This is a genomic window from Rhodanobacter spathiphylli B39 (assembly GCF_000264295.1).
Lineage (GTDB): Bacteria > Pseudomonadota > Gammaproteobacteria > Xanthomonadales > Rhodanobacteraceae > Rhodanobacter > Rhodanobacter spathiphylli.
Genome location: NZ_AJXT01000003.1, coordinates 57672 through 114873, shown reverse-complemented (window position 1 = coordinate 114873; position 57202 = coordinate 57672). Strand labels below are relative to the sequence as shown.

Here is a 57202-nt window from a genome sequence, read left to right as displayed (position 1 = left end):
GAGGAGCGAAGCTGTGCGACGGATGGCGCGTTTCCGGCCAACCCCACTGGCTTGCTCGGTGCGGGATTACGTAGTCCCCTGCTTGGCCTGCCGGGCCTGGAGGATTGCCCATGATTGCGTGGTTGCAGGATGTACTGGAACGACTGGCAGCCTGGTGGTGTGGCGATCTTCGGGTACTTTGTGTGGAAGGGGACACCCTGCCGCTGAAAATCCCGCAAAAGCGCTTAGTCCACATGGTCGAGGATGATGTCAGTTGGTCGGTAGGGTTCACATGCCCTTGTGGATGTGGCGACGTGATAGAGCTGTTGCTATTGCGGATCGCGGAGCCACATTGGTCCTTGTCGGTCGATCGGTTTGGCCGTCCGACACTGCACCCCTCGATCTGGAAGAAGACCGGTTGTAAATCGCATTTTTGGCTCAGAAGTGGCCGTGTGGTATGGGCGGAGCCGCAGCCTAAACGCATCTGACTGTGTTGCCCAAGTAAGGGCGCGAGTTAGCCGTTACAGGTTCATCCATTGCCATGTTCCAATGCCTATGCTCGTGGCTCCAATCCATCGAGCGAACCCGATCAGGTCGACACTGCCGCTCGCAGCCAGGGTGAATTCCATAGGTTCGTCGGAAGCCCAAAACTCGTTAACAGTGGGTAGATTCGCCGCGGGATGAGCGTCATAGAGCGCTGTCGACTTCCAATCATAAATTGCCAAGGTGTTACCGCCACTATCTTCAAATACATAATTTCCTGACACCTTGCCATCACCGGTGGCTCCGGACGGTGGGCCGAACCGTTCGGTCAAGTGCAGCGGCACGACACGGATGGAACTCTGTATCGTCAGACCCGGCGCATGCTGACGGGAAGAAAGCTTGAACATGTTGGCATCCCCCTCCATTGCGGCACGCTGTTTTGGCTGCCTGGCCATCGCGGTTTCCTCCGTCAATCAGGGAGGCTGCAATGTGCTCCCGCGCCGTATCATGCCCTGCGACGGTTGGGAGCCAGCAAGGTGGTTGATCCATGACGAACAGCTATTCCATGGCGGCACTGCAGACTGAAATCACCCGACTGGTCTCACTGCTAGGGATGCTCTGATCTATTCCCCGTCTGAGGCATCATAGCGACGAGCCCCAGAAAGCATATCTCCGATGAAGCATCGTTCGTTCGCGTCGTTGAGTTTCGATGCCAAGAAGAAGCCAACCCGCCGGGAGAAGTTCCTTGGCGAGATGGACAAGGTCGTGCCGTGGGCGGATTTGTTGGCGCTGATCGAACCGAGCTATCCGACCTCCGGGCGTCGCGGTCGCCCCCCGATGGCGGCATCGACCATGCTGCGCATCCACTTCATGCAGCAGTGGTACGCGCTGAGTGATCCGGCAATGGAGGATGCGCTGTACGAGATCGAGTCGATGCGCCGTTTCGCCGGGCTGGAGTTGAACGAGGACGCGATCCCGGACGAGACGACGATCCTGAAGTTCCGCCGCTTCCTGGAGCAGCACGGCCTGGCGGTAAAGATCCTCGAAGCGGTCAACGCCCACTTGGGTCAGCAGGGTCTGTTGTTGCGCCAAGGCACGATCGTCGATGCCACGATCATCCAGGCGCCGTCGTCAACCAAGAATGCAGACAAGGCACGCGACCCCGAGATGCGCCAAACCAAGAAGGGCCAGCAATGGTACTTCGGCATGAAGGCCCACATCGGGGTCGATGTGGAATCAGGGCTGGTACACAACGTCACCACGACGCCGGCTACCAGGGTGCGCATAAGCGCGCACCCAAGCGCGGTCGCACGTGGTACATCGCGGCCAAGCGCGGCAGCGTCAAGACGATGCCCGAGGGCGAGTTGAAGGAGGCGGTCAAGCACACTGAACACATGAAGGCCGCCGTACGTTCCAAGGTGGAGCATCCGTTCCGCGTGGTGAAGCGTCGGTTCGGCTATGTGAAAGTGCGTTTCAAGGGACTGCTCAAGAACACGGCGCAAGTGCTGACCCTGTTTGCGCTGTCGAACCTTTGGATGGCGCGGCGAACATTGATGGCTTCGGCAGGGGAGGTGCGCCTGTGAGGCGGAAAATGGAGGTGATTCGGGGTGAATCGGCACGACGGTGGCGGCGACCCGCCTTCAAAGCCATCTTTTTGTCGTAGCAAGCCCAGCCTTTTCGCATGGCCGTATGAACGGCCATTTAAGGTTCAATAGATCAGAGCATCCCTAAGGGAGCCGCCCCTCGAACCGGATCGTAAATGGGTTCAGGACGGCCTTCCAGTTACTGATCGGAATCGTCCATTTCTTGCTGATTGATCGAAGCGCCAAGTAGAACGATTTCAACAGTGCCTCGTAGTTCGGGAACCAGCCACGGTTGCCTCGATTAGCAAGAATTCTTCGGGTTTGCTAATTTTAGCTGACTCCAGCTAATTCAATAAAAACAATGCTTTGCTGGCGCCTTGACGTCCCTGTAACTGAACGGGACAGTTTTAGCGGCTCGCATGAAGGCTTTGCAGCGCCGTGGGCAACAGTTCAGCAACAGTCGGATGAATATGCACGGCGCGGGATACCACGGTATACGGTGCTTTGGCGTACATCACGTCCAGCAAGCAATGAATGGCCTCGTCCCCATTCACTCCGAAGATCGCTGCACCAAGCAGCTCTTGCGTGGCACCGTCGACCACCGCCTTCATGAAGCCGACTGTTTCGCCGCGCTCGATGGCGCGCCCCACCCGCGACATGGGCCGAACACCGACCAGCACTTCACGACCGGATTGCCGTGCCTCCCGTTCGGTGAGACCGACCCGCGCCAGCGGCGGGTCGGTAAACAGGCTGTAGGCGGGGATGCGGTCGGAAATGCGACGCTGGTCTTGATCCAGCACATTCGCTGCGACGATTTCGAAATCGTTGTAGGCCGTGTGGGTAAAAGCCCCGCGCCCATTGCAATCACCCATGGCCCAGATCCCCGCTACATTGGTTCTGCACTGCTCATCCACCTGGATGTAACCGCGGGCATCGGCGACGACCCCCGCTCTGTCCAGGCCCAGGTCATCCGTATTGGGTTGACGCCCCACGGCGAGCAGCAAGTGTGTTCCCACTGCCTTCTCGCAAAGCTGGTTGCCTTCGGCCTTCACCTTCACTGCGCCGGCCTTTCCAGCCAGTGCGATGCACTCGGCGCCCAGATGAACGGTGACACCTTCGTCCTGCAGCAGTTCCAGAATGGCTTTGGAGATGTCCGCGTCCTCTCTTGGCAACAGGCACGTTGCCCGCTCGACGATGGTTACCTTGGAGCCGAAGCGCCGAAACATCTGGCCAAATTCCAGACCGATGTAGCTACCGCCGACGATGAGCAGGTGCTCTGGTAATTCGCGCAGACCCATCATCCCGGTGTTGGTGAGAAACGGCACGGAATCGATGCCGGGAAATGCCGGCACGGATGCACGACCGCCGACATTGATGAAAAACGATTCCGCCTTGATAAGGGTTTCGCCCAGACGCAGGGTTGTTGCTGAATCGAACCGTGCGTGCCCTTCAAGCAGGGTTACATTGGCCATGTTGCGTAGCCAGCTGTCGACGCCGTTGCGTGCCTTGCCGGAAATGCCTTGCGTGCGCTCCCATACCCGCTGCATGTCAACCTGTGAATCCGAGGCTTGCAGTACACCGTATTCATGCGCGCGATGCGTCATGTGCGCCGCATAGGCGCTGGCCACCATCGCCTTGGTGGGAATGCAACCGGTGTTGACGCAGGTGCCACCCACAAGCTTCCGTTCGATCACGGCAACGCGCTTGCCCGCCTTGCCCAGTCTCTCGGCGAGCGGCGGCCCCGCCTGCCCGGCACCAATCACGACCGCATCAAAATGCTGACTCATAGAACCTCCAGTTGTCTGGACGGTGCATAACGTCTTCAGGCAGTGAACTTGCCGAACCTCCAACGGGAAGTGTCGCTCTGGCCAGCAAATCAGTCACACACAACTTTGCGGTGAGATCGCTACGGCAGGCGGTCATTCAGCAGGGACGGGTACTCGTAATGAATGTGAAGTATCGACCTGTTCCGCACCCGACAACAGATCCCACACGCTATCCTCTTCGCCATCGGCCAGCAGTTCGTAAGCACTCCTGCCGCCCAGTGCACGCTGACGCAGGCACATCCAGTACGCCGCCCGTTGTCGACTGCCTACCTTCTCCAACAGCACTTGCACCAGCGACGCATGTCCATATTCCAAGGCTTCAAGCGCGCCAAGTACCAACGCGTCGCGCTGGGCATTGATGCGGGCAAGGTCATCGGCGATGTTCTGAAGCCGGATCTGCGGTTTGCGCATGGGTTGACTCCTGCTGCGGCCTTTGGAAGTTGGGATAGCCACTCGTACGGATTCAGTCGCGCCGACCATCGCGCACCGAGCGAAGGAACGTGATCACCGCTTCCGCACGGCCCAGCGCGACCAATTGTTCAGCCGTGAGATACCCAAGTTCGGTAATGCGGGTGTGGCGGTACCACTGCATCACCGCAGCCGGATCCGGCTCGATCTGTGCCGCCATCCGAAGTACAGCCAATGCCACCGGAATACGGCCGAATAGGGTGCTGTAATCACGCTCGCCGATCGGCGAAATCAGTTGATCGCGAGGATCGGCCAGATAGGCCGCGCACAACAATTTGCGCAAGGAGATATTGTTGCTGGAGCGGATCGCACGGCTGGCATGCATCGGTGTGCCCTCGTTTCGATACAACACGAGATTAGGTGTTGCGACGCTTGCGGGCTTTTCCATTCTTGCACTGACTTGACCCTTCCCTGCACTTCGATGCCACCACCACAGGCAGCTAAACGATCCATCCGGAACGGGTGTGATCAGGGCCGTCGTTGAGGCAACGCATGCAGTGGTCGCCGATGGCAAACTCTTGACTCTCGATCACGAAAGGTCCTCTTTCCTAGGAGTCGCGACCGTTAGAGCCCTCGGTGCTGCCGAAGATACCTACCTCTTTCGAGTATTCAGCGGTTTGGGGTGGCGCGCGATACTGGGCGGAACCATCAACGCCACTATCGCCATGCCGCAAACGGCTGAAAACGACCTGACCGGAAGTAGATCATGAGCATCATCAAGAACGCGATCGGTGTCGGGGTGATCGGTGCGAGCCCCTTGAACCCCGGGTGGGCGATGGCTGCCCATATCCCGGCCATCCAGGCCTTGCCGGACTATGAACTGCGCGCGATAAGCACCAGCCGACCCGAGTCGGCACGCGCGGCCGCCGAAGCTTTTGGCGTGCCAGCTTTCACTGACCCCGTCGATCTGATTACACATCCCGACGTCGATCTGGTGGTCGTCGCGGTCAAGGTGCCGCATCATCACGCCTTGATTTCGGCGGCCCTCGATGCCGGCAGGATGGTGCTCAGCGAATGGCCGCTGGGCAAAAATCTGGACGAAGCGATCGATCTGGCCGACCGCGCGCGGATGGTTGATGCAAGAACCGCGATCGGACTGCAGGCACGCTTCGCGCCAGCCGTCCGGCATGCCCGTACCCTGGTTACCGATGGCTATATCGGTGAGGTACTCGGCACGACCCTGGTCGGCTCCGGCATCGCCTGGGGCGGCGTTACCGACCGTGCACATGCCTACATGTTCGACGCCACAAATGGAGCATCGACGCTATCGGTGCCCACACTCCATGCGCTGGAAGCAGTGAACTTCGTGCTCGGCGATTTCGTCTCGGTGGCTGCTTCCACCGCCGTGCGGCGCTCGACTGTGCAGATAGCGGAAGATGGCCTCGAAGTTCCCGTCACCACGCCGGATCAGATTGCCATTTCGGGAACACTGGCGAGCGGTGCCATCGCCTCGATCTTCTATCGTGGCGGAGTTTCGCGTGGCGACAATCTACGCTGGGAAATCAACGGCACGGAGGGCGACCTGGTCATCACTTCGTCCGTCGGAAACCTGCAAGTTGCCGATCTGCTGCTGCTTGGCGGTTCGGGTAAACAGACAACGGTTGTGGGTCTGGAACTGCCCGAGAGCTATGCGCACGAACCGGGTGGCCTGTCAGGCGATATTGGTGCGAACGTGTTGCGCACCTACGCTCATCTCGCCCATGACATTCGCGAGGGGAGCCGGACGGTGCCGGATTTCCAGTACGCCCTGCGCCGTCATCGACTGCTCGCGGCGATCGAGGAGGCCAGTCGAAGCGGTTCGACGCAATATATCCGCGAGCCTGCGGTGGTGCTGCCCTAGCATCTGGCCTTCATGCGGAATACTGCACAATAATGGGGGTATAGGAGCATCAACCCGCCAGCAGCAGTCGACTGGGCCGGCGAGCCTACGCGGCCATACGGATTGTATGCGCAGCGTGTGGCTCCCTCCATTTCCTTCCAGCCGCCGCGAAGGGATGCCTGCATGAACACACCTTGTTCCGTATCGGCATAAATATCGCGGCCTTGGCGGAGATCCTTACCTGAAAACCTGTATCTGCACCGGCGCGCCGTGAGCCGCAGCGGTTCCAGGGACGATCACCAGATAGCGCCGATCCACCGCGGCATTACCCTCCTGCACGACCTGGCGGATCGGCCCCACTGCGTTGACGACGGCGGAGCCAGCCGGATTGGTCTTGAATGCCGCCAGGGGAACCAGAGCACCGGTGCCGTCCGCTCGCGTCGCCAAGGCGAGTACATATGGTTGCTTGGGCGGCAAGTCCGTGACTACCGCTTGAAGCACCTGCGTCAGGCCTTGATCAAACAGGGACACGCTGGTCGGTGCCTCGGCACTGCTAACGGTATGGCCAGCACGCGATGCAAGCATGAGATGCGTGGCTTGACCCGCCAGACCCAGCGGCTGGAGATTTTGTGTGCCCTTGCCGGCGGGCACCGCATCAGGGACATAGACCAGCGCTTGCGGTGCCTGTCCCACCGGGACTGTCGCAATGACCTTGTTGGTCAACGTATCGATGGCCGTCACGGCATCGCCGTTCTCCAGATCAACATAGATCCGCGATCCATCACCAGAAGGCCACAAGCCATGCGGAAGCTTGCCGACGGGTATAGTGGCGACCTGCTCGAAATCGTCCGTACGGTAGACCTTGACCTGGTTCGGACCACCAATCGTCACGTAGGCGAAGCTGCCCTTCGTTGTGCGTGCAAAATTCACATGGTTGGTGAGCGGTCCGGTATCGAGTGTCTTGAGCAGCGCGAACGGTGGGCGGGCGTCGAAGACCTGCACCTTGCCTATATCCTTCAACGTGAACCACACCTGCTTTCCATCGGGTGTCGCTGCGATGTTGGGGCAGAAAGGGCTTGCCTGTTTGACCCGGCCGACGATGGTGTGATTGGCGACTGCGATCACGTCTGTCTCGGGATTGAAAGACGAGCAGACATAGCCGTACTTGCCGTCCGGCGAGAAGATCTGCATGCCGGGTCCGGCCGGAACCTTGATCCGCGTTTTTTCCGCGTAGGTGTTGCCGTCGAGTACGTCGATGTAATCCTCACCTCGGATGGTGACCCAGACCTCACGACCATCCGGCGTGAAGAATGCCTCGTGCGGCGAGCGTCCCACATAGGTCGTGTGCTTCACGGCATTGGTGGTGGTGTCGATGAAGGTCACCGAATTGCTGCCGATCGATACGACCGCCAGCGTCCGGTGATCCGGGGAATACCCCATTCCGTGTACCAGCAGCTGCCCCTTGTAAAGCGCACTCAGGTTTCCGGGCAAGGGGTCTCCCAGGCGAATGACACCAAGCAATCGGTTGTCGACAGGATCCGTCACCGACACCGTATTGGAGAACTGCTCGGCCGCGTAGACGCGATCACGATGACTGATGGGAATGTCACGATCGCTTGCTGAGCCGGGAGCCTGACCCGCACGAGCGTACGGCAGTCCGGCAAGACAAGCGCAGGCGAGCAACGCCATGGAAAAAATCACGGATTTCATAATCGACTCCTCGTCCAAACTGTCTCGAACATGCATGGAGCCAACACCGCCGCATGCATTAGTGATCGGACACGGGTGGGGGCTGGGTGGGTGAAGCATGGGAGGGCGGAAGCGGCTCGCCGATCGCCAGGCGCATCGCGGCAATCTCCTGTTGCTGCGTCACGATGATTTCCTGCGCAAGCCGTCTGAGCCGTTCGTTGTGACCGTAGCGAAGCTCGGCCACCGCCATGTCAATGGCACCTTGATGGTGAGGCACCATCATCGCGACGAAGTCGTGATCGATATCGCCACTCGGCCGTACCGACATGCCATTCATCATCTTTGTCATGGCGGCATCGTTCGCCGCCAGGAACGGTGCCTCATGATGTGCCTTCGGCAAGGCTTGGGAAGCTGGAGTCCTCTCTCCTGAAGCGGAGTGCCCACTGCCGCCAGCCAACGCAAAAGTCGGAACGGCGCAAGCCAATGCGATGGACATGACCCGCGTCGCAACGCGAAGTCGCCTGGCCAGGAGATCTTCAGACGAAGAGGCCGATCCAGCTCTCCTTGATGTGAGCCGGCAACCCTCACACCCTTCTGAATTCGCGACAGACGGCAGCCGGAATTCCATGCGTGCGTGCACGCGTTCGGGATGAGAACCAGCGCTCATGTCTGCACGCCTCATTTGCTTCGGGCAGGCATGACCGCAGCGAACTCTTCGCGGCTTGCCGGGGCACCATCGATCATCTCGAAAATCTTCTTCGAATTGCCGAGGTTCTCCATCAGCGATTTCGGGCCAGCGAACGGGCGGCCGCCGATATGCCATCCATCCGTATGGAGCTCCTCGATAAGAACCCACACTACTTCACGGAAGGCTTCGGAACCCTCGTACTTCACCATCACTTCAGTGAGCTCCTTCGCCATTGCGTGCTTCTCTTCGCTGGTGAAGACGCCATCCACGATCTTTACGTTGACAAAGGGCATAGTCGTTTCCTCAGGTCATGGGCGACATGCGTCGCGCTGCTTTCTTCCGATCAATTGAGAGTTCCAAACCGCATACGGATGCTAGGTCGGTAGCGATGAAAACTATTGGATGATTTGCACATCAGTGGGTGACGTGATGGTGGATGCGCGGTCATTCCACCGAATGATCGAAGTGCATAGCCACGGCAGCAGACATCCCTCATGACTCTTTGGTAGTAGTGGCGCACCCATCCGAGTGGTGACGCGGCAGCACGTCGATCACATCTATGGTCGACGTGCCGGACAAGCAAAGCCCGAACAGCGGGTAAAGCTTTCCTGAAAAACCCTTCCGCTTACGCCAGTTGCGAGATGTCGCCATGCCCGATAGAAAGTGCCTCGACAACCTGCATGCTGAAACGGGTGGAAAGAGGTTCCAGCGCAGGCCACCCGCAGCTACCTCGCATCGAAGAGCCGGCCGTCATCGCATCGAGACGTGCGCAGGGGAAGATATCGCCGACCCAGTCATCCCGGATGGGTCATTGCCGTATTGGCTTCGTCGAGGTGACGATCAAGGGTGTTCGCTTCTGTCAGCCCCGGTGATATTGCGCGGTATCGGTACCGCGTCGGCAGACGTGCCCGACCAGCCGACGTCCGCATCTTTCCAGGCCAGGGCATACGGCTTGGCAACCTGGCAGATTCACAAGGCGCAGACGTTGTTGGCTCACGCCTTGGACGAATATTGTCCTGTATCGCATGCCGCAGCCGCATGCAGGTTGTCGAAAGGACATTTTGCCCGCCTGTTCAAGGAGTCTGTTGGCCTGCCGCCGCATCGCTGGCTGACAAGGCAACGCATCGAAGCGGCGAAGACGATGCTTCGCGATACCGACTTTCCTCTCAGCGAGATAGCACTGGAATGCGGCTTCTGTGAACAGGCGCATATGTGCCGGGTATTCAGGAAATGGCTTGGAACCACTCCAGGAGCGTGGCGCAAAAGCGTGGTTCCCGACTGCGCTGATGCCTCGCCTGGAACAGCAGCTCATCCGGGCCACCGGAACTGATCCGCAAGTCGCCATTCGATTGGCTCACCGCCGGCTAGCGCCTCTGCTCGAAAGGAGGATCGCGCTTACCTTGGAGCTGCCTGACGAGCGAATATTTCCGCTCCGACGTGGTGCGAAACCTTACCTCTTTCGGGTGTTGGTCAGGCCGATGCAGCCCGTGATACTTCGCGCACCCGGTCAGGAAAATCGTCGACCGCCGCACGCACCGCGAGGATTCCCCCATGCTCGATTGGCAGAACTACCGCAAACAATTGATGGGCCGCATTGGAGAGATCGGCAAGCTCAGCCCCGACACGCTCGTCGGCTACCAGACCTTGTCCAAAGCCGGCCACAAAACCAGTCAGCTGGATGCGAAGACGCGCGAGCTGATCGCACTGGCCGTAGCCGTCACCCGTCAATGCGATGGCTGTATCACGGTGCATACCGCCGAGGCGCTGAAGCACGGTGCATCGCGCGAAGAGATTGCCGAGGCACTCGGTGTCGCGGTGGCGCTGAATGCCGGAGCGGCAATGGTCTATTCATCCCGGGTTATGGACGCCGTGGAGGCATATGGCGCCACGTAAATTCACCGATCCGGCGCGACCACCGAGGAGAACCGCATGCGTGCTTTTCGAACGATTCCCGCCGCGTACTTCGGCATGGTGCTCGGTATGGTCGCACTCGGCAGCGCGTGGCGTGCCGGCGCTGCCTTATGGGGACTTCCTGACATGGTCAGCGAAGTCATCATGGTGGCCGGTGCCCTGATCTGGGCCACGATTACCATCGCCTATCTCGGCAAGTGGTGGTTTGCTCGTGCGGACGCACTGGATGAGCTGCACGATGCCATCCAGTGCTGTTTCATCGGTTTGCTTCCGGCCTCTACCTCACTCATGGGCATCGTGTTGGCACCGCATGCGCATCGTATTGCAGTGGCAGCACTCACAATCGGTGCAGCCGGGCAGCTGGTTTTCGGGGTTTTTCATTCTGGTGGCATGTGGCGTGGTGGGCGTGATATCGCCATGAACACGCCCGTGCTGTTCCTGCCAACCGTGGCAGGCAACCTGATCAGCGCCATCGTTGCCGGTGTGCTCGGCTTCAGCTCCTGGGGGCTGCTGTTCTTCGGCATCGGCTTCTTCAACTGGGTCGTCATGGAATCGGTGATCCTGATGCGCCTGTGGATGGGGCCGCCGCTGGCCGATCCATTGCGCCCCACGCTGGGCATTCAACTGGCACCGCCCGCGGTCGCCACGGTTGCGTGGCTTGCCAACACGCATGGTTTGCCTGATCCGTTTGTGCAGACAATGTGGGGCTATGGGCTGTTTCAGTTGCTGATGCTGGCACGGCTGATACCGTGGGTCGTTCATCAACCGTTCGCACCGTCCTACTGGGCTTTCAGCTTTGGCGTCACCGCCATAGCGATCGGTGCCATGCAGATGACGTTGCGCGGCGTCCAAGGGGCCATACCGCTGCTGGCACCAGCCGTCTTCATTCTGGCCAACGCCGTAATGGCAGTACTGGTAATCGGCACGCTGATCCGCTTGCTGCAGGGGCGACTTCTACCGCCGCATGCTGCCGCGCCGACGCTTGCGAATACCGCAACACCTCATCAATAAGACGCGATCCGCATATTCATCGCATGTCTCACTGCAGTGGAGGCAGCTACCGATGACCGGTACCCGCGAAAGTGTCAGATGGTTTCGCTTTCGCGCAGCGTCAGCGGGCTTTGCAACGCGAACCTGGCGATCTCGTCCTTGCGCATGAAGGAAACACCGGGCCTGCTCTTGGCATAGCGGATGAATTCGTCCCAGACACTGACCATCTGCGGCGAGCCGCTGATGCGGTCGTGGGCGCTGATCGACATCATGCGTCGGCGTGCATCTGCTTCCCGGTATAGCTCATCGAAGTCACGCTTGACCTGTGCCAGGAACATATCCGGCGAGTAGTTGCGACCTTCGACCAACAGGATGTCGTTGTTGCGCAGGGTATAAGGTACAACTACAAAGTCCATGCCGTTTACCTGCTCGATAAAGGGCTCATCGCGGCTCAGGTCGTCGATGTGATAGCTGTAACCAAGCTTCTGCAGTAGCGAAAGCGTATGAGGCCCACGGCGCAACCAGTTGGCGTTGTAGCCGCTCGGCCGCTGGCCGGTGATTTCCTCGACCATCCGCGTGCCATCGGCAATGAAATGCTCCTCCTCTTCTCGACTCATCGCATACTGCGAACGCCATTGCGGGCCATGCGCTGCCGCTTCATGGCCGCGCGCAACGATCTCACGCGCCAGGTCCGGGTGCTTTCGGGCGGCCTCGCCGATCATGTGTGAGGTCACCTTTACCTCATGCCGATCCCACAGATCCAGCATGCGCGGAATACCCTCCCGATAGCCGTAGGCGAACCAGGTATTGGTCGCCGGATCGGACGGTACGCTATCGGGAAAATCGACTGGAGGAAACGGACTGTCGGTACCTTTGGGAGGCTGGCCGCCGGCTTCGAACTGCATCGAGATCGAAATGACCAGGCGGGTGTTGTCGGGCCAGAACGGCCCTGTGGTGGATGGCGTGAACATGAGATGTTCCGTTTCGGCAGTTGAGTGGGAAAGCGGCGCGTACCGTGGGGTGATGCCGACGGCCACTCCGCCGGCCTGAATCTGTAGCGGATATAGCATCCCGGGTCATTCACCATATCCCCGGAAGGCCCGACACTGCCGATCCTGGAGATGGCAAGCCAGATGGCGATTGACTTGATTCTTCGCGAGTCCCGGACTTCCCGCTTACCGAAGCGGTCACCCGCCTGGACAGGTCAGCGAGCTCGATGGCCAACTCGCTCATTTCAGGATAGCGACGAAGCATCGCCTCCACGTCGTTCTGCCGCACCGTCACCGATCCGTCCGGCATCTGCATCACGAGGACCTTCAGGGGAATCTCGATCAAGGCACTGGGATTGCGCTTCAGAATGCGCACCACATACCTTGGATGAAAGAAAAGCAGCTGTCTCGATGAGTCGATCCGAAACCCGCCACGCGCCAGCAGCATCTGGGGGTTGATCTCGTAAATCACCCATAGATCGGCATCCGCGATGGCCTGCCGAAGTCGCTGCAGCGTTTCCTCAAACGTGAAAGCCGAAGTCAGGATGCGTTGGAATCGCGGCCGGCTCGGGGTGGCGTAGACCACCAGCTCATCAATCATTGAATCGATCCATCCGGTGAAATGGTGCACATTGCAGACCAGCTTGCGGATCTCCGGTGTGTCCGCGATATGGCGCTGCATCGAAAGAGCGGTTGGCCGCTTGCAGGCGGATTTCGTGGGCAGCCCACGCGCCGAATACGGCCGCCCCTGACGCGACCACCGCTACTTCAGGCCGTCATATACAACCCTGACAAACGTCGCGGGATTGATGATGGAGCCACCCCATCTTGCGTCGTATGCCGCCGTCGGTTTGGCAGCAATGATCTCGTCGACCGACAACCCCTTGCTCTTGAGCGCAACAATTTTTTCGCGGGTACTCTTGAGCATGTCCCGGAATGCGATCAGGTCGGCGCGTGTGGCCACAGGCCCGTGACCTGGCACGATGACGGTCTGGTCGTCGCTCATGCCGATGAGTCGGCTATCAACAGCGATCGTTCCATCGATGCCACCACCTTGTTGGTCATCGATGAAGGGATAGACGCCATTCCAGAACACGTCTCCGGTGGCGATGACATTATTTTTTTCGAAATAGACGACGATATCGCCATCCGTATGGCTGGGCTGGATCGGCATGACATGGATTTTCTCGTTGTCCATGTCGAACGTCTTTTCAGTGGTGATCAGAATGGTCGGTCGCCCGTTCGACGGCACGGGTGCAAAGGTGTGGTTCCACGCATCCACGCGGGTACTTTCGCTCAAATGCTTCAGCGTCTGTGGCGTGGCAATGACGGCAGCACCGCCATCACGCAGCCACCCATTTCCGTCGGCGTGATCCCAGTGCCAGTGGGTATTCACCACGTATTTCACTGATTGTTTGCCGATATCGGCCAGATCCTTACGGATTCTTGTTCTGGAAAGGGCGATGCCGGCATCGACAAGGAATTTCCCGTCCGGACCACTCAGGACCGTGATGTTTCCACCCGAACCTTCGAGCGCGTACATGTTGCCGCGCAGGTGATGCATCGGCACGTTGCTCTGCGCCGCGGCGTGATTGATGACCTCGAATGGGCCAGTCGCCTGAGCAGGCGAACGTGCGGAAGAGATCAGCGCGATCAACAAGGCGACGGTGGCCGCGATACAGCGTTTCGATCCTGTCAGTGTTGAATGCATGTTGGCTTCCTCTGATGAGCGCCGGGTTGGCGTTTGGCATTGCGCGAACACCGCATATCGCGGAAAGCAATCAAGGGAATGTTTCGGCATGTATCCATGGGCCGTACAGAGGTTTCATGCCGATCCGTGCACAACGGAGTCAGCCCCAGTTTGCGTTCGCAAGGAAAGGCTAAGCCGGTGTCTTCGAAAGTTATTGGACGTTCCGCAGGTCGATGGAGCAACTACCAGGGAATCAGCAAGCGCCCAGTTGCATGTCCCCGTGAGGCACAGGGGTATCGTCCTTCCCGTACTCATGGGCGGCAGTCGGCACAGACTGCCGCTCGGTTCAAGGCCCGATGATGCCTCTTCGCAGTGCAATCGTTACTGCGTGCGTTCGCGCCCGTGCATCCAGCTTGGACAGGATGCTCTTCATATGAACTTTGACGGTGTCTTCAGAGATAGAGAGTTCTCTGGCGATGACTTTATTTGACTGGCCAGCAGCAACACACTTCAGAACCGCCATCTCGCGCAATGTCAGAGCATCATCGACGGCGTGGCTGGCGATCTCGGTGGCTATCTCTGCCGGGATGCAGCGTTTGCCTGCATGAAGCAGGCGGATACTGTCTACCAGTTCCTTGCGAACCGCGCTCTTGAGCATGTAGCCCTTGGCTCCGGCCTTGAGTGCACGCAGCGCCTGGGCATCGCCCTTGTAGGTCGTGAGCACCATGATCACGGCATGCTCGAACTCTTTGCGGATGGCTTGGATAGCCTCGATCCCGCCCATGCCAGGCATCTCCAGGTCCATGAGAGTTACATCGGGACGGTGGTGTCTGAATTGCTCCACGGCCTCCAGGCCGTCGCTCGCCTCAGCCACGAGCTCAATATCCGGTTCCTGTTCAAGCACGGCCGCCACACCTTCGCGAAGCAAAGGATGGTCGTCGGCAATGAGTATCCGAATAGCGGGATTGCCTGCGCTCATTTGTACCTCCCTCCCCCCATAAGCCGACGCAGTTTGCCGAGGAATGTTTTCCGTCCGGTTTCGTAAGCGATCGCAGAATGCACCTGAAACTCCACCTCGGTGCCCAGGCCATCCCGTCCCCAGATCGCCAATTCTGCTCCGACCTGCAGTGTACGCTCGCGCATGACGGTCAGACCGCGGTGCTTCGGGCATTCCGCCCCGCCTACGATCCGCGCATCAATGCCGATCCCGTCATCACGAACACGCAACCGGAACCGATCCAGGCCATGGTTGATCTCCACTTCGACGTGACTTGCCCTGGCGTGCCGGAACGCATTTCGTATCGCTTCCTTGCCAATGGCGTATACGCACGCGTGAACGCGTCCTTCCAGGCTGCGTTCTTTACCCTCCACCACGAGGCAGAAAGTTGGCGGGTCATCGGTAACGAAATCATTGGCGAACGTCGCAAGCGCTTTGGAAAGTTCGAGGCTCTGCTCGGTGGCCGCCTGCATGGCACGAACACGATCGCGCCCATCGAGCACCACCTGATCCGCTCGCTCCAGCACGGTGTCCATCATGACCCGAAGCGGATCGTGGGCGGGTATACGCCTGGCCACCGCCTCGAAGCGCAACACCAGTCCCTGGAGTTCCTGCAGCAGGACGTCGTGGCTTTCACGGGCACTCCGTTCGCTCTTTTCCTTAAGTGCTTCCCGGCGTTTCCGTGCCTGCCTCATCCGCCACTCCAGCCATGGCCTTGCGAGCACGAGTGAGAGAACTAGGCCAACGGTCAGCCATGGAAGCGGCGAGAAGAGCTTCTCGCGGGACACGAGTTGAACCCCAGAGCCTCCGATTCCCGGTGACCGATCAGCGGCCTTGAGGCGCGAAGAGCTTTTTCCGGCGAGCCTGTAGCCCAGATCGGCTCGCGCACATCCCGCGGTCGAGTGAACGCACCCAGGCTCGCCAGCAGACACGCTTGGGGAGCCAAGACTGGAAGCCGCACAGGACGCAAGAAGGGCACAGACCATCACGACATGCCAGGCATGCCTTCCAAGGCAAAGCTGCCACCAGATCGCCATCTCATCTCCTGCCCGGCACAGACAGGCTGAATACGCGTCTTTTCAAGACGGGACATCACCCGAAATGGCTATCGCCGCACCGGCACCGGCGTGGAATCATGAGCTAACCAGGTCGACTGATCCATATGGCCGTGCAACGCCTCTATTCCATGTTTCCAGTGGGTGCCCCAGGGTTGGGTCTGCTGCTGCTGCGGCTCTCCCTGATTGCTTCCATCATCTATATCCGCGATCCGATAGCCGCGCTGATGCCACCTGGTGCAGGAGCCGCCGTACTCTTTGCGATCGTGTCTTGCCTTGTGGCAGGCCTGCTGACGCCCGTGGCGGCGGGAGCAGGTGTGCTGTGCTGCGCCTTGGCCTTGTATCACGGCACCATCCCCAACCCGGGGTGCGTGGCACCACCTATCCTCACCGCCGCCGCCATCTGTTTGCTGGGCCCAGGTGCCTATTCGCTGGACACGGTGCTTTATGGCAGGCGCATACTTGTAGCGCCACGAAGGAAGAAGTAGACGTCGTTCGTCGGAGCTGTCCAATGGTGACAATTGGCGCAAACCTGGCGAAGCAGCGCATCCGGACGTAGCTGGCGTCCGGTCCAGGTGCACGGGGACATGCCGGTGAAATCGTGATGCCGCGATATTTGCTCTGGAGCCAACAACTGGGATCCCGGTGGCGGGCAACGCTTTCGCGCGCGCGGCCTCGTTCGCGGGACACGCTGAGTCTCTGGTTGGCTCGAAGTGCTTGCTTCATCGTTTTCGCGATCGTGAGTGTCGCCGCGAAGGCGACCCAGACAGACATCGTCTCAAGCGGCGGATCGGACTACATCCATACCGTGTGGACTCAAAGCGACGGCGTTCCTCCAGTCATCCTGCATATTGCCCAGACCCCGGATGGCTGGATCTGGGTGGCCGGACTGTCGGACTTGTATCGCTTCGATGGCCTCACGTTTGAACGGCGAGACATGCTCCCCGCAGGCAATCCCTCTTCGCGATCGGCAAGTACGTTGTTCGTCTCCATGAGTGGTGATCTGTGGGTGGGTTATCAATCCGGGCTCATCGCTGTACGGCCAGCCAACGACCCGGAGCATCCCCACCTTGTCACCGGCACGTCGGCCGGCTCGGCGATCGACTCTTTCGCCGAGGATGGCGACGGCAGGATGTGGGTGACCACGGCGCACGGAACCTATCGTCTCGACCAGCATGGCTGGCGCGAAGTGGAAGCAAGCTGGGGGCTCCATGGTGCCCTTATCTACCACGCCGTCACCGACCGTGACGGCACCTTGTGGGCGACGACGGGTCTTGGCATCTTCAGGCTCAAGCGGGGCCAGTCGCACTTCGATCTGGTTGATGCCACGACCCGTGGCAACGGCAAATTGGGGTTGACTGCCGATGGGCAGATCTGGCTGGACAACATGCAGAATACGGTCGTGCTCGACCTCCCCGGCACACCTCGGCCAGGCCGGATGCAAATTCCGACGCAACACGATTCGCATTCGAACGTGTTCGATGAGAACGGCGGCATCTGGACAACCCGCTGCCCGGACGTCGGTGTCTGCCGGACGGCACATTCCGATGCCGCCGCCCTGCATGCGGTAAGCAAGGGGGCGGGGCCTGTCCGGCCAGGCCTGGATCACATGTCGTCGGCACGGGCTGTGACGATACTGGAAGATCGGCAGGGTGCCGTCTGGGTGGGTACCGCAACCGGATTGGAACGCTTCCGTCGCAGCCCGTTTTCGAAGGTGGAGCTGCCACCGGGCTACTTCAACTTCGCCATGGCGGCTGGTGATGCGGGCGAGCTCTGGCTGGGAAATGCTGCAGGCACGCACGCGGATTATTTGTGGGGGCATACTGGCCGCCAGGGCAACTCGATCGAATACGAACCCCACGCCACTACCGCCATCTACCGTGACACCGATGGAAGCTTCCTGCTGGGAGGTGCCGGTGGCAGGGTTCGCCGATATGCCCAGGGACAATTCGCGGTGCTGTCGAAGCCAGCGGTCTGGTCCCATGACAATGACGCGCAAGCGATTGTCCGCGATGGCACGGGGCATCTCTGGGTCGCAGTACGCGGCTGGCCGATCTACCGGCTCGACAACGACCAATGGGTGGCCAAGGGCGGCATCGACGCATTGCCGAACGGTGGACTGCTGCGGGCCGTGGCGGACGACCACAAGCGGCTGTGGCTGGGCTATATCAATGCCTTGTATATCGTTGACGGCGATCACGCGCGCGCATTTTCCCGTGCTGACGGCCTGAACCTGGTCATGATCGCCGCCATCATCCCTGATGGCGTGCCGCTCGTCGCTGGCGAAAATGGTCTCGCAGCATTCGACGGCAACCGGTTCCATGCCATTGTGGCCGAGGATCCGGACGCACTAACCGATATCTCCGGCATGGTTCGTTTGCGTGATGGCTCGCTATGGCTCAATGGAGCGAAAGGTGCCGCACGCATTGCGGCAGCCGATCTCGAACATGCCATCACCGATCCCGCCTACAAGGTTCCCGTGCGCCTATATGGAACCGCCGAGGGTTATCCGGGAACAGCACAACAGAATCTGCCTTTGCCTACCCTGGTTGAAGGTACGGATGGACGACTGTGGTTTGCAGGAACAGAGGGCCTGTCGTGGCTGGACCCCAAGACGATCAGAAGCAACACCACCGAGCCGAATGTGGTGGTTCGTGCGATCGTCGTGTCCGGCCAGGAGTATGATCCCGCCGCGATGAAGCCCTTGGCTGCCGGCACACGGAATCTCCGGATTGACTACACAGCACTTCAGCTTGGCGACGCTGAAAAGGCGAATTTTCGATATCGACTTGATGGCGTCGATCCTGGCTGGCAAGAAGCAGGCAACCGCCGTGAGGCGTTCTACACCAACCTCGGACCGGGCACTTACCATTTTCATGTCAAGGCCTCCAACGAGGATGGCTTGTGGAGCCGCGAAGGGGCGCGCATCACGTTTTCGATCCGACCCACTTTTTTCCAGACTGGCTGGTTCCTGGCCCTGTGCATATTCGCCACGATTCTCCTGCTCTGGATTGCCTACTCCATTCATCTTCGACAGATCACGTCGCGGCTGCATCAGCGTCTCGAAGAACGTCATCGCGAGCGCACACGCATAGCGAGGGAATTGCACGACACGTTTTTGCAGGCGGTGCAGGGACTTGTTCTCAAGGTACACGCAGCAAGCAGAGGACTGCCTCAAGGCCAGGCCCGGGAGAGCCTGACTAAGGCACTCGATGTCGCGGACAAGGTGATAATCGAGGGGCGCGAACGCGTCCATCAACTTCGCGAAATCGCCCAGGATCGTTCCAACCTGCAGAGTGTTTTCACGGATATCACCCGTGAGCTGCAGGACGGGGAATTTCCGGCTCTGGACGTAAGCGCAGTTGGTGCGGCAAGGCCCGTCAACCCATTGGTCATCGATGAACTCTATTCCGCCGGACGCGAGGCCTTGCTGAATGCCGTCACCCATTCCCATGCGCAAAAGGTAAGCCTGGTGGTGTCATACGAACGCACCGAGCTTTCCATCCGAATTTGCGATGACGGCCAAGGCATCGACCAGGTTGTACTCGCGACCGGCGGCCGCTCGTACCACTGGGGCCTTCAAGGCATGCATGAGCGAATGGAGCGCATCGGCGGAAGCATTGAAGTAGTCAGCAACCATGGTCAGGTAGGGACCCGCGTCATCCTGCGCGTCCCGTCATCACGCGCATACGTCCGTCGCTCGTATTTTCCCTGGTTCCGCTCGGCATTCGCCTCCCGGTGACATCAGTTCGCGGCCTCGCCCCATCGCGCATCATCCGAAGCAGAAGTCCTGCGGCCCGAAAGCCCGACGTGCCGAGGTGGAACATCGGCTTGCAAACGGGTTCCGGCGCGGACGACCTCGACCTATTCCAACAAGTTCCACGACTGCCGGGCAGGAACTTCCACCACCAGATCATCCAGTCGTCTGGCCCGATAGACGATGTAGGAAAGCATCCATGCAAACACGAACACCCCGATTACGGCGAAGCCAAGATTATTGAAATTGGAGTTCAGTTCGGCAACCCATCGCCAGGGAGCACCATTCAACTCGAACTTGTTTCCGATCAGCCCGAGCGTCTCGATGCCGCCGATCAGAATGGCTATGCAGACCGAAATCAGGGTGATGGTCATGTTGTAGTAGAGCTTGCGAATCGGCTTGACGAAGGCCCACTTGTAAGCGCCGAGCATCACCACGCCATCTGTCGTATCGACCAGCGCCATGCCAGCGGCAAACAATGCGGGTAACACCAGGATGGCGCCGAAAGGCACGCCCGCCGAGATCTGGCGCGCCGACATGCTGAACATCGCTATTTCCGTCGCCGTATCAAAGCCGAGACCAAACAGGAGCCCCAACATGAACATGTGGCTGCTGCGGGCAACAAGCCGAAAGAGTGGCCGAAGCATCCGCGAGATCAGGCCGCGCCCGCTCAGCAAGAGGTCGATGTTTTCCTCGTCGTATGTGCCCCCGCTTCTGACCCGCCGATAGCTCTTGTAAATCGAGCAAAAAATGATGATGTTCATCGTTGCAATGGCGAACAGGAAGATGGCGGAAACACTGGTGCTGATCGTGCCGCCAATGGCGCGAAGACTTTCAAATCGCCCGAGCAGACTTGTCGCACCCATCACCAGGGTCGCTACCAGGACGACAATCGCCGAATGCCCCATGGCAAACCAGAAGCCTACTGCGACCGGGCGCTGCCCATCCTGCATGAGCTTGCGCGTCACGTTGTCGATGGCGGCGATATGATCGGCGTCGACCGCATGACGCAAGCCGAGCCCGTAGACAAGCAATGAAATGCCAAGAAGCGCTGGCATGTGCCTGAACGCCAGAATGGCCCAGCTCCATGCCCCGGCGTTGAGCACGAGCAGTAGCGTATAGAGCAAAACGATCCTGGCCTTGAGATCGCCGCGCGCGCTGATGAAAATCCCGCCGAATGTCGAAACCGACGTACTTTTCGGTGGTTTCCGTTCTGGCGCACTGCTGAGGCGCATCATGACGGAGGACACTCCGCTCCATCCGGCGATGCGACGCCTTCCACGACCTCTGCAAGAGCCCTTTCCAGAACAGCCAGCATGGCCTTCATGCCAACCAGCCCATGACGCTCGGCAATCCATGCCGGTGCGTTGTACGAAACATGCGCCATGCCTTCCGCATTGTCCCAAACCAGGATTTTCAACGGAAGATCGATGCCCACTTCCTGGTTCCTCAACATCAGCGGGGTACCGGCTTGCGCATTGCCAAAGATCAGCACGACGGTACCGCGCAATGAGAGCCCCGCGGCCCGGGCGGCGGCGGAGTGGTCGATCTTGGCGGCCAGCCGCATGCCGCCCTTCTCAATGGCGATCGTCAGCAACTCGATGGTCTTGTCGAAGCCGTGGAGACTTGAGCGACGGATCAGCCCCCTTTCACTCATGACTGCTCTCCTCCGTGTAATCAGCCGGCACGGTCGTTGCGACGCGCGGATAGCAGATAGCAATGATCGCGAACGCGATCAGCGCCCCGGCCACTTCCGCCGGCAGGTAGAGGATTGCGAGCCCGGAGGGTAGTGCTACCGGACCGAAGGCGAACGTGGCCGAAACCGTTACAGCGGGATTCGCATAGGAAGCCGAGGGGGTCGCCACGATGGCTGACATCAACCATGCGGCGACGGCAAACGGCCCACTCGAAGCGCGCCCGCTCCGACTGCACCCGAAGACCAGGATCATGAGGCCGCAACTGGCGACAATTTCACTCAGCCCGAGCGTCACCAGCGCATGGGGCGAAACGGTCGTGGCCGAATCGGATCCAAACAGCGCGTCTGCGAGCAACGCACCGAGGATGCCACCGACAAACTGGCCCGCGATGTACGCCAGCGTGCAACCCAGGTTCCGCTCGCCTCCGAGCCACTGAAGGAAAGTAATCAGGGGATTGAAGTGGCCTCCGGAAACATTGCCCAGCGCGGCGATCAAGCCAGCAAGCGCGCTTGCCGTGGCCATTGCGCTTACCGCGAGTGCGAGCTCCGGAGTCGAGGCAAGGCGGCGGGACAGAATGCCGGAGCCAACGATGACCAACACCAGGAACAGCGTCCCGACGAATTCGGCAGATGCACGCCGAAACAGCGCCAACCCGGGATCGTGCTCGAAGAAGCACGTGTGCATGTCGAATCGGTCGGCGGTTCTCATCTCCGCTGCACTACGCTTTCGCGGCCTGCGAAATGTCATCTGACCGGGCCGCAACCTCGTCCATCTTTCGTGCCACCTCGGTCGGAGTCAGCACTCTTCTCTGGAACAGGATATTCGCGAACGCGACGATCCAGCGTTCGTAGTAGGACAGGGCGTTGACCATCTCTGCGCCGAGTGCCTCGACGCCGCGCCGCTTTTCCTCGGTGTTGATGATCTTGTGAAAGTCGAGAACATCAGCGAGCGCATGACAGCGCTTCTCCCAGGGCAGCAGCTCGTGCTCCACCTGCTGGATCGGCGCGGATTTGACGCCGCCAATATCGTTTGGCAGTCGTTCCACCAGTGCTCTTGTCTCGGTCATGGTGCGTTCTCCGCCGCTGGGCTGTTGGCAGGTATGACGCCGATCATGGCGTCGCGGGTGACCAGGGCCGCCAGTTGCTCTTCCGTGAATCCCTCTGTTCCTTCGGGGCGACGCGGCAGGACGAGATACCTCACCATGGAGGTGGAATCGCTCACGCGGATCTCCACATCGTCGGGAATGATGGTGCCGAACTCGGCCAGAACCGCCCGCGGCTCCGAAACGGCTCGCGATCGGTAAGGCTTAAGCTTGTACCAGTCTGGTGGAAGGCCAAGCACGGGGCGGGGATAGCACGAGCACAACGTGCAGACGATGAGGTTGTGCACCTTCTCGGTGTTCTCCAGCACGATGAGCCCGGTATCATCGTAGAAGCTGATGCCAAGCTCCTCGCAACCGGCACGACCATTCTTCAGCAGACGCGCCTTGAAGTCAGGGTCGAGCCAGGCCCGTGCCACGATCTTTGCGCCCAAGGCCGGAGTACGCGAATCGAGTACTTCGATCTGTCGCCGTATCTCTCCGGCACCGATCAGCTGTTTCTCGACCAGCAGCTCGCGGACGGCCGTTTCCATGATCTCGTAGTAGCCGGGGCGTTCGGTGTGGCTGATCTCGGCATGGGGATGGCCATGCTCATTGGACTCATGCATTGTCAGATCCTCTCCAGCCATGTTTCATAGACTTCGACGCGCAGCCCATCGCGCGGCGAACCGGAATACTCGGGCCAGAGTTCGCTCATGGGGATGGCAATGCGGTAGTAGTGCAACTTGACGCCGGCATCCCGTCCGAAACCTTCTTCCTCGTTGTCGATGCCAATAGGTGTGATGATTTGAACGACTGTGCCAACCTTTCCGCGCAGGTAAGTTGGCACCCGATAGTGACCGATCGGTTTGCGCTGAAGAATCCGTACCGAGTCATCAAGCGCGAAGAGCGGCGACTCGCCAGCCGCGAATACCACGCCTGGAAGGCTTGCATGAGGTTCTTGTGCGTTGTGTTGCATGAGTGATGCACCTTTAAGGACCGACTTGCACCGTTCCAAGCGCGGCAAAAGCGTCGAGCGTTCCGCACGCGTGGGGTAGTGGTGGAGGGCTGCCGCAAATGATCGGCCGCCTCTTCATGCAGGATGCTCGCACCCGAACGGACTGTGATCTTTCTTGAAACGCGCAGGATTGACTTCAATGAACATCTTGTGCCGGATAACCAAACCAGCAAGCTGTGTATGCATCGGGCGTCACCGCACGCAGGATGTGCAACTGCGCGTGACGCGGCTACGAGCTCAGAAGCGCGGTGTAAAATCCGCTTGGGTCTCTCGATTTCCCAGCGCGCAACTTGCCCGACGCCAGCTCCCCGGGCTCCGGCCGACATGCTTCTTAAACACGCTCGTGAAATGGCTTTGATCGCCAAATCCACACCGGTCAGCGATTTCAATAAGTGGCAGCATGCCGTCCTTCAGCAAATCCTTGGCTCGCGCAACGCGTCTGTCCTGGAGCCAACGATGTGGGGGTACGCCAGTCGTCAGTTTGAAGGCACGCCTGAAGTGAGCGACGGACAGGCCGCATGCAGTCGCCATGTCGGCGACCGAAGCAGGCTTTTGAAGCGAGGACTCGATGAGCTGTTTGGCGCGCCGCTCTTGCCACAACGTCAGCCCGCTCCGATCGCTCTGTCTTGACGCACTCACGCTCAGCTGCCGTTGCTCCGCAACTTCGCAAAGCGCGATGGCCACGTGTTGTATGAAAATCTCATCTGTCATTCGTGCAGCCGCCAAGCTTCTGGAGAGAATCCAGCTGAGGGCTGCGAAGGCATCGATGTCCTGAACAGGCTTCGCGAACGCCGCGCCGCCGCGTGCGGCCGACCAGGCAACGCTGTCGCCGTCGACTTCCTGTGACTTCACGTAAACGAACGAGGTTGATCGCGAGCTTCTGTAACCGACTACCACGCTCTTGCCACAGGGCGTTATACGGACGTGGTGACCATCCCGGGATGATTGCCAGAACCTGTGGAACCGCTGCGCGTCACCGGCTGGAATCTCCCGCAGACTATCGGAAGTGAATCGCCCAGCCGTTGATTCATGTGCTGGTCGTGACGCACGATGAAGCTGCGACATTTCGACGACACTCACGTTCTCTCTCCCGGACTTTTCATCCAAAACTTGACGCTGGCTTCCCCATGGGTAGTCGCCGCGACAGTTCACGGCGGCGCTTCCGCCTGCAGCCTGGATTCTATTTCGGCGCGTCCAAAGTGAAATCACGGGATGGGTGTAGTGGCGACTAACCCTAAATGGGAGCGACCGAGCGGCGTTACCCGAAAGCGGTAGTCGCCGCTCTCCCGCTTTTAGGGATGTGCTTCCATGCTTCAGCCAATAGCATCGAGATCGATCGGAATGGGGAGACCAAGCTGACACATGATGCGGCGTACGCGCCACTGATCGTTTGATCATCCTGGATCAGGGACCAAGCGTCCCAAGTCATTGCTTCACGCCCCTCGGAGTTGGTTCATCACGGCACCCGCGCGTCCTATGGCCAAGCAGTCTCCATTCATTGCCTGATCTGCCGCATCAAGGAGTACCTCATGAAAGCGAGCATTTGTCTGTCGGATTCGTTTGGCGGGGCAGGCACCATGCATGGATCGGGAAGCATCGAAGACGGGCAGTCTTGCAGCGAGATGCCGACCGTGTTGGAAATTTTCCACTCACCGCGCCCGGCCAACCTTGCCGGTACCGCAAATGCCGATCCTCACGACGACCTGTTGCGCGTACTCAGCGAAATTATTCGCAGTGCAATGACAGGCAACGGAGCCTATACCGAGTGCTTTGTGCGCCATATCGAACTTGCACTTCAGGAGTACATCCATTCATCACGGACTCAAGAGCGCCCTGCGCACACCATCCATTCCGGCCGCCTGGCGTCGTGGCAGCTGCGGAAGGCCAAGGCTTTGCTTGGGTTAAAGCTCGAAGCTCCGGCTCCTGTGGCAGAGGTCGCGGAGGCATGCCGTATTTCCCCACCTCATTTTTCCAGAGCGTTCAAACAATCCACTGGACTGCCTCCGCACCATTGGGTGATGGAACGCCGGATAGAACACGCCAAATGGTTGCTGATCAACACCCGCGCACTGCTTGTGCAGATTGCGCAGTCCTGTGGTTTTGGCGTGCAAAGTCACTTCACCCGAGTGTTCACGCGGACGGTCGGTATCAGTCCAAGCGCATGGCGTCGAGCCTTTGCGAGCTCTTCGACTGAACCAGGCCAGATCAAGGATCAAACGCGCCGCGCCTGACGAGCAGCGCAGCTTTCCAACACTGTACAAGGACTTTCCAGGGATCAAGCGAATGGTTGGTCGCCTCATTTTCCAATTCGGCGGCAGCGCCTTCGCCCATTGACCAATCACCGGTGAACATCGCCAGAGAACAGCTCGCTTGGGCAAGCGCATCGCACCGTGATATGGCATGTCCGCCAGCGCAAGCTTCCTCGACGCTGCTGCGAGCTTCATTGCAGTAATGCTGTCGGCCAAGCGGTGTCGCCGACTTGTTGCACATCTCACTTGTCGAGCCTTCCGCGGCGAACAAGCTCGCCATGATGGACTGGCTCGGAATGTGTCGAGTTCAATCATCCTGAGCTCAATTCTGATTCGGTGTCCTGAGACAGTGGCACCCGACCAAATCTTATTGCCGCAACCGGCGCCAGCCGATGACGCAGCCACTGGCGGATATGGTCAACCCCGTCAGCATCATCAGCCACATCACCAGATCCCATGCCGGGCGATGCCGAAACAGCAAGGGAAAGTCCAGCGTGTGCAGTGCAGAGAACCACCAGCGATAATTTCGGTCCGCCTGCTCCAGGCGGAGCAGAACCTTGCCGGTTTGGGGATCGAGATACAACCAGGTATGCGCAGCGTCGGCAAACTGGGCACGCAGCACCGGAAGGTGACGTGGCACATGGTGCGAGTACCAGTAATCATCCTCGTGATCCAGTCGCGCGAGTGCAATCAATGCCGAACCAGGCAACAGACGACGTGCGTCAGCAATGATATCTCTCACCTGCAGATGAACCGTTTGCCCGGTGTGAGCGTCAACCAGCTGGCGATTGCCCAAGCCGCTTTCCAGCACCAGCATGGCCTTGTCGCCCCGCCAGACGAAGCCGACTTCTGTCACACCTGTCGCACCTGTCGCTGCCGCCGGAATGATCCTCGTTATGGAAGGCTCCTGATGTTTTCCATGGCGCGCCATCGGAACGGTCGTCCCGCCGTTGCCCGTCAGCCAGCCCATCGGATTCACCGAAAGCCAACCGCTGATCATCCACGTGCACAGGAAGATGCCCCCCAGCAGCCCGGCGATATGGTGCCAGCGCTTCCAGTCCGTGTAGGGCGTGCGGTTCTTTCCGCGATAGGGTTTGCGAAAGCGCAAGCGCAGCACGCCGATCCAGAAACCCACAACGGCACCGATAATACCAGTACCCGAAACCCACAGAACCACCTGCCGCCACCACGAGGCATCGCGTCGCAAGGCAGTGAAATAGATCCAATGCGGTACCGACCCCACCCAGTTCCAAAGACGCTGCCTGCGCGTGGTCTGCAGAACCACCTCGCCGTTGCGCGCCGAGACGTAGATCTGGGTGCCTTCTGCGTCATTGAGCAGGATCCGGTAGAAGGGTCTCGTCTCGTTGTAGCCGTCGGCCACCGTCCACTGGTCACGCACAATCGTTCCGGCCAGCGTTGGCACATTTGCATGCGACCAGCATCCGGCAATTTTCAATGCACTGGCAATATCAACGGTGGTGATCCGACCTCCATCACCGGCATCGATGGTCACCGTGTCTCCTGCAACCTGCAACCGGTAGACGGGTACATTACCCAGCATTTCCAAGTGAAAGTCGGAGGGATAACTACGTGCGCCAGCAATCGCCAACGCGCGATCCGGGCCAATGTGGATCCGGCTCCAGACAATAGGCGACAGGTGGCTCAACCGTACTCGTGGCGACAAGGACGGATACGGCACGTACATCATCACCAGCCCGGAAACGAACCAGAGCACAAAAAGCAGACAGGTACCGATGCCGATCCAGCGATGGGCAAGATAGAGGACGCGGATGCCCGGCCACTTCACGCGTTTTGTCCCATCGTCGCCATGCTGCTTAGAACGCGTAGCTGTAGGTCACGTTGAGCGTGCGCGGCAAGCCGAGATTCCAGTATGTGTAGTAACCGCCGGCGTCCGCCTGACCTCGCTTCAGGCTGGTGGCGTAGCGGCGGTCGAACAGGTTGTAGACGTGAAAATCAACGCGGCTGCGGCGGTCATGATCCAGGAACACGCGCGCAGAAAAGTCGGCTACGGTGTAGTTGCCATACCGTTTGCGTCCGGAATAGAAGCTGTCGGAGGTGTAAAGATCGCCCGCGTGGTTGACACTGAGGGTCGCACCGACAGGCAACGCCGTCGGATGCCAGTCCAGCTGCAACTTGCCCTGCTGCACCGGGATGTCCGCTATCTGCCGCGAGCTACCCGAGGCTCGGGAGTGGTTGATGGTGTAGTCAAGGCTTGCAGAAATCGCCGCGCCGAACGATGCGCTCAAATCAGCTTCCCCACCTCTGACAGTAACAATGCCGGGAATATTGCCGAATACATCTTGGCCTGTCGTCTCGTCGTAGGCCGCATAGTCGATGAGATCATTGATGCGACGATGGAACCCGGTCAGTTCCCAGTGCATGCCACCTGTGCCGGGAAGCTTTCCGCCAATCGAAAGGTTGACGCTGGAACTGCGCTCAGGCTTGAGGTCGAGGTTGCCGCGCTCGTCCTGCGGATCGTCGGCATACAGTTCTTCAGCCGTGGGCAGACGAAATGCAGTGCCGACCGTTCCACGTATATACAACGACTGGTTGATGTCCAACGCGCTACCGACATTCCAGACCAGTGCACTGCGGCCATCGCCCGGGTGGTTGTAGCGTACGCCGGCAGACAGCTTGAATCGGGTGGACATGTCGTCCGTGGTACGCGCCTGCGCGAACACGGCACCGGCATGCTCGTTGTGCTGGCCTATGACCAACACTTCGTCGCGACCGCCATAGCTTTGCTGATCGAAACCGACGTTGTATTCCACGCCACTCTGGACTCTCAACCGGGCGAAAATATTGACGCCGCGATCCTTGTAGCCCCAGAACGCGTTGTCGTACAGGACATCTATCGTTCCGGGGTCAGAAAGACTGTTGTAGTAGGTGTCGTAGCGGGTATCCCAACGGTGCGCGTAGGCCTTGGCGTAGAGCGACAACCATTCATTGACGTCGTAGTCGAGTTTGGCAGTCAGGATGTTTTCCTTGCGATCATTCTGGTCTCTGGCCACCAAGTATGGTTGGGCATAGTCGAGATCCGCATCGGTATGCTGATAGGTCAGGTCAAGGCGCAACAAGTCGCTGAACCGGTACCCGTACTTGATGCCTAACGTCTGCACATCGTAGCCGCGGTCGCGATCCGTGTTGCTGGGCTGATAGTCCTGTTCCCGGAATGCGTGGTAGCCATCAGATTTGTCGCTGGAGCCGAACAACACGAATTGCTGCTTGCCGACGGACCCGCTTAACCAGGAATCAAAATGTCGACCGCCATGGCTGTCGGAACCCAGGGTCACGGCACCTTGCGTGATTTCCGAATAGCTCCTGGTGACAATATTGATCGCGCCGGCGACGGCCTGAGTTCCATAGATAAGAGACTGGCCTCCATTGAGTATCTCGATGCGTTCGACCATGCTCGCTGGAAGCGTGTCCAACGGTGTGGTTCCTGCATACAGGCGGTTGTTGAGGCGCACCCCGTCCAGCAACCAGAGCACGTCTTCCGTGCGCGAGCCCTGCAGCGAAACAGTGACATAATCAAACGGGCCATTCTTCGATGCGACATACAAGCCAGGTGCCAGCGCCTGAAGCACGCTGGCGACATCCTGATAGCCACCATCCTGGATCTGTTCGCTGGTGATCACATCGACCTTGACGCCGTATTGAGCCAATTCTTGGGGCTGAATTTCTTCGAGGTGTCCGACAACATTCACCACATCCAGCGTTGTAGCGGTTGTGCTTCCAACTACGCCCTCGTTTTCCCCAGCCCACGCCGACTTGGCGCACAACCCAATCGCCACGAGAATGGCGAGACACAGCGCCGGCACAATTATGGAGCTCGGCCCGCATGGCGAGAGACAGCCGGTCGTCTTGAAGCGCGTCGCGATCATTGGTCTGCTCCCGATTCCTTGGTGCGCAGACGTTAATCAGTGTTGCCGAATCGACTCTTTCAGTTTTCTGCGGTACTTTTGCGATTCAAGCATCGCTTCAAGAATCCGAGTGGAACATCACCGACGCTTTCTATTCGCAGGGATCGGCAGGGGCTCGATAGCCGTCAAGGAACTTGATTGGGAAAGCGCCGAAAAATGTGCCGACTCGATTCAATTCATCCGAGGGGAAGCATTTTCGACGCTCGCACGCATGCTGCACCAGCGGGTGCCCATCTGGACATCTCGCCTCAGTTCATCGGTGATCTCCAACCCGACTCGTCAAGGAGGGAACTCCGCCTGTCCAAAGTCGTCGTGACATCGACATCCCCCGGCGCGAGCGGCGGTATCCCCAATCAGGCGAATATCGTTTTTGAGATCCGTAGCTAGTGTCCTTGCACCGTCGTACGCCTTGCACGCAGCGGTGATGTTCTCGACCGTCACCAAATCTTCCGCTGCTTCCATTGCCGCGCTAGACAGTGGGAATAGTCCCGCCATCAATCACGTATTCCGTACCAGTGATCGCCGCGGCACGCGGCGACGCCAGGAATGCGATGAGGTTTGCCACCTCCACTGGCTTTGACGGCCGCCCCAGCGGAATGCCGCCAAGTGAATCCATGATGATCCGTTTGCCGCCTTCGTAATCAGTATTGGCTTGCAGAGCAAGCCGCTCGGCGAGTGCGACAGACGCTTCCGTTTCAATCCACCCGGGCGCTACCCGCACAACACGAATGCCTTTGGGGGTGACTTCCTTCGACAGGCTCTTGCTGTATGTCGAGAGCGCCGCCTTGGCCGCAGCATAGGCCGTGGTCGATTCCGGCAGAGGAAGCTCGCGCTGGATCGAGGTGACATGGATGATGACGCCTTCCTGCCGAGCCAGCATCCCTGGCAACAAGGCGCGATCAAGGCGCACGGCCGGGAACAGGTTGAGGTTCAATTCCCGTCGCCATTCCTCTTCGCCCAATGCGGCGAATCCCCCAGCAGGTGCCGACGAACCGCCCAGAACATGGACAATGACGTCCACACCGCCGAGATGGTTCATGACGCCCGCAACCACTGCATCGCAGCCTTCACTGGTGGTCAGGTCGGCAGCGACGAAGATGTCGGCTGACGCTTTGGCCGGTCGCTCGCGCGCCGTCGCGAGCACCTTGGCACCAAGCTCGCAGAACAGGTCGACGACAGCCTTTCCGACTCCCTTGGTGCCAGCAGTCACCAGCACGCGCTTTCCTTCCAGTTCCATGTTCATGGACATCAGCCGATCTCCAGCGACTGAATTTTGTCACCGACCAGATTGAACACATGATCGAGTTGAACCGGACTGCCTGGAAAATTTCCGACAACCGCTGCACTGACCGTCACGCAATCGCCTTGCCGCGATACGCTTGAAGGGTCAACGCTGTATTGATACTTGCGTTGCGCCTCCCTTTGCCACAACTGGATGGCTTCGTGACCTTGATGCATTTCGCCTTCGTCAAGCACGGTGGCGTCCTGCATGAAGCAGTCGGCGAGACTCGCCGTTTCCAGACCATTGCTGACCTGGAAAAAGACCGCAATCACATGGGGTAGTGATATAGCCAAGAGCGCGACTCCTACGTAAAGAATTGCTGTGCGGAAATATCCACCTTCGAACTTGAAGATAGATACGCCACTTCACTTTGATCGCCGCTCAATCGCACCACCGCCGCATGCGTTGACGGTGCGGGCAGGAAATCATGCACTGCAACCACGAGCGCCCTAGATCCAGCGGCGCACAGACTCGCTGGCACCTTCAGCAACAATCCGTCTTGCTGCGTCCACGCCGATGATCCATGCACCGGCAAGCATCATGCTGTCTTTCAGAACCAGCCTTCCTGCGCCCGATAAATACGGAAATCCGTGCTGAGCATCGCCCAGGGCGGCTACCCAGGCTTCCGGCGTAGTGAAAAGAAAGGACAACGTCACCAGCGTTGTCACGAACGCCAGAATGGCACCCACCAGTCCAAGGCGTTTTGACAGCGGAAACGAGAGCACCAGAAGACCGATGAGTATTTCCACCACGCCAAGTCCATGCGAGACGCGGTAGGTATGGTTACTGTTCTGCCATTCACGCTTTGCCGGAACAAGTTCGCCTTCGTGGGTGAGGTGCACCTTGTACGCTTCCGGGTGGGCATACAAGAACGACATTACGGGGCTGTTCGCGACGAACGGAGTGATGCTGTCCGCCTCGTACGGCGCAAACTTGAGGCCGCCGATCCAGAAGAAGACCAAGGCGATCGCGAACCTCATGAGCGCAAGACCCACTCTCTCGGTGCGCGAAAATGTGCCGAGCAGTGTTTGCAGTTTGCTGTTCATGGGTGATTTCCTCGAAAGAAGGGGGTGTTGCGTCCGCTAAGGCGCGTTGCGATGGCTGTGCCTGGTTCGGTGTTCATCGCCTTTCTCGGTGCGAGATGCGGAACTCATGCACTTCATGACCACGCTGATGTGAGTCCATCCAGCGGCGCTGCTCGCTCACCAAACCCATATGCCCGGCAACCCCGGTACCGCCCCGCGGGCGCGTCATGCCAGTGGGCATCGGGGTTCTCGCAACATGGCGGGCGAAATCGGCGTGGCAAATGCTAGCAACAGGAATTGCGCTCGCGATCACCTGAAATGGCTAGGGAAACCTACTCGTTGGTGTAATGGAAATGACAGCGAACCTGCCATAGCCTCACAGGGGAAAGCGGAGGTGCCTGCGAGCAGGATCGCCACGGATTCTGTGGGAGGTCGTCAGTCGACGTTCCCGCCGAAGCACCTCCGGCGCACATCAACCCATCCCGCCGTCTTTGTGACTGTTCACTTTTGGCCGGGTCATTCGAGGTTCGACCATGCACGTCGCATATCACACTCAAACCGTCGGCAGCGTCGAAGTGTTCTACCGCGAAGCCGGCCGCGTCGATGCACCAGTGATCCTGCTGTTGCATGGCTTTCCCACCGCCAGCCACATGTTCCGCGAACTGATCCCGCTGCTGGCCCGGAACTATCGCGTGATCGCGCCGGACCTGCCCGGATTCGGCCACACGCAGGCACCCGCACGCGGTGCGTTCGATTACACCTTCGACAACCTTGCCCGCGTCATCGACGACTTCACCGAGGCGCTGAAGCTGGATCGCTATGCGCTATACGTGTTCGATTACGGTGCGCCGACCGGCTTCCGTCTGGCGATGGCGCATCCCGAGCGCGTCACCGCCATCGTCAGCCAGAACGGCAACGCCTATCTCGAAGGACTCAGCGATGCCTGGGGTCCATGGCAAACCTACTGGCGCGAGCCGACGCCGGAACATCGCGAAGCCTGCCGCGACTCGCTGTCGCCCGCGACGATCCGCGATTGGCAATATCTGCTCGGCAGCGATCCGCAACGCGTCTCGCCGGACGGCTACACGCTGGACATCGCCTACATGACCCGCCCGGGCGCGGACGAGATCCAGCTTGATCTGATCCTGGACTATCGCAGCAACGTGGCGATGTACCCTGAGTTCCAAGCCTATTTTCGCGAGCACCAACCGCCGTTCTTGGCTGCTTGGGGAAAGCATGACCCAGCTTTCATCCCCGCCGGCGCACAGGCCTACCGACGCGATCTTCCGAATGCCGAAATCCGCCTGCTCGACACTGGTCATTTCGCGCTGGAAACCCACGCCGAAGAGATCGGAGAACTCATGCACACCTTCCTCGACCCGATTCTCTTGGCGTAGTCGAATCTACTCGCCGCATCCATTGCCGTATCTGACCACCCCGGAATGACCATGACCCTTTCCATGCAAGCCGCCGTTCTGGAGACCCCCAATGCCTCGTTCCGCGTGGCCAGCTTGCCGCGCCCGGTACCTGGCGAAGGGCAGGTGCTGGTGCGAGTGATCGCCAGTGGGGTCAACCCGCTTGACCTGAAGATTCGCGGTGGCGCTGCGGCACACGCACGGCATCCGTTGCCCGGGATCCTCGGCATCGACCTGGCCGGTGTGGTCGAAACCGTTGGCCCTGGCGTCAGTGCCTTCCACCCCGGCGATGAGGTCTACGGGATGACAGGCGGTGTCGGTGGTGCGCAGGGATCGTTGGCCGAGTACGCAGCGGTCGATGCCGCGCTGCTGGCGCGCAAGCCGTCCAACTTCAGCATGCGGGAAGCGGCCACCCTACCGCTGGTGTTCATCACCGCATGGGAAGGCTTGGTTGACCGCGCCAACGTCCGCACGGGCCAGACCGTACTTGTGCAAGGCGGTGCTGGCGGCGTCGGGCATATGGCCATCCAGATCGCACGTGCACTTGGCGCGACCGTCTACGCCACCGAGGGCGGCGGTCGCGCCGCGCTCGTCGAAGAGCTGGGGGCCATTCCCATCGACAGCAGCCAAGTCAGCGTCGAAGAGTACGTCGCCACACACACTGCCGGCCGCGGCTTCGACATCGTCTACGACACTGCCGGCGGCGCAAGCCTGGATGCCTCGTTCAAGGCCGTCGCACGTTTTGGTCATGTGCTCAGCTCGCTGGGCTGGGGCACGCATGCATTGGCGCCGCTGTCGTTCCGCGCGGCAAGTTACTCTGGCGTGTTCACCCTGCTGCCCTTGCTGACTGGTGAAGGCAAGGTTCGCCACGGCGAAATCATGCACGAAGCCACTCACCTGGCCGAATCGGGCCTGCTGATCCCACGCGTAGACGCACGCCGGTTCGATTTGAACTCAGTCGATGCCGCCCACGCACTTATCGAGAGCCGCCAGGCGCAAGGCAAGGTCGTGATCGACGTTGCCAGCTAACGCCCTTGTATCGACGGATTGCCAGAAACCTCACCCGTCTCTATTCCGACGAGGAGAACACCATGACCAGCCATGCTTTGTCCTGCAGCTTTGCCGCCGCATTGATGCTGTGCGGCGTCGCATCCGCTACCGGTGCCGATGACTCAGGATTGGTCACGCCGCAGATACTGATCGTCGATCACAGCCTGCCCGCCGCGCAGTTGCGAGCACAGGTACTCGCCGCCCGTCGCTACGACAGCTTCTGGAACAACGGCGACGAAGCGCTGGCGCGTGCCGCGTTGGCGCAGGATTTCATGGACCGCACTCTGCCCGCGGGCCGTGCCCAAGGTGTCGCCGGACCGCTGGCAGCCTCGAAGTTCGTGCGCACGGCGGTACCCGACCTGCGTTGCGATGTGGAACAAATGATCGTCGCTGGCGATCGAGTGGTCGCCCATCTGCACTTTCGCGGGCACTTCAGCGGACGCTTCAACCAAACCCAGGGACAGGGCCAAACCATCGACTTCATCGCCACCGACATCTACCGCATTAGCGACGGTCGCATTGCCGAGAACTGGCACCTGGAAGACAACCTGACCTTCATGCAACAGCTTGGGCTGGCATCGCACTAGACAAGGCGACGGCGATCGGAACGCCGAACAGGCCGTCTCCACCGCGCAAGGGCCACCTCGATCTCCACGCTGATGAATTCGCTGTACCGCGAGCCACAAGCTGTTCATTGAAAGGAGACCCACAATGCTGCCTGTCTATCTGTCTCCCGGCGTACGCACTCCGTTCGTCAAGGCGGGCGGACCGTTCGCCCGCCACAGTGCACTTGAGCTTTCCATGCCAGTAGCCAGAGCCATGGCGGACTTGGCCGCACCGGACTTTCTGATCTGGGGTCAGGTCATTCCCGACGTGACGGTGTCGAACATAGCGCGGGAGCTGGTCTTCGAGGCAGGGCTGAACCCGGAGACACCGGCGCTTTCCACGGTGCTGGCCTGTTCGACCAGCTTCATGGCCGCGATTGAGGCCGCGGGCATGATCGGCAGCGGCGGCACGCATCTGGCGCTGGTCGGTGGCACGGAAACGATGAGCCATGTGCCGCTGGCACTCAACATGGCTGCCGCCGATCGCATCGTGGCCGGGTTCGCCAAAGATCCGCGCGGGGTCGCGGGAATGATCGCGGCCACAACCGCAGCGGACTTTCAATTGCCTCGCCAGGCATGGGCCAACAAACAAAGCGGCCGTTCGCAAGGCCAGCACACCGAAGACACCGCCCGCCATTTCAATATCTCGCGGCAGGCACAGGACGAGCGCGCCTTGCTCAGTCATCGCGCGGCCATTGCGGGACAGGACACGGGCTTCTTCGATGACCTGCTGGTAGCGTTCGCCGGGGTCGAACAGGACGCGATTCCGCGTCGTGATACCTCGCCCGAGCGACTGGCAAACTTGCCGCCGGCGTTCGATCCCGCAGGCACGTTGACAGCGGGCAATTCGTCGCCGCTGACGGATGGCGCGGCAGGTTTGTGGGTGGCCGATGAAGCCGGGATGGCGCGTTTGGGCCGCGAGCCAGCAGTCAGGTTGCTGGACTGGCAGATCGCGGCGATGGACTTCCGCCAAAGTGACGAGGGCATCCTGATGGCACCGGCGCGGGCGATTCCGCGGTTACTCGCCCGGCACCGATTGCGGTTTGCGGAGATCACGTCGTGGAATATCCACGAGGCATTCGCGGCGCAGGTGCTCGCCAACATCGCTGCCGCGTCGGATCCGATCTATCGGCGCGAAAAGGCCGGCGTCGACTTCGAATTGGGCGCGTTTGACTGGGCACGCGTCAACCCGCATGGTGGATCGCTGGCCATCGGACATCCGTTCGCTGCAACCGGGGCGCGCATCCTGAGCCAGGCTGCGAAGGAAATGGCGATACTGCCATCGGGAAGCTACGGCATCGTCTCGCTTTGTGCGGACGGCGGCCAGGGCACCGTGGCGTTGCTCCAACGGATCTAGCGTCAACCGGACAGAGTTTATGAGCGCCATCATTCCGCTGCTTCGGATTCGCCAGCCCGATGGCAATTTCCCGCTTGTTTGAGTTAGCGTCAACACCTAGGGAAGCTACGCTTCGGCCCCCTTTGTTACTCCACTCGTCTTGCTTGGCCAGCATAGGTCTGAGTCGTCTATGCGACTGATCTCGTGCCCTTGGTCGGGGCCGATTCGCTTTCGAGATGCCTGGGCCTAATTCCTTGATGCTCGTGCAATACCAGGCGAGTGGCTCCCCACCCACAGGCTGTATTCTTCGGTGGCTTGATCGCCGAGGCTTCGTCCCCCGCTTGATGCAACGCGCGCATGCCCGATGTGGCAGGGCGATGCATGACCAGCAATTTGTGCCCGTTGAACCCGCGCCTCATATCCATTGTCACTTTATGTGATCTTGCGCCACTCAATTTTTGACAAATCAGCCAGTCTTGCGACAGCTTATGCTCTCCATCAGTGACAGGTTTTGAAGATTTGTCCACACCTTTTCTGGTGGCCTTTTTCGTTGCATGGACGTTGGTATGGAACTCGAAACGAAAGCGTGGCCACAAGGGCCGCTCGAACTGCCTTGGGCCGGTCATTGACCACCATATGGCCGTGATGAAGACGGTGGAAATCGCCACGTGCCAGTGTTTTTCAGTTCAAGTCTGGGGACATGCCACAGCTTTGAGCTGCGACCTGGAGAGGGGATGGCAAGTGCCTATGAGGTCACATTCGTCCCTGTGGTCAGCGGATATTCTCGGGACGCTCCAGCATGGAGCCTTTGTCTTTGGAAAGGAAATCAGAATGCGTACTTCTGCTTATCTCGCCAGCCTCGCTGCTTTCGGCCTCGCTGCGGTTTTCCATGCGCAACCAGCCCGTGCAGCCATCGACTGTGCCCACTGTCAAGAGGTATATAGCCAATGCTTGTCGCAGGGTCATGACGAAGCGTATTGCGAGGCGCACGTTGCTCCGGCCTGCCTCAGGCAATGCGCGCTCGTTTCGGCAGGTGGTCAGAAAGATCCTTTCGCCCTCGATACCACGACGAAGGCATTTGCAATGAGCAAGGGCAAATCAGCTGCAAACCTTCTCGTCGCAGTTCAGTAAGTCATGTCAGCTGGAGTCCTTGGCAACAGGGGCTCCAGCTATCGTTCGACTGGTCGACTGACCTCACCCCCGAGAAACGGAGCCCTTGCCGCGTCGCTCGATCCGCGCAAGGAGGAGAGCGTGATCAAGAAGGTACGGGCACGCTACATGTTGCAAGCCGCAACTGCAGACGATGATGCGCGGACATGGCATTCGCACCCTGTGCAACAAGTGATCTCCAATGACACCACCGACAACAACCGTGGCGTGCCGATCGCGTCGAACCTATTCGTCGGTCCACGATGCCATGCTTGGCCGATGCGACTCCCTTCAATTGGTACCCCGCTAAAATGTGGGTCGCCGGTTCGTCCTGAATCTGGGGTTCGACTAGCGTGAGCCTGTCGAAGCTGTCATGTGGGATCTCGTCGCTGTAGTCGCCACTCATTGCAATCCGCGCTGGTGCTGGTGAAGATCGGGCGGATGGATCGTGGGTGATCCGGCAGCATCCGGGAGCACGGCAGTGACGGCAGCAGGTGGCGAAATTCGCGAGGTGGAGGGGGAGCGGCAAACCACCGGGCTGCTGATCTATCGGGCGAGTCGGCTGGAGAAGCTGCTCGATCCGCTGGTGCAGTTGCTGGCGGTCACCCAGCCGGACAACGTGCTGGCGCCGCAGACCATCATCGCGGCGCATCCGGGCATGCGGCACTGGTTGAACGGGGCGCTGGCGCGCAAGTACGGCGCGGGCGGGATCGCCGCGAACCTCGACATCCTGCTGCCCAGTCCGTGGATCGATCGGCTGGCGCGGCAGCAGCTGGGCCAGCGCGCGGTGTCGTTGCCGCGCTACCAGCGCCAGCACCTGCGCTGGAGCATCCATGAAGTGCTGGGTGGCGACGTGGCGGCGCTGGGCATCAGCGATGCACGGATCGCCAGCTACCTGCGCGCCGGCGGCACGCATCCGTCGGGCGGGGTGGCGGATCAGGCGCGCCGTCGCTTCCAGCTGGCCGACCGGCTGGCTCGGATCTACTCGCAATACCTGGTGTATCGCCCGGACTGGTTGCGCGGCTGGGAGCGCGGCCACTTCAGCCTGGTGACCGGAAACGCCGCCGAGGCGGTGCTGGCGTCCACCGAGCAGCGGCTGCTGGCGCCGCTGTGGAAGCACCTGCATGACAAGCTGGGCGCCCATCGCGGCGACGTGGTCGGTGACCTGATCGAGCAGCTCGGTCGCGTCGAGGCCGGCGGCGAGGCGCTGCACGTGTTCGGCGTCAGCCACCTGGCGCCGTCCGAACTGGCGGTGTTGCGCGCGGTGGCACGGCATCGGCTGGTCGCGTTGTATGTGCCCGATCCCTGCCGCGAATATTGGGGCGGGCTCGGCCGCACGCTGCCCGCGCTGCGGCTGCAGGGCGCCGAGGAACAGGCGCGGCTGGACGCGGCCGAAGGCAACGACTACTGGGCGGACCAGGCGCATCCGCTGCTGGCCAGCTGGGGGCGCATGGGCCAGCACTTCATCATGGAGCTGGCCGCGGGCGAGGGCGATGTGTTGTCCGACGTGCGCCATCGCGAGGACGAGCAGGCGCTGCACGGGATGAATCGTCTGCAGCGCGTGCAGCAGGGCATCCGCGCGCTCGATCCGTCACTGATGCAGGTGCGGCTCGACACGCCGATCGATCGCGCCGCGCGCGCCGATGCCTCACTGCGCGTGCACAGCTGCCACACCCGCCTGCGCGAACTGGAGGTGCTGCGCGACCAGTTGCTGGACGCGATCGCCGGTACCGATGCCGACGGCCAGCCGATCCGTCCCGCCGACATCGTGGTGATGGCGCCGGACATCCAGGCGTACGTGCCGCTGATTCCCGCGGTGTTCGGCGTGGCCGGCCATGCCGGCGGGCTGTTGCCGTACCAGCTGGCCGACGTGGCGGTGTCGCGCAGTCATTCGCTGTTCGGCGCGTTCCGCAAACTGCTGGACCTGCCCGGCACGCGGGTCACCGCGCCCGAGGTGGTGGACCTGCTGGCGGTGCCGGAAATCTGCCGTCGACTGGGCCTGGATGCGGCCGGCGTGGATGAGCTGGCCGAATGGCTGAAGGCCAGCCGGGTGGCGTGGGCGCTCGATCCCGCGTTTCGGGCGCGCTTCGGCGTGCCGCCGATCGCCGAACACACCTTCGGCTGGGCGATGGATCGCATGCTGGCCGGCTATTTGATGGCCGACGCCGCCGAGGCCGAGCGGCAGCCGTCGGTGCATCTGCCCGACGGCACCGAGCTGGCGCCGCTCACCGGCATCCACGGCCCGGCCGCGGGTTACCTGGGCGCGCTCGATCACCTGCTGCAGGAAGTGCAGGCGCTGTGCGACCTGTCCGCCGAAACGCGCCTCGCCAGCAACTGGGCGAGCGAACTGGAGCGCCGCTTCGAGGCGCTGTTCCGCATCGATCCGATGGATCGGGCGGCCCGCGATGCGCAGGCGATGGTGCTCGGTTTCATCCGCACCATCACCAGCGAGCCGACGGCTGCCGGCGAGGACCCGCTGCTGCACTTCAGCGTGGTGCGCGACCTGCTGGTCGAGCGGCTGTCCGCCGTGCCCGAGCAGCAGCGTTTCCTGATGGGCGGCATCACCTTCTGCGGCATGGTTCCGCAGCGCGCGATCCCGTTCAAGGTCGTCGCGGTGCTCGGCCTCAACGACGGCGACTTCCCCCGTTCGGGCAGCGACGCGGGGCTGGACCTGATGGCGCGCTATCGCCGCCTGGGCGATCGCGACGTGCGCAGCGACGATCGCTACCTGTTCCTGGAAACCCTGATGTCGGCGCGCGCACGCCTGCACCTGAGCTACATCGGCGAAGGGGTGAAGGACGGCAAGCCGCGCAATCCGGCGCCGCCGCTGGCCGAACTGCTGGCCGTGCTGGATGCGGCCGCGGGGCTGCGTCCCGACGACGACGAGGTCGACCGGCCGTGGCTGCTGCGGCATCCGCTGCAGCCGTTCGACAGCCGCTACTTCGACGGCGGCGATGGACGGCTGTTCTCCTACAACGCGCTGTTCGCCGGCATGCATGGCCGCGGCGACCAGGCCGATGTGGCGCCGTTCCTCGACCCCGGCGGCGCCGCGGGAATCGACCCCGGCGCGACGATCGCACTGCGCGAACTGCATGCGTACTACCGCGACCCCGCCAGGCAACTGCTGGAACACCGCATGCAGGTCAGCCTGGACGCGCTCGCCGACGATCGCCTGCCCCAGGACGAACCGATCGAAGCGCGCTTCGCCGCGCTCGACACGGTGGCCAGGAAGCTGTTCTTCAACGACGCGCTGCCGGGCTGGCCGCATGCCGCGTGGCCGCCGGCCACCGCGCCGGACTGGCTGCGCCTGGGTGGCGTGATGCCGCCGGGCCGGGCCGGCCAGCAGGCCTGGCAACAGGAGAGCGCCGTGGTCGGCCTGTTGCTGCAGGAAGTCGCGAAGCTGCCCGGTTTCGAACACGCGGCGCCGGCCGGTGGCAGTTGCGGCATCGATGTGCCGATCGGCGGCTGCCGCGTGACCGGCCAGGTCACCCACGTCCATCGCAGCAGCATCGACGGTGGCGAATGCTGGCAACTGCTGCGCGTGTTCGGCGGCAACGGCGACCGGCTGAAGAAGGAGGCGGAGCTGGGCTTCCGCGAGCGCGTGCCGATGTTCCTCGACTGGGCGCTGCTGCGCCTGCACAGCGCCCGCGCGGGCGGCACGCTGCCCGCGCTGCGGCTGCGTCCGCTGCTGGACGGCGACGAGCGCCCCTGGCAGGACGGCATCAACGACTGGGACGCACGCTTCATGGCGGCCGATGACGCCGGGCGCGCGGCGCGGCTCGGCGAACTCGAACGGCGCCTGCAACAGTTGCTGGGCTGGTGGATCGAGGCGCAGTCGGCGCCGCGCTGGTACTTCCCGAAGTCGGCGTGGGCGGCGATCAGCGAGCGCATCTATCCGAAGAAGCGCAGCAGTCGTTCGAGTGACGTCGAGGCCGCCGACGAGCCGGCCCAGATCGACATCGGTTCGAGCTGGATTGCCGGTCATGGCGGCGTGGGCGAACGCGATTACGCACCCGGCTACAGCCATCTGCTGGCCGGTGAGGTGGACTTCGCCCAAGGCAGCGCGGAGCTGGCCGCGCTGGCGGAATTTGCGCTGACGCTTTATCGCTGCATCAGCTTCGACGCCAGCGCCGAGGTGTCGGCATGAGCACGGCAGCGGTCATCGATTGGCGCAGCCTGGACCTCGCCGATGGCGGGCGCAGCCTGATCGAGGCCAGCGCCGGCACCGGCAAGACCTGGACCATCGCGGTGCTGTATCTGCGATTGCTGCTGGAGCGGCAGCTGTCGCCGCGGCAGATCGTGGTGACCACGTTCACCGACGCGGCCGCGCAGGAGCTGCGCGAACGCCTGCGCGGCAAGTTGCAGTGGGCCGTGTTGCGCGCCAGCGAGAACCTCGCCGAAACCGACGACGCCGGCAGCGACGAGGGCAGCGACGGACAATGGCTGCGCGCGCGCTGGCAGCACGATGCCGAGCTGCGCGTGCGCGATCTGCAGCGCCTGCGCCTGGCCCTGGCCGAGATGGACGTGGCGCCGGTCAGCACGCTGCACAGCCTGTGCCGGCGCATCCTGGCCGATCATCCGTTCGCCTGCGGCGTGGCCTTCGTGATGGGCGACATGGTCCCCGGCGAAGCGCTGCTCGACGAAGTGGCCGCCGACCTGTGGCGGCGCCTGCAGCAGGCCGATGCCGGCGACCCGCTGGTGATGCTGGCCGCGCAGGCGGGCGACGAGCTGAGCCTGGCACGACTCAGCCGGCGGCTGAAGGTCTGCCTGGCGCCCGGCGTCAGCGTGAAGATGGCATCGGCGGCCGAGGTCGACGCCGTGCTGGACCCGGCGTGGGCAGCGCGGCTGCGCGCCGCCGTCGCCGACGGCACGCATTTCCGCAAGGGCTCGCTGTTGCCGGGATTCTGGAGCGAGCTGGCCGACTTCCTCGACGACCGCGCGCGCATGCCGGGTGCGAAGGCGTGCGCGGGGCTGAAGGAAGCCACCGCCCTGACCGGCGTGCTCAAGGGCAGCAAGGACAACGGCGAGCTGATCGCGCTGGCGGTGTTCGCCGAGCGCTGCGCCGAAATCATCGAAAGCCTGCGCGCCGGCTTCTGGCACGAGCTGGCCGCGCTGGCCCGCGCGGAAATGCGCTCACGCCTCGCCGCGCGCCACCAGCTGACGTTCGACAGCCTGATCCAGTCGGTCGGCGACGCGCTGGCCCGCGAAGCGGAGCGCGCCGGCGATCGTCCGCTGGCCGATGCCCTGTTCAAGGCGTGGCCGGTGGCCCTGGTCGACGAATTCCAGGACACCGACGGCCAGCAATACGGCATCCTCGATGCGATCTACCGCGAGCGCGATGGCAGCACCCGCGGCCGGCTGGTGATGATCGGCGATCCGAAACAGGCGATCTACCGCTTCCGCGGCGGCGACATCCACTCCTACCAGCGCGCTGCCTCGGCGGTCGACGCGACGGGCCGGCTGACGCTGGACACCAACCATCGTTCCAGCGCGGCCCTGGTCCGGGCCTTCAACCAGTTCTACGCGGTGGGCGGCACGGCGCTGGATGCCGCGGGCGAGAGTCGCATCGCCTACGAAAGCGTGAACTGGACCGAGCGGCGCGCCGGCCAGCCGTACACGATCGATGGCGAACCGTGCCCCGCGCCGCTGGTGATCCACTACCGCAGCGATCCGCCGTCGTCGCAGCCGGCGCGTCGGGCCGAGGCGCTCGAGGTCTGCGCGAACCAGATCGCCGCCATGCTGCAGTCGGGCACGCATCGCATCGGCGGCGAACCGGTGCAGCCTTCGGACCTGGCCGTGCTGCTGCCCACCGGCAACGACATCATCAGCCTGCGCGATGCGCTGCGCGAACGCGGCGTGCCCTGCGTGACTTCCTCGCGCAGCAGCGTGTTCGACACCGAGGTGGCCCGCGAGCTGCAGGTCGTGCTGTACGCGATCGCGCATCCCGCCGAACTGGGCGCGTTGCGGGCGGCGGTGGCCACGCGGCTGTGGGGCGCCAGCTTCAGCGAGCTGCAGCGCTGGGGCGACGACGTGGCGCAATGGCAGCCGGTGGCGGACACCTTCCGCAGCTGGAGCCAGCAACGGGCCGAACGGGGCATCCTGCACGTGGTCGGCCAGCTGATCGATCGCCTGGCCGCGCGTTACCTGCAGACCATGGCCGGCGAGCGCGTGCTGACCGACCTGCGCCACCTCGGCGAATTGCTGCAGGCGCAGAGCGAGCAGCTCACCGGCATCGAGGAACTGCTGGCATGGCTGAAGCAGTGCCGCGAGGATGGCGCGGCCAGCGACAACGACGCCGCCGACGCGGCGCAGCTGCGCATCGAATCGGACAGCGCCCGGGTGCGCCTGATGACGCTGCACGCCAGCAAGGGCCTGGAGTTTCCCATCGTGTTCCTGCCGCTGATGTGGAACCACGGCGAACGCCCAGGCGACGGCATGTCCGTGGTCAACGATCCGCGCAGCGGGCAACGCCTGGCCGAGTTCTCCGCCGCGGCCCGGGCGCGCGAGGCGCAGGACCTTCAGGACGAACGTTTCCGCGTGCTGTACGTGGCGCTGACCCGCGCCATCCACGCCTGTCACCTGTTCGCCTTGCCGCCGCAGCGGCCGGCCAGCGCCAGCAGCAAGACGCCGGCCAGCGGCACCAGGCGCAGTGCGCTGGACGTGATGCTGGAGCGCATCGATCCCGCCCTGGGTTCGCCCGAACTGCGCGACGCCACGCCGGACATCCGCTGGATCGACGGCTGGCATCCGCTGGCGCGACACGACTTCAGCGGCGCCGCCGCGCCTGCCGTCGAGCGCCACGCGCGCGCGCTGCCGCCGCCGCGCTCCGGCCCGCTGGAGGCGAAGCACAGCTTCACCACGCTGACCCAGGGCGAGCATCGCGACGCGGTGAATCCCGGCGCCGCCGCCGGCGACGAGGATGCAGCGGGCAACGTCGAGCTGGCCGATGCCGACGCCGTGGTGGCGGTCGAGCAGCCTTCCCCGATGACGGCGACGGAAGCCCATCCCGGCCTGCTCGCCCTGGCCGGCGTGCGCGGCACCGACTTCGGCAACGCGGTGCATGCGGTGTTCGAGCATCGCGAGGTGGGCGCGCCGATGTCGGCGCAACGCGAGCTGATCGCCCAGTGCCTGCGCGACGCCGGCGTGCGACGCAAGGACATCGAGCAGTCCGCCCTGGTCGACCTGCTGGTCAGCCGCATCCAGGATGCACTGGACGCGCCGCTGGGCATCGCGGCGTCTCCCGCGTTGTGCCTGGCCGATCTTGCCGCGGCCGACCTGCGCGCCGAGATGGGCTTCCACTTCGCGATGGATCGCGTGTCGATGCCGCGCCTGCGCGCCGCCTGCGCCGCCCATGGCGAAGCCGAGCTGGTGCCGGCCAGCCAGCGTGTGCTGAGCGGCCTGATGAACGGCAAGATCGACCTGATCTTCCATCACCACGGGCTTTATCACGTGCTCGATTACAAGGGCAACTATCTGGGCGACACCCTGGCCGACTACGCGGGCGAGGCCTTGCGCGCCCAGATGGACGCCAGCCACTACCGCTTCCAGGCGCTGCTCTACACCGTCGCGGTGGATCGCTACCTGCGCCAGCGACTCGGCGCGGATTACCGCCGCGAAGAACAACTGGGCGAATGTGTCTACCTGTTCATCCGCGCGGCGGGGCTGGCGCCCGACGCGGGCATCTGGCGGCATCGCTTTTCTTCCGACCTGCTCGACGCGGTCGGCGAGGTGCTTGCCTCCGGACCGACCACCACGGAGGCCGCATGAACACGCCCGCCCGCAGCTACCATTTCCGTCGCCTCGCCGGCGACGTCGCGCCGCCCGACGCATGGCGCATGCTCGATGCCACGGTGGCGCGCTGGGTGCTGGCGCACGGCGGCTCGCCACTGCTGGCGCGGATCGCCGGCTGGGCCAGTCATGCGGAAGGGCATGGCGACAGCGCGTTGCTGCTGAACGGCGAGGCGGCGGCGCGCCACGGCATGCGGGCCTGCTCGGAGGAGGACATCGCCGCGTTGCGCGCCGAGCCGATGGTGGCGCTGGCCGGCGACGGCGACGCTGGCGGCACGCCGTTCGTACTCGATCCGCCGCACTTCTATCTGCGCCGCAACTACCTGCACGAAACCGCCGTCGCCCGGCATGTGCGCCAGCGCCGCGCGGCGTCGCTGGCGGCCGGCGAGGTCGACCTCGCGGCGATCGACGCGCTGTTCCATGGCGACTCCGACGAGCGGGTGCGGCCGCAGCGCCAGGCCGTGGCCCAGGTGCCGGGCAAGCGCCTGTTCGTGCTGACCGGCGGCCCCGGCACCGGCAAGACCACCACCGTGCTGCGCATGCTGATGATGCTGATCAGGGAGCGCACCGCGCGGATGCAGGCGGCGCCCGTGATCCGCATCGGCGCGCCCACCGGCAAGGCCGCGCAGCGCCTGTCCGAGTCCCTGCGCGATGGCGCCGCGCGGATGCGAGCCCGCGCGCATCCCGCGCACGACTTTGACTGGCAGGCGCAACTGGACGGGGCGCTGGCCGCCGAGGCCAGCACCCTGCATCGCCTGCTGGGCAGCCGCGGCCGGCATGGCGGCTTCGTCCACCACGCCGACAATCCGATCCCCGCCGACATCGTGATCGTCGACGAGGCTTCGATGGTCGACCTGGCCATGCTGCGCAACCTGCTCGACGCGCTGCGCGAGGACGCCGCGCTGATCCTGGTCGGTGACGCCGACCAGCTCACCTCGGTCGGCACCGGCTCGGTGCTGCTCGACCTGGTCGGCGCGATGGAAGCCGAACATGCGCCGGACCTGGTGCGCCTGAGCCACAGCTTCCGCGCCGACCAGTCGCTGGTGCCGATCAACGAGGCGATCCGTCGCGGCGATGCGGCCGCGTTCGCTGCGGCATGGCGCGACGCCGGCGACAAGGCGATCCGTCGCCCGCTGGCCGACGCACAGGACCTGGCCCGCGCGCTGGCCCGCTGGAGCAACGCGGTGGCTGCCATGCTGCAGGAGGCGGGCGCGCTCGACGTGGTGGCGAAGACCGACCAGCGCGGCGTGCTGGCGGCGCTGGATGCGTTGCGCCAGCGCCAGTTGCTGTGCGCATTGCGCGAGGGCGAGTTCGGCGCCGCGACCGCCAACGCGATCATCGAGCGCAGGTTGAAAGGTCGCCTGGGCGTGGCGCCGGATGACGAGTGGTATCCCGGCCGCGCGGTGATGATCACCCGCAACGACTATACCGCTGGCCTGTTCAACGGTGACGTGGGCCTGTGCCTGCGCGACGAAAACGGCAACCTGGCGATCTGGTTCGAAGTGACCGTGCAGGGCGGCGCCGCGATCGACGGCGAGACGCTGGCCACCGGCGCGGCCCATCACGCCGGTCGCCGCGCCGTCGCTTTTTCGCCGGCCGGCCTGCCCGAACATCAGGGCGCGTTCGCGGTGACCATCCACAAGAGCCAGGGCTCCGAATACAACCACGCCGCGGTGCTGCTGCCACCGGACCCGCAGCACCGCATCCTGTCGCGGCAGCTGCTGTACACCGGCGTGTCACGGGCCCGGCAGGGGGTCGAGTTGTGGGCTGCCGACGCGGCCTGCGACACCGCGCTGGCCACGCCGGTACGTCGTGCCAGCGGACTGGCCGCGCGCATCGCCTGACACGCGCGGCTGGTCCGCGATCCGCGCTGAAGAAAACCACCCCTGTGGTTTTCCCCATCGCCCGAGAGGTTGAAAAACCCACGGCCTCTCAGAACACCCCGAGCAACCAGAGCACCAGCACGATCACCACGATCAGGCCCAGTCCGCCCACCGGACCGTAACCCCAGGAACGGCTGTAGCCCCAGGTCGGCAACGCGCCGATCAGCAACAGCACGAGAACGATGACAACCAGCAGGGACAGGGACATGTGATGCTCCTCGGTGCGCGCGCCCCCGATGGGCGCGGCGGCCACCGCGCGGTGAGGCGGTGCAGGCAGACCATCGCAGGCGCGCGGTGGATGAACCGTCAAGCGGCGCGGGCCGGGTGATCACGGGGCAGTCACGGCCGCGCTCGCGGGCGCCACGATGTCGCGGCCAGCATCGCCGTGGCGAACGGCGCGCTGCTGCCGCAACGCAGCAAGCCTGCCGCGCCTCGTCCGTAGTAGCGTGCGCGGCAACGGGGCTGCAATCATCGACCCCGGGGGCGGACGTTGCGGCAGGTGGGGCGGGCCCGGCCAGCGGGACATGTGCCTGTCATGCACGGACGACAATAATGAAACGCCGCCTTCGCGGGCGGCTCGCGCATTTCCTGGGGAAATCATGTCGAATCCGAATCCGCGTGCAGACGCCACGGCGTCACCTCGCAACTGGCTGTCCTGGTCGATCCGCTGCCTGCTGCTGGGGCTGGCGCCCATGGCGGTACAGGCGCAACAGGCCGGCGACGCGCCCGCGCCGGCGGACAGTGCGCCGTCGGTGGCCAACGCGATCAATCTCAACCGGGTCACCGTGACCGCGCAGAAGCGCGAGCAGCAGGTGGTCGACGTGCCGATCTCGATCTCGGCGTACTCCGACGACTTCATGCGGCGCTTCGGCATCAGCGACGTGGAGACGCTCAGCCGCTACGTGCCCGGCGTGCAGGTGCAGGTGCAGAGCCCGAACAACCCCGGCATCGCGGTGCGCGGCATCACCACCGACGATGGCGCGGCGACGGCGGCCAGCCGCGTGTCGATCTTCCAGGACGGCGTGGACATCAGCCGTTCGCGCGGCTCGATGGTGTCGCTGTTCGACATGGATCGCGTCGAGGTGCTGCGCGGACCGCAGGGCACGCTGTTCGGCCGCGGCGCCGAGAGCGGGGCGATCTCGCTGATCCAGAACAAGGCGCAGGCCGGCAACTCGGGCGGCTTCCAGAGCGAGTTCGGCAACTTCTCCAGCCGCAAGCTCACCGGCTGGATCAACACGCCGATCTCCGACAATGTCTTCGCCCGGGTGGCGGTACACAACGCCTATCACGACGGCTACGTCGAGAACCTCAACGGTGGCCGGCTCAACGGCGAGGACACCAAGGCGATCCGCGCCAGCCTGCATTTCAACGTGGGCAGCGGCAGCGGCATCGACCTGATCGCGAACTACCAGCGCGACGCCCCGCCGGGCACCGACTTCCACAGCGGCATCGTGCCGAACCGCTACGGCTCGACCGACGTCTACGGCGCGGCCGATCTCGATCACGGCGACCAGCTGGGGCTGCGCCGCAAGGTCTACGGGCTCACCGCGATCGGCGACTTCGCGCTGAGCGACAGCTGGCGGCTGTCCAGCACCACCGGCCTGCGCAAGTTCAATTCGCTGGAGAAGTTCGACGCCGACGGTTCGCAGGTCAACATGCTGAACTTCGCCGAGCATTCGAAGAGCCACCAGCTGAGCCAGGAGCTGCGCCTGAACTACGACGCCGGCGGCAGCTTCACCGGCTTCTTCGGCGCCAACTATTTCTACGAGAACGGCAGCGAGGCGGTGCCGTTCAGCACCGACGAGCGCAGCCTGCTGCTGCAGCTGCTGGCGCTGGCGCCGACGCTCGACGGGTTGTCCGACTCCACCCGCCAGCTGATCGCCCTGCTGGGCCCGGCGCCGCCGCTGCTCGATGCCAACTACCAGCCGAACCAGCCCTACAGCGCGATCCCGCTGCTCGGCGTGCCGCTGAACACCAACGAGCAGGAGGCGTATACCAACTACGGCCGCACGCGCTCGTACGAGGCGTTCGCCGACGGCACCTGGCGCATCAATGACCGCTTCGACATCACCGGCGGCCTGCGGGTCAGCCGCGAGGAGCAGGCCGGCGCCTACCAGGTCACCAACGCCTCGCCGGCGTCGGGCATCGGCACCACGCTGGCACTGTTCGGCGCGGGCTTCAACGGCGTCACCGGACCGAACAACCTGTTCGTGCCGACCAACGGCCGGCTGCACAACGAACACGACAGCACCTCGGTGGTCGGCCGCCTGATCGGCAGTTTCCACATCAACGAGGACACCAACAGCTACCTCAGCGTGTCGCGCGGGCGGCGGCCCAACGTGCTGGCCTTCAACGTCAACGAGGCGGGCACCGGCTACGACAAGGTGGTGCTGCCGGCCGAGACCATCCTGAGCTACGAAGTGGGCCTGAAGGGCGAAGGCGACGGTGGTCGTTTTGCCTACGACCTGTCCGCGTTCTATTACGACTACAACAACTTCCAGAGCACCGCGTTCCAGGGCGGCCGGCTGCTGACGCTCAACGCCGGCCGCGCCAGCGTGCCCGGCTTCGAGGCTTCGTTGCAGCAGGCATTCAGCGATCGCTTCAGCGGCTTCTTCAACTACAGCTACCTGCACGCGCGTTTCGCCGACAAGGACAACCAGGGTCGCCAGCAGGGCTACGCCGGCAACCACCTGCGGCTGGCGCCGGACCACACCGTGGCGATCGGCGTGCAGTGGAACCAGCCGCTGGCGGAAGGTCGCAACCTGTACGTGCGGCCCAGCTACACCTGGCGCTCGAAGATCTATTTCGAGGACAACAACAACCCCGCCTATGTGCAGCCGGCGTATGGCCTGCTGAACCTGCGCGCCGGCGTCACCTTCGACAAGGGACGCTGGGATCTTTCGGTGTGGGGCGCCAACCTGCTCGGCAAGAAGTACCTGGTGGATGCCGGCAACGTGGGCGAGAACTTCAACCTGGCCACCTACATCCCCGGCGCGCCGCGGACCTTCGGCATCGGCATCAGCGGCAAGTTCTAGCCGATGCGCAAGCGTCGCATCGTGCTGGCGGTGGTGCTCGCGGTGGGCGCCGTCGCGGCGCTCGGGCCTCGCGCAAAGAAGCGCGAGCTGACGGTGACGCTGCCGTCGGTGCCCGAGGCACCGCAGCGGCTGCAGGCCTGGGTGGACGCCCACGAGGCCGCCCAGCCGGGCATCCGCCCGGACAACCAGGCGCGCATCGTGTGGGCCGATCCGCAGCATCCGGCGCGCACCGCCTGCGCCATCGTCTACCTGCACGGCTTCGGCGCCAGCCAGGGCGAGGGCGCGCCGGTGCATCGCGAACTGGCCCGCGATTTCGGCTGCAACCTCTACCTCAGCCGGCTGCCCGGCCACGGCCTGGCTGCAGCGGACGCGATGCGCGGGCTGGACGCGCAGCAACTGGTCGACGGCGCGGCGCGGGCGCTGGCGATCGGTCATGCACTGGGCGACCGGGTCATCGTGATCGGCACCTCGATGGGCGGTGCGCTGGCGATGCAACTGGCCGCACAACAGCCGCAGGCGGTGGACGCGCTGGTGCTGTGGTCGCCACTGGTGCGCGAACGCGACGACCGGCTGGCGCCGATGTTCTGGCCCTGGGGCGGCACCTTTCTGCGTTATGCCTACAACCACGGCGACGAGGTGGTGCCGCAGACGGGCGATTCGGCGTACTGGTCGAAGTCGATCCACATGGACGGCTATCGCAGCGTGGCGGTGCTCAGCCGCAGCGTGCTCAACCCGCGCATGTTCGCGAAGATCCATGCGCCGGCATTCGTGGGTTACTACTACCGCGACGAGAAGAACCAGGACCCCACGGTGTCGGTGCCGGCGATCCTGGGCATGTTCGACCAGCTGGGCACCGCGGCGAGGTATCGACGCAAGCAGGACTTCCCCGACGCCGACGCGCACGTGATCGCCTCGTCGGTATATTCGAAATCGGTCGAGTCGGTGCACCGGCGCAGCCGCGAGTTCCTGCACGACGTGGTCGGGCTACCCTACGCGGATGACACTCGCGGGTCATCTGCCGCCGCCACACTGGACCGCGGCCACTGAGCGGTTGTGAGGCTTTCAACCTCTCAGGTCGGCCAGGGCGAGGGCACGGATGCCCGCGCGCCGAGCATGAAGCAGTCAGGCAAGTGACTGTCTCGGGTGAGTCCGGGCGCGTACCGGACTCGCGATGGAAGAGAACCACAGGAAGCGGTTTTCTTCACGGACACTGACCGGAGCAATCCATGCATCGCTTATGCTTCGCCATCGCCGTTTTCTGTGGAGTGCTCATGCCTGTGGTCGCCATCGCCGCCGAGAAGCCGCTGGCCGCGAAAGTGCTGGTGATCGGCCACCGCGGCGCCAGCGCCCTGCGCCCCGAACACACGCTGGCCTCCTACGAAAAAGCCATTGCCGACGGCGCCGACTACGTCGAGCCGGACCTGGTGATGACGAAGGACGGCGTGATGGTGGCGCGCCACGAGAACGAGATCGGCAGCACCACCGACGTGGCCAGTCATCCGGAATTCGCCGCCCGCAAGACGCGCAAGACCATCGACGGCGTGGCGGTCGACGGCTGGTTCAGCGAGGACTTCACCCTGGCCGAGCTGAAGACGCTGCGCGCGCGCGAGCGGCTGCCCAAGCTGCGCAGCACGCAGTACGACGGCCAGTTCCCGATCGCCACGCTGGACGAGATCATCGCGTTCGTGGCGGCCGAATCGGCAGCGCGCGGGCGGGTGATCGGAATCATCCCGGAGATCAAGCACGGCACTTACTTCCGCGGCATCGGCCTGCCGATGGAGGACCAGCTGCTGGCCACGCTGGCCGCACACGCCTATACGCGCACGGCGCCGGTGGAGATCCAGTCATTCGAGATCGGCAACCTGCAGTACCTGCATGGCAAGCTGGCCGACGGCACGCACGGCAACATCCGGCTGCTGCAGTTGCTGGGCGACGCCGACGAACAGCCGTACGACGTGACCGCCGTGGGCGGCCAGCTCGACTACGGGCAGATGATGACGCCGGCCGGGCTGCGCACCATCGCCACCTACGCGAACGCGATCGGCCCCGGCATCCGCGCGATCATCCCGCTGAAGTTCGATCACCTGCTGGGTGAGCCCACCGCGCTGGTGCACGACGCGCACGCCGCCGGCCTCGAGGTGCATCCGTACACGTTCCGGCCCGAGAACTACTTCCTGCCGCTTGACCGGTGGCAGGGCATCGATCCGCGCAACGTCAGCGAGGCCGGTTCGATCGCCGAGATCCGCACCTATCTCGCCACCGGCATCGATGCGTTCTTCACCGACGACCCGGCGATCGGGCGCAAGGCGCTGGACGGGATGGACAACAGCAAGTGAGAGGAACGAGGGCGAGGGAACAGCTCTCGCCCCTCGTTCCGGCCCGGATCTTCAGCGGGCGGCGATCTGGAACTGTTGCTTCGTCACCGGCTTGCCGTCCAGCGAGATCTCGACCTGGTACTTTCCGGCCGGCCACAGGTCGGGGTTCTGCACCTTGAACGTGGTGATCGCCGGGCCATCGGTGGCGATCGACTGGCTGATGTTGCTGACCAGCTGGCCCTGGCCTTCCAGGTAGCTCCACTTCGCGTTGAGCGTGGCGCCGCCGGTGCTACCTTCGGTGGCGACGCTGGCGTAGATCGCCTTGTCGTTGCTGGCAAAGCTGTCGCCGGGGCGGATGACCTGGTGGTCGGCGTTCACCGCGCTGCCCAGGGTGAGCTTGGCCACGCTGAACGGCGTGGCTGGCGGCACGGTGGAGGCGGCGACGGCGATGCTGGCGGCGGTGGCTGGCGCCAGCGCGCTGGAGGCCGCCGGTGAAACCGGCGCTTGCGCCACCGGCGCCGTGGAAGCCGGCGCCGGCGTGGGGGCGGGCGGCGGTGGCTCGTGCTTGCCGCAGGCGCTCAGCAGCAGGGCGCCGGTGAAGGCGACGCCGCAAAGCGCACCGGAACGCGGGAAGGATGTCATGCAGGTTTTCATGGGAACTCCGCTGTCGATCACGTGGCGGCGCCCGTCGCGGGCGTGGCCAGTGCAGCGAGGCTAGCTCGGCCGATCTGAAGCGCCGATTACCGGAGGTTGTCGTGGCCGGCGAACTTTCACGCGACGGCCACGCGCTGCGCGGACAGCCTACTGGCGCACCGTGCGCGGATTGTCCGGCGTGGCCGGCGTGCTGCTGCGGAACGGATTGATGTCCAGTCCGCCGCGGCGGGTGTAGCGCGCGTACACGCTGAGCTGCCGGGGCGCGCAGCGCTGCGTGAGGTCGACGAAGATGCGCTCCACGCACTGCTCGTGGAATTCGTTGTGGGTGCGGAACGAGACCAGGTAGCGCAGCAGGCCCGCGTGGTCGATCGGCGCGCCGCGATAGGCGATCTGCACGCTGCCCCAGTCGGGCTGGCCGGTGACCGGGCAGTTCGAGCGCAACAGGTGCGAGACCAGGGTTTCGGCCACCGGCGTCGCCGCGGTATCGGCCTGCAGGAAGTCCGCGTCCGGCGGTCCGTAGCTGTCGATGGCGATGTCCTGCTCATCGAGCAATTGGCCGTCCAGAACGCTCACCGGCAGGCTGGCGCCGCCGGCGGCATGCAGCTGCACGCTCACCACGGCTCCCGCCGCGGCGGACAGGTCGTGCAGCAAGGTGTCGGTGAGGCTGGCCGCGTCGGCGATGCGCTCCTGGGCGAAGCCGTTGAGATACAGCTTGAACGACTTCGACTCGATGATGTTGGGCGAGGCCGCCGGCACGTGGAACTCGGCCAGGGCCACCTGCGGCTTGCCGCGCAGGTCGAGCCACGACAACTCGTAGGCGTTCCAGATGTCCACGCCGTGGAACGGCAGCACGTCGCCCAGGCCGATTTCGGCGCGCTTGTCGGCGCGGGGGATCGGAAACAGCAGGCCGGGATCGTAACGGTCGGCGTAGACGGTGTCCTTGCCGAGCGGGGAATGTTCGGGAGTGCTCATGCGGTGGAGTTTAACTGCTCTGCGGGTGCGGCCTGGTGGGAAAAGCGAACCCCACCCCGGCCCTCCCCTGCGCGCAGGGGAGGGGGAGCAGCGGCTTTGTTCCGCGGTATCGAAGCTGCTTGCAGGGAGCGCAGGGGAGGGTGTTACACGTTCACCATGTGCATCATCGAGTCGACGTAGCGGTTGCCGGCGACGGCATCGGGCGGGAAGATCGCATCGATCGCGGCGAGCTCGGCGGCGGTGAGTCGCACGTCGAGCGCACCCAGGTTTTCGTCCAGCCGCGAGCGCTTGCGGGTGCCCGGAATCGCCAGCACCTCGTCGCCCTGCGCCAGCACCCAGGCCAGCGCCAGTTGCGCGGGCGAGCAGCCCTTGTCGGCGGCGAGCGACTTCACCTGCTCGACCAGCTGCAGGTTGCGGGCGAAGTTGTCGCCGACGAAGCGCGGGCTGCTGCGACGGTAGTCGTCGGCGTCGAAATCGTCGGGCGAGCGGATCGCGCCGGTGAGGAAGCCGCGGCCCAGCGGCGAGTAGGCGACCAGGCTGACACCGAGCCGCTGGCAGGCGGCGAACATGCCGTTGTCCTGCGGGTCGCGCGTCCACAGCGAGAATTCGCTTTGCAGCGCCGCGATCGGATGCACCTTGCAGGCGCGTTCCAGCGTGGCGCCGGACGCTTCGCTGAGGCCGAGGTAACGCACCTTGCCGGCGGCAACCAGTTCGGCCATCGCGCCCACGGTTTCCTCGATCGGCACGTTCGGATCGACGCGGTGCTGGTAGTACAGGTCGATGGTGTCGATGCCCAGCCGCTGCAGGCTGGCGTCGCAGGCGGCGCGCACGTAGTCAGGGCGGCCGTTGACGCCCCGTGCGGCGGCGTTGTCCGGGTCGCGCACGATGCCGAACTTGGTGGCGATGAAGGCCTGCTCGCGACGGCCCCTGATCGCCTTGCCGACCAGCACCTCGTTGGTGTGCGGGCCGTACACGTCGGCCGTGTCGAGCAGGTTCAGGCCGCGATCCAGCGCGTGGTGGATGGTGGCGATCGATTCGGCATCGTCGTGGGCGCCGTAGAACGCGCTCATGCCCATGCAGCCGAGGCCGAGGGTGGAGACTTGCGGGCCGTGGCGGCCGAGCGTGCGGGTCTGCATGGTGTCGCTCCGTGGATGAAGGTGGACGCATGGTGCACCCGGGCGGCCATCGGATAAATGTTCAATAATGGCCATCACCATTCAATCAACGGCAACAATGCCCATGGACCGACTCGAAGCGATGCGGCTCTATACGCGGATCGTCGAACTGGGCAGCTTCACCGCCGCGGCCGACGACCTGAACCTGCCGCGCGCCACCGTCACCCATGCGATCAAGCGGCTGGAGGCCCGGCTCGGCGCGCAGCTGCTGTTGCGTACCACCCGCCGCGTACGCAGTACCCGCGATGGCGAGACCTATTACGGGCATTGCGTGCGGCTGCTGGCCGACATGGACGAGGTCGAGGCCGATTTCCGCGAGGCCCTGGTGCAACCGAAGGGCCGCCTGCGCGTCGACCTGCCGGCGACGCTGGCGCGGCTGCTGGTGATTCCCGCGTTGCGCGACTTCTTCGCGCGCTATCCGCTGATCCAGCTCGACATCGGCACCGGCGACCGCTTCGTCGACCTGGTCCGCGAGGGCGTCGATTGCGTGCTGCGCATCGGCGAGCTGGGCGATTCGGGCATGGTCGGACGCCGCGTGGGCTTACTGCAGCAGGTTACCGTGGCCAGCGCCGCCTACGTGCGCCGGCACGGCCTGCCCGAGTCGCTGGCCGCGCTGCACGATGGCCACCTGGCGGTGAACTGGTTGTCGCCGACCACCCATCGCGCCGAACCACTGGAATTCATGGTGGGCCGCAAGCGGCGCGAAGTGACCCTGCCCGGTTGCGTCAGCGTCAGCGGCGTGGATGCCTACCTCGGGTGTTGCGAGGCCGGGCTGGGCATCGCGCAGATGCCGCGCTATCGCATCGGCGACGAATTGAAGAGCGGCCGGCTGCGCGAAATCCTGCCGGCGCATCCGCCACCGTCGTTGCCGATGACCATCCTGTATCCGCAGCAGCGGCAGATGCCCGCGCGCCTGCGCGTGTTCGTCGACTGGCTGGTGGAGTTGATGGCGCAGCAGCGCTGAGGCCTGATGCTCGTCCCCCTGCGCGCAGGGGGAGGTTGGGAGGGGGTTGCCCGGACTGGCGAGGGGCTGAAGATCAAAAGCACCCCTCCCCAGCCCTCCCCTGCGTTGCAGGGGAGGGAGTCGTCAGGAAGCGCGGGGCGGGCCCGGGCGTGGCGCGCTGGTGCCCAGCGTGTCGGTGGTCAGCGGGGCGCCGGCGGTGATCAGGGCGCCGCGCTGTTCGGCCAGCGGCAGGCGCAGCATGCAGTCCTCGAAGCGGGCCAGTTTCTGGAACGCGGGCTGGGCCTGCACCTGCGCCACCAGGGCGGCCATCAGCGGCCAGCGTTCGGCGTCGATCGCGTAGCGCACGAACGAGGCGGTGCGGAAGAAGCTGGCGAGGCTGATGTCGGCAATCGACAGTGCGCCGAACACGAAGCCGTCGTCCGGCAGTTGCTGCTCCAGATAATCGAGCGCGGCGGGAATCTCCACTTCGAGCGCGTGCTGTACCACGACCTCGTTCGGCGCTTCGCCGAAGATGTGGCGCTTGATCGCCAGCTGGTGGAACAGCCGCCAGATCAGGCCGTCGGCCAGCCGCGTGTCGGCGTATTCCTCCAGCCAGCGGGCGCGGGCGCGATCGGCGATGTCGCGGGGGTAGAGCGAGGGCGTGG

Annotated in this window: 51 protein-coding genes and 2 pseudogenes (2 of these 53 only partly in view); 21 read left to right on the top strand and 32 right to left on the bottom strand. The window is 63.1% G+C overall.

Annotated features, from left to right (window positions below; translation table 11 throughout):
- Both UU7_RS00570 and UU7_RS17525 read left to right on the top strand, forming a co-directional pair.
- Positions 1 to 114, top strand: the 3' end of a protein-coding gene (locus UU7_RS00570) for a ThiF family adenylyltransferase (RefSeq protein ID WP_040672616.1). The gene continues 1281 nt to the left of window position 1, outside the view; only the last 114 of its 1395 coding nucleotides appear in the window; its start codon lies off the left edge, out of view; the stop codon is at positions 112 to 114.
- Positions 111 to 467, top strand: coding sequence for a ubiquitination-like system serine protease family protein (locus UU7_RS17525; protein ID WP_083845896.1), 357 nt, complete (start codon positions 111 to 113; stop codon positions 465 to 467). The genes UU7_RS00570 and UU7_RS17525 overlap by 4 nt, the downstream gene beginning before the upstream one ends.
- A 33-nt stretch (positions 468 to 500) precedes the next feature.
- Here the strand turns inward: UU7_RS17525 and UU7_RS18170 are convergent, their stop codons facing one another.
- Positions 501 to 869: a hypothetical protein gene (locus tag UU7_RS18170; RefSeq protein ID WP_157581780.1), complete on the bottom strand. Its 369-nt coding sequence runs from the start codon at positions 867 to 869 to the stop codon at positions 501 to 503.
- A gap of 268 nt (positions 870 to 1137) precedes the next feature.
- On the opposite strand from UU7_RS18170, the pseudogene UU7_RS00565 reads away from it, so the two are divergent.
- Positions 1138 to 2045 (top strand): annotated as a pseudogene (locus tag UU7_RS00565) (IS5 family transposase).
- Positions 2046 to 2189: 144 nt separating this feature from the next.
- Here the strand turns inward: UU7_RS00565 and UU7_RS18895 are convergent.
- The 4 genes and pseudogenes from UU7_RS18895 to UU7_RS00545 form a co-directional block, all read right to left on the bottom strand.
- Positions 2190 to 2339, bottom strand: a pseudogene (locus UU7_RS18895) (IS256 family transposase); the annotation flags it as partial.
- A 113-nt stretch (positions 2340 to 2452) separates the two neighbouring features.
- Positions 2453 to 3832, bottom strand: a complete 1380-nt coding sequence (locus UU7_RS00555) for an FAD-containing oxidoreductase (protein ID WP_007804347.1) — start codon at positions 3830 to 3832, stop codon at positions 2453 to 2455.
- Between the two features lie 132 nt (positions 3833 to 3964).
- Positions 3965 to 4282, bottom strand: coding sequence for an antitoxin Xre/MbcA/ParS toxin-binding domain-containing protein (locus UU7_RS00550; RefSeq protein WP_007804346.1), 318 nt, complete (start codon positions 4280 to 4282; stop codon positions 3965 to 3967).
- A gap of 52 nt (positions 4283 to 4334) precedes the next feature.
- On the bottom strand, positions 4335 to 4727 hold the full coding sequence (locus tag UU7_RS00545; protein WP_238530867.1) for a hypothetical protein: 393 nt from the start codon (positions 4725 to 4727) through the stop codon (positions 4335 to 4337).
- A gap of 318 nt (positions 4728 to 5045) precedes the next feature.
- Here UU7_RS00545 and UU7_RS00540 point away from each other — a divergent pair, with 318 nt between their 5' ends.
- Positions 5046 to 6179: a Gfo/Idh/MocA family protein gene (locus tag UU7_RS00540; RefSeq protein ID WP_007804344.1), complete on the top strand. Its 1134-nt coding sequence runs from the start codon at positions 5046 to 5048 to the stop codon at positions 6177 to 6179.
- A gap of 216 nt (positions 6180 to 6395) precedes the next feature.
- Here the strand turns inward: UU7_RS00540 and UU7_RS00535 are convergent, their stop codons facing one another.
- The 3 genes from UU7_RS00535 to UU7_RS00525 all read right to left on the bottom strand — a co-directional run bounded on the left by UU7_RS00535 (position 6396) and on the right by UU7_RS00525 (position 8828).
- Entirely contained in the window at positions 6396 to 7868 is a 1473-nt protein-coding gene (locus tag UU7_RS00535; protein ID WP_007804342.1) for a YncE family protein, read from the bottom strand.
- A 58-nt stretch (positions 7869 to 7926) separates the two neighbouring features.
- Positions 7927 to 8343, bottom strand: coding sequence for a DUF305 domain-containing protein (locus UU7_RS00530; protein WP_083845895.1), 417 nt, complete (start codon positions 8341 to 8343; stop codon positions 7927 to 7929).
- A gap of 182 nt (positions 8344 to 8525) precedes the next feature.
- On the bottom strand, positions 8526 to 8828 hold the full coding sequence (locus tag UU7_RS00525; protein WP_007804338.1) for a tautomerase family protein: 303 nt from the start codon (positions 8826 to 8828) through the stop codon (positions 8526 to 8528).
- A gap of 659 nt (positions 8829 to 9487) precedes the next feature.
- On the opposite strand from UU7_RS00525, the gene UU7_RS18865 reads away from it, so the two are divergent.
- The 3 genes from UU7_RS18865 to tehA all read left to right on the top strand — a co-directional run bounded on the left by UU7_RS18865 (position 9488) and on the right by tehA (position 11457).
- Entirely contained in the window at positions 9488 to 9865 is a 378-nt protein-coding gene (locus UU7_RS18865; RefSeq protein ID WP_007804336.1) for a helix-turn-helix domain-containing protein, read from the top strand.
- A 221-nt stretch (positions 9866 to 10086) separates the two neighbouring features.
- Positions 10087 to 10428: a carboxymuconolactone decarboxylase family protein gene (locus tag UU7_RS00520; protein WP_007804334.1), complete on the top strand. Its 342-nt coding sequence runs from the start codon at positions 10087 to 10089 to the stop codon at positions 10426 to 10428.
- A 36-nt stretch (positions 10429 to 10464) separates the two neighbouring features.
- Positions 10465 to 11457: a dicarboxylate transporter/tellurite-resistance protein TehA gene (tehA, locus tag UU7_RS00515; protein WP_007804332.1), complete on the top strand. Its 993-nt coding sequence runs from the start codon at positions 10465 to 10467 to the stop codon at positions 11455 to 11457.
- A gap of 74 nt (positions 11458 to 11531) precedes the next feature.
- On the opposite strand, the gene UU7_RS00510 is transcribed toward tehA, so the two are convergent.
- The 5 genes from UU7_RS00510 to UU7_RS18160 all read right to left on the bottom strand — a co-directional run bounded on the left by UU7_RS00510 (position 11532) and on the right by UU7_RS18160 (position 15900).
- Positions 11532 to 12407 (bottom strand): polysaccharide deacetylase family protein, encoded by an 876-nt coding sequence (locus UU7_RS00510; RefSeq protein ID WP_007804330.1) that lies wholly within the window; start codon positions 12405 to 12407, stop codon positions 11532 to 11534.
- Between the two features lie 109 nt (positions 12408 to 12516).
- Positions 12517 to 13107 carry a DUF302 domain-containing protein gene (locus tag UU7_RS00505; RefSeq protein WP_007804328.1) on the bottom strand — a complete coding sequence of 197 codons (591 nt, stop codon included), beginning with the start codon at positions 13105 to 13107 and terminating at the stop codon, positions 12517 to 12519.
- A gap of 81 nt (positions 13108 to 13188) precedes the next feature.
- Entirely contained in the window at positions 13189 to 14136 is a 948-nt protein-coding gene (locus tag UU7_RS00500) for an MBL fold metallo-hydrolase (RefSeq protein ID WP_007804326.1), read from the bottom strand.
- Between the two features lie 325 nt (positions 14137 to 14461).
- Positions 14462 to 15094 (bottom strand): response regulator, encoded by a 633-nt coding sequence (locus tag UU7_RS00495; protein ID WP_007804324.1) that lies wholly within the window; start codon positions 15092 to 15094, stop codon positions 14462 to 14464.
- Complete coding sequence (locus tag UU7_RS18160) at positions 15091 to 15900, bottom strand: sensor histidine kinase (RefSeq protein ID WP_162098629.1); 810 nt, start codon at positions 15898 to 15900, stop codon at positions 15091 to 15093. Before UU7_RS18160 ends, UU7_RS00495 begins: the two co-directional genes overlap by 4 nt.
- A 374-nt stretch (positions 15901 to 16274) precedes the next feature.
- Between UU7_RS18160 and UU7_RS00485 the strand changes: the two genes are divergently transcribed.
- Both UU7_RS00485 and UU7_RS00480 read left to right on the top strand, forming a co-directional pair.
- Entirely contained in the window at positions 16275 to 16655 is a 381-nt protein-coding gene (locus UU7_RS00485; RefSeq protein WP_050981392.1) for a hypothetical protein, read from the top strand.
- Positions 16656 to 16906: 251 nt separating this feature from the next.
- Complete coding sequence (locus UU7_RS00480) at positions 16907 to 19909, top strand: sensor histidine kinase (RefSeq protein WP_162098628.1); 3003 nt, start codon at positions 16907 to 16909, stop codon at positions 19907 to 19909.
- A gap of 122 nt (positions 19910 to 20031) precedes the next feature.
- On the opposite strand, the gene UU7_RS00475 is transcribed toward UU7_RS00480, so the two are convergent.
- From UU7_RS00475 to UU7_RS18610, 7 genes are all read right to left on the bottom strand, one after another.
- On the bottom strand, positions 20032 to 21162 hold the full coding sequence (locus tag UU7_RS00475; protein WP_007804318.1) for a HoxN/HupN/NixA family nickel/cobalt transporter: 1131 nt from the start codon (positions 21160 to 21162) through the stop codon (positions 20032 to 20034).
- The gene (locus UU7_RS00470) at positions 21159 to 21581 is read right to left on the bottom strand and encodes a DUF302 domain-containing protein (protein WP_007804316.1); all 423 of its coding nucleotides are present in this window, start codon (positions 21579 to 21581) and stop codon (positions 21159 to 21161) included. The genes UU7_RS00475 and UU7_RS00470 overlap by 4 nt, the downstream gene beginning before the upstream one ends.
- Entirely contained in the window at positions 21574 to 22329 is a 756-nt protein-coding gene (locus tag UU7_RS00465; protein WP_007804314.1) for an aquaporin, read from the bottom strand. Before UU7_RS00465 ends, UU7_RS00470 begins: the two co-directional genes overlap by 8 nt.
- 10 nt (positions 22330 to 22339) lie before the next feature.
- Entirely contained in the window at positions 22340 to 22687 is a 348-nt protein-coding gene (locus UU7_RS00460; RefSeq protein WP_007804312.1) for an SH3-like domain-containing protein, read from the bottom strand.
- Positions 22684 to 23328, bottom strand: a complete 645-nt coding sequence (locus tag UU7_RS00455; RefSeq protein WP_007804310.1) for a nitrile hydratase subunit alpha — start codon at positions 23326 to 23328, stop codon at positions 22684 to 22686. The genes UU7_RS00460 and UU7_RS00455 overlap by 4 nt, the downstream gene beginning before the upstream one ends.
- A 2-nt stretch (positions 23329 to 23330) precedes the next feature.
- A complete protein-coding gene (locus UU7_RS00450) occupies positions 23331 to 23678 on the bottom strand; it encodes an SH3-like domain-containing protein (RefSeq protein ID WP_050981391.1) in 348 nt (115 codons plus the stop codon).
- A 276-nt stretch (positions 23679 to 23954) separates the two neighbouring features.
- Entirely contained in the window at positions 23955 to 24569 is a 615-nt protein-coding gene (locus UU7_RS18610; RefSeq protein WP_007804306.1) for a helix-turn-helix domain-containing protein, read from the bottom strand.
- Positions 24570 to 25246: 677 nt separating this feature from the next.
- Here UU7_RS18610 and UU7_RS17510 point away from each other — a divergent pair.
- A complete protein-coding gene (locus tag UU7_RS17510; RefSeq protein WP_157581770.1) occupies positions 25247 to 25948 on the top strand; it encodes a helix-turn-helix domain-containing protein in 702 nt (233 codons plus the stop codon).
- Here UU7_RS17510 and UU7_RS18155 read toward each other — a convergent pair.
- The 6 genes from UU7_RS18155 to rclC all read right to left on the bottom strand — a co-directional run bounded on the left by UU7_RS18155 (position 25923) and on the right by rclC (position 32238).
- Positions 25923 to 26246: a hypothetical protein gene (locus tag UU7_RS18155; RefSeq protein WP_157581768.1), complete on the bottom strand. Its 324-nt coding sequence runs from the start codon at positions 26244 to 26246 to the stop codon at positions 25923 to 25925. The genes UU7_RS17510 and UU7_RS18155 overlap by 26 nt on opposite strands.
- Before the next feature lie 87 nt (positions 26247 to 26333).
- Positions 26334 to 27773, bottom strand: coding sequence for a peptidase (locus UU7_RS00440; protein WP_007804302.1), 1440 nt, complete (start codon positions 27771 to 27773; stop codon positions 26334 to 26336).
- A 28-nt stretch (positions 27774 to 27801) separates the two neighbouring features.
- Entirely contained in the window at positions 27802 to 29871 is a 2070-nt protein-coding gene (locus tag UU7_RS00435; protein WP_007804300.1) for a TonB-dependent receptor plug domain-containing protein, read from the bottom strand.
- A 508-nt stretch (positions 29872 to 30379) separates the two neighbouring features.
- Complete coding sequence (locus UU7_RS00430; RefSeq protein WP_007804298.1) at positions 30380 to 31159, bottom strand: SDR family oxidoreductase; 780 nt, start codon at positions 31157 to 31159, stop codon at positions 30380 to 30382.
- Positions 31159 to 31485 carry a nuclear transport factor 2 family protein gene (locus tag UU7_RS00425; protein WP_007804295.1) on the bottom strand — a complete coding sequence of 109 codons (327 nt, stop codon included), beginning with the start codon at positions 31483 to 31485 and terminating at the stop codon, positions 31159 to 31161. The genes UU7_RS00430 and UU7_RS00425 overlap by 1 nt, the downstream gene beginning before the upstream one ends.
- 156 nt (positions 31486 to 31641) lie before the next feature.
- Complete coding sequence (gene rclC / locus UU7_RS00420; RefSeq protein ID WP_007804294.1) at positions 31642 to 32238, bottom strand: reactive chlorine resistance membrane protein RclC; 597 nt, start codon at positions 32236 to 32238, stop codon at positions 31642 to 31644.
- A 512-nt stretch (positions 32239 to 32750) separates the two neighbouring features.
- On the opposite strand from rclC, the gene UU7_RS00415 reads away from it, so the two are divergent.
- The 4 genes from UU7_RS00415 to UU7_RS00400 all read left to right on the top strand — a co-directional run bounded on the left by UU7_RS00415 (position 32751) and on the right by UU7_RS00400 (position 36644).
- The gene (locus UU7_RS00415; protein WP_007804292.1) at positions 32751 to 33614 is read left to right on the top strand and encodes an alpha/beta fold hydrolase; all 864 of its coding nucleotides are present in this window, start codon (positions 32751 to 32753) and stop codon (positions 33612 to 33614) included.
- A gap of 51 nt (positions 33615 to 33665) precedes the next feature.
- On the top strand, positions 33666 to 34661 hold the full coding sequence (locus UU7_RS00410) for a zinc-dependent alcohol dehydrogenase family protein (protein WP_238530866.1): 996 nt from the start codon (positions 33666 to 33668) through the stop codon (positions 34659 to 34661).
- 62 nt (positions 34662 to 34723) lie between these two features.
- Positions 34724 to 35269: an ester cyclase gene (locus tag UU7_RS00405; protein ID WP_007804288.1), complete on the top strand. Its 546-nt coding sequence runs from the start codon at positions 34724 to 34726 to the stop codon at positions 35267 to 35269.
- A 124-nt stretch (positions 35270 to 35393) separates the two neighbouring features.
- On the top strand, positions 35394 to 36644 hold the full coding sequence (locus UU7_RS00400; RefSeq protein WP_040672614.1) for a thiolase family protein: 1251 nt from the start codon (positions 35394 to 35396) through the stop codon (positions 36642 to 36644).
- A gap of 750 nt (positions 36645 to 37394) precedes the next feature.
- On the opposite strand, the gene UU7_RS18150 is transcribed toward UU7_RS00400, so the two are convergent.
- On the bottom strand, positions 37395 to 37613 hold the full coding sequence (locus UU7_RS18150) for a hypothetical protein (RefSeq protein WP_157581766.1): 219 nt from the start codon (positions 37611 to 37613) through the stop codon (positions 37395 to 37397).
- Between the two features lie 640 nt (positions 37614 to 38253).
- Between UU7_RS18150 and recC the strand changes: the two genes are divergently transcribed.
- From recC to recD, 3 genes are read left to right on the top strand one after another with little or no spacing between them, the layout of a single operon-like run.
- Complete coding sequence (gene recC, locus UU7_RS00395; protein ID WP_050981390.1) at positions 38254 to 41919, top strand: exodeoxyribonuclease V subunit gamma; 3666 nt, start codon at positions 38254 to 38256, stop codon at positions 41917 to 41919.
- Positions 41916 to 45539 (top strand): UvrD-helicase domain-containing protein, encoded by a 3624-nt coding sequence (locus UU7_RS00390; RefSeq protein ID WP_007804281.1) that lies wholly within the window; start codon positions 41916 to 41918, stop codon positions 45537 to 45539. The genes recC and UU7_RS00390 overlap by 4 nt, the downstream gene beginning before the upstream one ends.
- On the top strand, positions 45536 to 47404 hold the full coding sequence (gene recD / locus UU7_RS00385) for an exodeoxyribonuclease V subunit alpha (protein WP_007804279.1): 1869 nt from the start codon (positions 45536 to 45538) through the stop codon (positions 47402 to 47404). Before UU7_RS00390 ends, recD begins: the two co-directional genes overlap by 4 nt.
- 88 nt (positions 47405 to 47492) lie before the next feature.
- Here the strand turns inward: recD and UU7_RS00380 are convergent, their stop codons facing one another.
- Positions 47493 to 47651: a DUF3309 family protein gene (locus UU7_RS00380; RefSeq protein WP_007804277.1), complete on the bottom strand. Its 159-nt coding sequence runs from the start codon at positions 47649 to 47651 to the stop codon at positions 47493 to 47495.
- Positions 47652 to 48042: 391 nt separating this feature from the next.
- On the opposite strand from UU7_RS00380, the gene UU7_RS00375 reads away from it, so the two are divergent.
- From UU7_RS00375 to UU7_RS00365, 3 genes are all read left to right on the top strand, one after another.
- On the top strand, positions 48043 to 50478 hold the full coding sequence (locus UU7_RS00375) for a TonB-dependent receptor (protein ID WP_007804275.1): 2436 nt from the start codon (positions 48043 to 48045) through the stop codon (positions 50476 to 50478).
- Positions 50479 to 50481: 3 nt separating this feature from the next.
- Positions 50482 to 51525: an alpha/beta hydrolase gene (locus UU7_RS00370; RefSeq protein WP_007804273.1), complete on the top strand. Its 1044-nt coding sequence runs from the start codon at positions 50482 to 50484 to the stop codon at positions 51523 to 51525.
- Positions 51526 to 51749: 224 nt separating this feature from the next.
- The gene (locus UU7_RS00365) at positions 51750 to 52814 is read left to right on the top strand and encodes a glycerophosphodiester phosphodiesterase (protein WP_007804271.1); all 1065 of its coding nucleotides are present in this window, start codon (positions 51750 to 51752) and stop codon (positions 52812 to 52814) included.
- Between the two features lie 51 nt (positions 52815 to 52865).
- Here the strand turns inward: UU7_RS00365 and UU7_RS00360 are convergent, their stop codons facing one another.
- From UU7_RS00360 to UU7_RS00350, 3 genes are all read right to left on the bottom strand, one after another.
- The gene (locus tag UU7_RS00360) at positions 52866 to 53435 is read right to left on the bottom strand and encodes a hypothetical protein (RefSeq protein ID WP_007804270.1); all 570 of its coding nucleotides are present in this window, start codon (positions 53433 to 53435) and stop codon (positions 52866 to 52868) included.
- Between the two features lie 159 nt (positions 53436 to 53594).
- A complete protein-coding gene (gene queF, locus UU7_RS00355) occupies positions 53595 to 54419 on the bottom strand; it encodes an NADPH-dependent 7-cyano-7-deazaguanine reductase QueF (RefSeq protein ID WP_007804268.1) in 825 nt (274 codons plus the stop codon).
- Positions 54420 to 54562: 143 nt separating this feature from the next.
- Complete coding sequence (locus UU7_RS00350) at positions 54563 to 55555, bottom strand: aldo/keto reductase (RefSeq protein WP_007804266.1); 993 nt, start codon at positions 55553 to 55555, stop codon at positions 54563 to 54565.
- A 103-nt stretch (positions 55556 to 55658) separates the two neighbouring features.
- Between UU7_RS00350 and UU7_RS00345 the strand changes: the two genes are divergently transcribed.
- Positions 55659 to 56558 carry a LysR family transcriptional regulator gene (locus tag UU7_RS00345; RefSeq protein WP_007804264.1) on the top strand — a complete coding sequence of 300 codons (900 nt, stop codon included), beginning with the start codon at positions 55659 to 55661 and terminating at the stop codon, positions 56556 to 56558.
- Between the two features lie 123 nt (positions 56559 to 56681).
- On the opposite strand, the gene UU7_RS00340 is transcribed toward UU7_RS00345, so the two are convergent.
- Positions 56682 to 57202: the 3' portion of a glutathione S-transferase family protein gene (locus tag UU7_RS00340; RefSeq protein ID WP_007804262.1), read on the bottom strand. The gene runs 232 nt beyond the window's last position; the window shows 521 of its 753 coding nt (coding positions 233-753); its start codon lies beyond the right edge, outside the window; it ends in the stop codon at positions 56682 to 56684.

What these genes read in the sequence shown, in the direction of transcription:
- UU7_RS00455 (WP_007804310.1), bottom strand. Translation starts at nt 23,328, where the DNA reads ATGCATGAGTCCAATGAGCATGGCCATCCCCATGCCGAGATCAGCCAC.
- UU7_RS00460 (WP_007804312.1), bottom strand. Translation starts at nt 22,687, where the DNA reads ATGACCGAGACAAGAGCACTGGTGGAACGACTGCCAAACGATATTGGC.
- UU7_RS00510 (WP_007804330.1), bottom strand. Translation starts at nt 12,407, where the DNA reads ATGTTCACGCCATCCACCACAGGGCCGTTCTGGCCCGACAACACCCGC.
- UU7_RS00360 (WP_007804270.1), bottom strand. Translation starts at nt 53,435, where the DNA reads ATGACATCCTTCCCGCGTTCCGGTGCGCTTTGCGGCGTCGCCTTCACC.
- UU7_RS00405 (WP_007804288.1), top strand. Translation starts at nt 34,724, where the DNA reads ATGACCAGCCATGCTTTGTCCTGCAGCTTTGCCGCCGCATTGATGCTG.
- UU7_RS00465 (WP_007804314.1), bottom strand. Translation starts at nt 22,329, where the DNA reads ATGAGAACCGCCGACCGATTCGACATGCACACGTGCTTCTTCGAGCAC.
- UU7_RS00540 (WP_007804344.1), top strand. Translation starts at nt 5,046, where the DNA reads ATGAGCATCATCAAGAACGCGATCGGTGTCGGGGTGATCGGTGCGAGC.
- UU7_RS00475 (WP_007804318.1), bottom strand. Translation starts at nt 21,162, where the DNA reads ATGATGCGCCTCAGCAGTGCGCCAGAACGGAAACCACCGAAAAGTACG.
- UU7_RS00555 (WP_007804347.1), bottom strand. Translation starts at nt 3,832, where the DNA reads ATGAGTCAGCATTTTGATGCGGTCGTGATTGGTGCCGGGCAGGCGGGG.
- UU7_RS00430 (WP_007804298.1), bottom strand. Translation starts at nt 31,159, where the DNA reads ATGTCCATGAACATGGAACTGGAAGGAAAGCGCGTGCTGGTGACTGCT.
- UU7_RS00345 (WP_007804264.1), top strand. Translation starts at nt 55,659, where the DNA reads ATGGACCGACTCGAAGCGATGCGGCTCTATACGCGGATCGTCGAACTG.
- UU7_RS18155 (WP_157581768.1), bottom strand. Translation starts at nt 26,246, where the DNA reads ATGGCGAGCTTGTTCGCCGCGGAAGGCTCGACAAGTGAGATGTGCAAC.
- UU7_RS00380 (WP_007804277.1), bottom strand. Translation starts at nt 47,651, where the DNA reads ATGTCCCTGTCCCTGCTGGTTGTCATCGTTCTCGTGCTGTTGCTGATC.
- UU7_RS00450 (WP_050981391.1), bottom strand. Translation starts at nt 23,678, where the DNA reads ATGCAACACAACGCACAAGAACCTCATGCAAGCCTTCCAGGCGTGGTA.
- UU7_RS00350 (WP_007804266.1), bottom strand. Translation starts at nt 55,555, where the DNA reads ATGCAGACCCGCACGCTCGGCCGCCACGGCCCGCAAGTCTCCACCCTC.
- UU7_RS00520 (WP_007804334.1), top strand. Translation starts at nt 10,087, where the DNA reads ATGCTCGATTGGCAGAACTACCGCAAACAATTGATGGGCCGCATTGGA.
- UU7_RS17510 (WP_157581770.1), top strand. Translation starts at nt 25,247, where the DNA reads ATGAAAGCGAGCATTTGTCTGTCGGATTCGTTTGGCGGGGCAGGCACC.
- UU7_RS00495 (WP_007804324.1), bottom strand. Translation starts at nt 15,094, where the DNA reads ATGAGCGCAGGCAATCCCGCTATTCGGATACTCATTGCCGACGACCAT.
- UU7_RS00525 (WP_007804338.1), bottom strand. Translation starts at nt 8,828, where the DNA reads ATGCCCTTTGTCAACGTAAAGATCGTGGATGGCGTCTTCACCAGCGAA.
- UU7_RS00410 (WP_238530866.1), top strand. Translation starts at nt 33,666, where the DNA reads ATGACCCTTTCCATGCAAGCCGCCGTTCTGGAGACCCCCAATGCCTCG.
- UU7_RS00530 (WP_083845895.1), bottom strand. Translation starts at nt 8,343, where the DNA reads ATGTCCATCGCATTGGCTTGCGCCGTTCCGACTTTTGCGTTGGCTGGC.
- UU7_RS00435 (WP_007804300.1), bottom strand. Translation starts at nt 29,871, where the DNA reads ATGATCGCGACGCGCTTCAAGACGACCGGCTGTCTCTCGCCATGCGGG.
- UU7_RS00485 (WP_050981392.1), top strand. Translation starts at nt 16,275, where the DNA reads ATGGCCGTGCAACGCCTCTATTCCATGTTTCCAGTGGGTGCCCCAGGG.
- UU7_RS00470 (WP_007804316.1), bottom strand. Translation starts at nt 21,581, where the DNA reads ATGAGTGAAAGGGGGCTGATCCGTCGCTCAAGTCTCCACGGCTTCGAC.
- tehA (WP_007804332.1), top strand. Translation starts at nt 10,465, where the DNA reads ATGCGTGCTTTTCGAACGATTCCCGCCGCGTACTTCGGCATGGTGCTC.
- UU7_RS18170 (WP_157581780.1), bottom strand. Translation starts at nt 869, where the DNA reads ATGTTCAAGCTTTCTTCCCGTCAGCATGCGCCGGGTCTGACGATACAG.
- UU7_RS00415 (WP_007804292.1), top strand. Translation starts at nt 32,751, where the DNA reads ATGCACGTCGCATATCACACTCAAACCGTCGGCAGCGTCGAAGTGTTC.
- recD (WP_007804279.1), top strand. Translation starts at nt 45,536, where the DNA reads ATGAACACGCCCGCCCGCAGCTACCATTTCCGTCGCCTCGCCGGCGAC.
- UU7_RS00535 (WP_007804342.1), bottom strand. Translation starts at nt 7,868, where the DNA reads ATGAAATCCGTGATTTTTTCCATGGCGTTGCTCGCCTGCGCTTGTCTT.
- UU7_RS00365 (WP_007804271.1), top strand. Translation starts at nt 51,750, where the DNA reads ATGCCTGTGGTCGCCATCGCCGCCGAGAAGCCGCTGGCCGCGAAAGTG.
- queF (WP_007804268.1), bottom strand. Translation starts at nt 54,419, where the DNA reads ATGAGCACTCCCGAACATTCCCCGCTCGGCAAGGACACCGTCTACGCC.
- UU7_RS17525 (WP_083845896.1), top strand. Translation starts at nt 111, where the DNA reads ATGATTGCGTGGTTGCAGGATGTACTGGAACGACTGGCAGCCTGGTGG.
- rclC (WP_007804294.1), bottom strand. Translation starts at nt 32,238, where the DNA reads ATGAACAGCAAACTGCAAACACTGCTCGGCACATTTTCGCGCACCGAG.
- UU7_RS00370 (WP_007804273.1), top strand. Translation starts at nt 50,482, where the DNA reads ATGCGCAAGCGTCGCATCGTGCTGGCGGTGGTGCTCGCGGTGGGCGCC.
- UU7_RS00500 (WP_007804326.1), bottom strand. Translation starts at nt 14,136, where the DNA reads ATGCATTCAACACTGACAGGATCGAAACGCTGTATCGCGGCCACCGTC.
- UU7_RS00400 (WP_040672614.1), top strand. Translation starts at nt 35,394, where the DNA reads ATGCTGCCTGTCTATCTGTCTCCCGGCGTACGCACTCCGTTCGTCAAG.
- UU7_RS00375 (WP_007804275.1), top strand. Translation starts at nt 48,043, where the DNA reads ATGTCGAATCCGAATCCGCGTGCAGACGCCACGGCGTCACCTCGCAAC.
- UU7_RS00550 (WP_007804346.1), bottom strand. Translation starts at nt 4,282, where the DNA reads ATGCGCAAACCGCAGATCCGGCTTCAGAACATCGCCGATGACCTTGCC.
- UU7_RS00505 (WP_007804328.1), bottom strand. Translation starts at nt 13,107, where the DNA reads ATGCAGCGCCATATCGCGGACACACCGGAGATCCGCAAGCTGGTCTGC.
- UU7_RS00545 (WP_238530867.1), bottom strand. Translation starts at nt 4,727, where the DNA reads ATGGAAAAGCCCGCAAGCGTCGCAACACCTAATCTCGTGTTGTATCGA.
- UU7_RS00390 (WP_007804281.1), top strand. Translation starts at nt 41,916, where the DNA reads ATGAGCACGGCAGCGGTCATCGATTGGCGCAGCCTGGACCTCGCCGAT.